We start from the raw sequence: 45,329 nt of genomic DNA, 5'->3' as shown, positions 1-45,329 counted from the left end.
CCGTCGACTCAGCCACGACCTCGGCTTCGGCCTCCGCCTTCGGCTCGGCTTCTGCTTCCGGCTCAGCCTCGGCTTCGGCCTCCGCCTTCGGCTCGGCTTCCGCGTTCGGCTCGGCTTCCGCCTTCGGCCCTGCGTCGGCCTTGACCTCTTCCTCCGCCTTCGGCTCGGCCTCCGCCTCATCCTCCGGCCCGGCCTCCGCCTCCGGCTTCGGTCCAGCGTCGGCCTCGGCCTCCGGCTCCGGCTCGGTCTTTGCTGTTGGCTCTGTCGGTGGGGTGGGGGTGGGGAGGTCAGGTTCGATCGTGCGGGAGGCCTGCTTCGGTACCGTCACGTTGTCGAAGGCCGCCGACACCAGGTCGTGCTCGTCCTTCGTCGACGGGCGGGGTTCCGGGACCGCAGTCGGTGTCTGAGCTGCCGCTTCTTGTGTCGGTGTCGACTGCGAAGGGAGCTGGTCCGCACCCTCTGCTTCGGCAGGGCGCGGCTTTCGCGACCTGCCGAATGCGTTCCGCAGGAGAGTGAGAATGCCCATGTGCGCAACCCTTCGCGTGAGTTGAAATCCGTCAATCGCTGGCCAGGACGGACACGTAAGGTTAGCGGCCCCAGGTTGCGATCTTGGGGAGGGTCGATGACTCCGGTCGGGCGTGCGACGGTCGAGTCCGGCGCCGCGTTCCCCGGGGTCAGTGCGGGGACGCGATCGCCCTCGCCGCCGCCACCTCCTGGCGGAGCGGTTCCAGGACGCTGTCCGGTGGGCCCGTGAGGTCCGTGCGGACCGCGATCAGGGTCTCGGACTCGCGGACGCCCGACGCCAGTTCGCGCAGTTGCAGGGCGACCTGGTCCACCTCGGCCCGGGACGGGGGCGGTGCCCCGTGCCGTACCCGGACCCGGGCCGCCGTCGTCGCGTCGACGATGCGCTCCACGGCGACGACCAGCGGCCACCAGGCCGCGGCACGGCGGCCGGTGGGCGGGGGTTCGGTCAGCGCGCGCTGGAACTCGGTGCGGATGGTGGACAGGTCGCGGTAGAGCCGGCGGCGCATCCGGGCCCGGGCGGCGGGATCGACGCCCTGGTCCCCGGCCTCCGTGCCGGCCCGCCCGTCGCCCCCGAAGGCCAGCTCGACATAGGTCGCCGTGTCCGCCACCGCGTCGGCGAGCCGGTCGCCGACCCGGGTGCGCCAGCTCTCCGGCCACAGCAGGTACCCCGCGACCAGGGCGATCCCGCAGCCCATCAGGGAGTCCAGGAGGCGGGGCAGGAGCAGGGCGGTGCCCTGGTGGTTCAGCACGTCGGAGAGGAGGAGGATCACCGGGGTGATGGCCGCCGTCTGGAAGCCGTAGCCCCGCGGGGTGAGCGCCGGGACCAGGGGGGCCAGGACCATCATCACCGGCACGTCCCACCAGCCGCGCGGCACCAGGGCGAGGACCGTCGCCGCCACCACCAGGCCCACCACGGTGCCCAGCGCGCGCAGCAGGGCGCGGGAGAAGACCGAGCCGAAGTCGGGCTTGAGGACGAAGGTGATGGTGAGGGCCACCCAGTAGGAGCGGGGCACGGGGATCAGGGAGACCAGTGCCTGCGCGATGCCGATGCACAGGGCGAGGCGGATGCCGTAGCGCCAGGAGTTGGCGGAGAGCACGACGTTGCGGGCGGCGCGGGCGGTGCGGACGCCGAGGGCGGCCGGGCGGCCGAGGCGGTCGTCGATGCCGCGGGGGTCGACGTCGGGGCTGGTGGCGACCTCGGCGACGTGCCGCAGGGCGTGGTCGACGGCGCGGCCGGTCTCGTTGACCGGCTCGGGCAGGTGGAGCCCGATCGGGCCGGTGTAGCCGGTCTCGATGGCGTCGGCGATGTGCCGGACCGCCGCCGGGACCTCGGGCGGCAGCGGTTTCGCGGCGAGCCGGACGGCGGGGGCGGCCTCCACCACCGGGGTGATCGCGTTCAACTGGGCGAGCAGCCGGGTGAGTTCGCGGTTGCGGCCGTGGTAGCGGGCGCGCCGGGCGAGGATCAGGTCGTACGACTGGTTCAGCGACTGGGTGACGGTGTGCCGGGCGCGGTCGTACGCCTCGCCGTCGGCGGTGTCGCGCACGGCCAGCAGGTCGGCGACGGTGCGGTAGGCGGCGGCGACCGCCGAGCGTTCCGGTACGCCGGAGCGCAGCGGCCAGGCCAGCAGGGCCAGCAGGAGGACGAGCAGGCCGCCGCCGGTCATCAGGACGGGGGTCAGCCACCAGGGGCCGGGCAGCGGCAGGCCCGCGCCGATGACAGAGTTGAGCAGCAGGAGCAGCCCGGACACGGAGGACACCGCGCCGATCGTCGAGATCATCCCGGAGACCAGCGCGATGCCGGTGACCACGGCGACCGTCAGCCAGCCCTGGCCGTAGACCAGGGAGCCCGCGGTGACGCCGACGGCGCCGAAGAGCTGGGGGACCGCGATGTTGAGGATCCGCATGCGGTAGGCGTCGGCGGTGTCGCCGATGACCCCTGACAGGGCGCCCATGGAGGCGAGCGCGCCGTACGCGGGCTGTCCGGCCGCGAGCCCGACGGCGAGCGGGAGGGTCATGCCGAGGGCGGCGCGGAGGAGGGCGGCCCGGTTGAGGGGGGCCGCCCGCTGGGGTCGGAGGTTCCTTACCAGCCAGTCGGGAGGGGTGAGGCCGATGGGGAACTCGCGGGACATGTGCCCATTATCCGGGTGCGCGCCGGGCCGGCGGTGCCCGGTCCACGCGTGCCAGGAACTCCCCCAGCGCCCGGTTGAACTCCGCCGGGCGTTCCAGGTTCGGCAGGTGGGCGGAGCGGTCGATCACCCGGAGCTCGGCCTCGGGGAGGAGGGCGTGCATGGCCTCGGCATCCGCGACGGGGGTGTACTCGTCGTCCGCGCCGACCACCACCAGGGAGGGGACCGTGACCCTGGTCAGCAGGGGACGGTAGTCAGGGCGTTCGGCCCGGCCGCGCAGGGCCGCGGCGGCGCCCTCGGGATCCGTCGCCGTCATCATGCGGTGGACGTGGGCCTTCACGTCCGGGTCGGCGTAGGGGGCGACCATCTTCTCCAGGACCTCGTCGGCGTAGCCGCGCATGCCCTCGCGCAGCAGGCGGTCCGCCATGGCGTTGCGGGCCTGCCTGCCCTCGGGTGTCTCGGGGTCGGGGAAGGTGTCCGCCAGGACCAGCCCGCGGACCCGGGCGGGCCCGAGGCGGTCGTAGCACTCCATCGCGATCTGGCCGCCCATGGACAGGCCCGCGACGACGCAGGCCGGCACGTCCAGGGCGTCGAGGAGGTCTTCGAGGTCGGCGGCGAAGCGGGCGAGGGGGGTCTTGCCGGGGGTGACCGGGGAGGCGCCGTAGCCGCGCAGGTCGGGGGCGATGATCCGGCGGTCGGAGGCGAAGGCCGTCAGCTGGGGGTGCCACATGGTGCGGTCGAACGGGTGGCCGTGGACGAGGAGGAGCGGAGCGCGGGCACTTTGGCAGGAATTGTCGGTGTATGCGAGGAAGGGAGGCATGTGATCGACCCTAGGGGCCCTCAACTCCTCGGTGCAATAAGATCTTTGCCCTCGGTGCAATGAGGAGGGGTGTTCGGTGGACGACTTTCGGGGGATCGCCGACCGGATCGCGCTGGACATCGCGCGCGGGCGGTTGCGGGCGGGGCAACGGCTGCCTCCGCAGCGGGCGTTCGCACGCCGGCACGGGATCGCCGCCTCGACGGCCGGGCGGGTGTACGCCGAACTCGTGCGGCGCGGGCTGGTGGTGGGCGAGGTCGGCCGGGGCACCTTCGTCCGGGCCGCGGCGGACGTGCCACGGGGGCGGGCGCTCGTCGAGGACGAGGGCGGTGCCGCGCGGGTCAATCTGGAGCTCAACTACCCGGTCGTAGCAGGGCAGTCGGAGATGCTGGCGCCCGCGCTCGCGCCGCTGCTGCGGGCCGACGCCCTCACCGCCGCCCTGCGGCCCGCCCCTGCCGACGGCACTCCGGACGCCCGGCGAGCCGCCGCCGCGCTGCTGGCCACCGGCGACTGGCGGCCGGACCCCGGCCGGGTGCTCTTCACCGGCAACGCCCGGCAGGCCATCGCCGCCACCCTCGCCTCCCTGGTACCGCCGGGCGGCCGGGTCGGGGTGGAGCCGCTGACGTATCCGCTGGTCAAGGAGATCGCGGGGCGGCTCTCCGTCACCCTCGTACCGGTGCCGACGGACGACGAGGGGCCGGTCGTGGAGGCGCTCCTCGCCGTGCACCGGTCCGGGCCGCTCTCCGCGCTCTACCTCCAGCCGACCCTGCACAATCCGACCTCCCGGACCGTGCCGGCCGGGCGGCGGCTGCACCTCGCGCGGGCCGTGTGCGACCTGGGGCTTCCGGTGGTGGAGGACCGGATCTGGGCCTTCCTGCACGGCGGTGGCGAGCCGCCGCTCGCCGCTCTCGCGCCCGGGCTCGTCCATGTCGTGGACGGGCTCTCGAAGCGGGTCGCGCCCGGCCTCACCGTCGGGTTCGCCGTCGTGCCCGAGGACCGGGTGGCGGCGGTGGCGGACGCCGTGCGCTCAGGGGGCTGGAGCGCGGGGGCGTTCGCGCTGGAGGCGGCCGTGCGGTGGATCGGGGACGGGACGGTGGCGCGGCTCGTCGAGGCCAAGCGGGCGCAGGCCCGGCGCCGCCAGGGGATACTCCGCGAGGTGCTGGACGGGTTCGCCGTACGGGCCGATCCGGGCGGGTACTTCGCCTGGTGGGAGCTGCCCGCGCCGTGGCGCGCCGATCGCTTCACGGCGGCCGCGGCGGCACGCGGGATCGGGATCACGCCCGGCACCGCCTTCCGGGTCGACCCGAAGCGGACGCCGGACGCGGTCCGGATCGGGCTCGCCTCGGCGGACGAACCGGAACTGGCCGAGGCGCTGCGCGACCTGGCGGGGCTCGCGGCGCAGCGCCCCTGACCAGGGCCTTTTTTGGTGGGAGCGGCTAGTCCAGCAGGCCGTCGTAGTCCGGCAGCTTGTAGGTGGTGTCGGCGTGACCGCCGGTCAGGTCCGTGGTGTTGTTGCCGATGTTGGCGACGATGTCGTAGCCGTTCGCCTCGATCTTCTGGCGCTGCGCGGTCTTGAAGTCGGCCACGCTCTCGCCGATGATCTCGCCGAGCGAGCGGGTGTAGAGGCCGTCGACGGTGTAACCGACCTTGGTGAGGTTGTACTTGGTGGTCAGGTCGATCAGGTCGGGGCGGGCGCTGACGAAGAAGACGCTGATGCCCTTGGCGTGCGCGTCCTGGGCGAGGGTGAGCACCGGGGCGGTGGCGGGCGTGGGGTAGCCGCCCTCGAAGTGGGAGGCCAGCGCGGTGTTGTCGATGTCGAGGACGATCGCCAGCCTGGCGCCGGAGGTGTTGGCGGCGGCGCGGCTGTCGAGGTAGCTCTGCGCGGGACCGGTGACGGCGGCGACGTCGGACAGCCACTGGGCCTCGGTGACGGTCGAGTCGGCGGCGTGCGCGGGCAGCGCGGCGGCGAGCGGCAGGGCGAGGCCGGCCGCCACGGCGACAGCGGCGCGGCGTGCGGTGGGACGGTTCATCGGGCGGGGGCTCCTCGGGTCACGTCGGCCATCGGTGTTCCGTACCGGTGGCTGTCGTTCCGCCACGTTGCCCGGCCGGGACGCCCACCACGTGACCGTCAGGGTAGCGACTGGTTACATGCGTGTCATGTTCTGGTCAGGAGATGGGGAATCCTGTGAATCCGCTCTGAGAGCACGGGAGTTGGATGCCCCGGCCTCCGGGTCGGGGGCCGGGGCGGAGTTGCGGCGGGCGTAGCGGCTGAGCCACGCCAGCAGGGCCACCGTCAGGCCGACGGCGAGCAGGAGCCAGGAGACCGTGCGCAGGGTGGCGGTCAGGGCGTCGTAGACGGCGGCCGCGGCCGGGTGCGGTACGTCGGACGGCAGACCGGACAGGGTCAGGGCGCGGCCGATCGAGAGGGCGAGGCCGAGCAGGGCGCCGCCCAGCGCCGTGCCCAGCGCCGTCGCCGTGACCGCGCGCCGGCGGCGGACGGCGAGGGCGATACCGCCGGCCGCGAAGGCGACGGCCGCGACGGGCAGCCAGAACCCGGCGACTTCGAGCACGTGGAACCCCTTCCGGAGCCGGTCCAGCTCGGCGGCCGGGAGAACGGCGACCGCCGTGTGCTGGACCGGGATACGGGCCGCGAGCGGCACATGGTCGTGGGTGAGCTGGTCCCTGACCTGGGCGGTGACCGGCGCGAGGTCGACCGTCACGGCCTCCTCGCGCTCGTCCTCCAGGGCCCGCAGCACGGCGTCATGGGTGGCCCGGTTGCCGGCGTCCCAGGCCAGCCGGAACGCCCGGGTCTGGGTGAACGAGCGGACCGCCTCGCGTACGAAGGGCGCCACCGTGCCCCGCAGGGGCCGGCCGACGTCCACCTCGCGCATGATGCCGTCGCCGACGGTGGCCGCCACGGCGTCCCGGACGTCGGGGTCCTCGGCCAGCGGCGCCATCGTGCTCACGTACTGCCCGGTGTCCGCCAGCCCGTACGCGGCCCACGCCGACAGCGCGCCGAACGGCAGCAGCAGGCAGGACAGCGTGATCAGCAGGGCCGACAGGACGCGCCGCAGGCAGCGGGGCCGGACGCGCCACACGGCCCGTGCGCCACGGGCGGGCCGGGTGCCGCGGGCGGGCCGCGAGCTGCGGGTGGGCCGCGCGCCGCGGAGGGGCCACGCGCTACGGACGGGTGACGCGCCGCGGGCGGGCCGCGAGCTGCGGGTGGGCCGCGCGCCGCGGAGGGGCCACGCGCTACGGATGGGTGACGCGCCGCGGGCGGGCCGCGAACTACTGCGGGTGGGCTGGGTGCCGCGGGCGGGCCAGGCGTCGCGGACAAGCCTGGTGCCGCGGACAAGCCGGGCGCCGCGGACGGGCCGCGCGCCGCGGACAAGCCGTGCGGCGAAGGCGGACCGGGCGGCTCGCACGGGCCACGTGGTCCGTGCGGCCCACCTGGACCATGACGTCTGTGCGGCCCGTGCGGGGCCCGGGGGCCGCACCGGCCCGGGGAGCACTGGGGGCACGGTTCCAGGCAAGCCCCTGAGGGCCGGTCAGGCGAGCCGTGCGCCTGCATTCGGGTGGTACGACGGGCCCTGGCCGGGCCTAACGGGCGACACGGGGGTCCGGCTGCCCGGGCGACTCGGCGCGGCCCGCTCCGGTGGAGGACTGATCCGAACGGGTGTTTCCTGGTTTCGGGTGTGGGTTCCGGGAATCCGGGCCCCGCCGGGTGTCGCCGGGTGCCTTCAAGAGCCCCGGCGACCAGTGAGAGGAAAAAGGGGAAATCGTGGGCCCCGGCCGTGCTGGCCGGGGCCCACGCGGGCACGGGGAGCGGTTATCGGATGCGGTGTCCGGCCGCGTCCTCCCGTGTGTAGAACCGGTAGAACGACAGGATCAGGACGACGAGCGCCACGGCCAGGGCCATGCCGATGGACCGCAGGACCGCCTCGCCGGTCGCGCTGTACAGGAAGCCGAACGAGATGCCGGCGAACGCCGCCCACACCGCCGCGTGCAGTTCCCGCCGCAGCCGAGGCGCGAAGGCCATGACCGCCCACAGCACGACCGCGAACAAGAAGCCGCTCACGAAGCCGGTCAGCAGGTTCCAGCCGGTGATCGGGCCGCCGGCGCGGCTGTTCGCCGCGACCCAGTCGCCGTAGATCAACCCGGTCACCACGGAGACGGCGATCCGGGCCCGGGCGTGCGTCCGGGCGTCGAAGATGTCGGGGGTACGACCGGCCCGGACCGTGCCGCCGGACGTGGGTGCCGCGTGAGCCATGCGAGCGCTCCTCTCTCCTCGCCCCCGCCTTCCAGAGCACACCTGCGGGTACCCCCTGGCAAGTCGGCCATACGCCAGGTGTCAGGGTGGCCCGTACGGCGTCCTGCGCGCCGTCCGTACGACGTGCGGGCCGTGCGCACGCGTGTTTCCCTGACTGACGTGACCGACCACCAGGCCCTGCGGCGGCGGCAGGACCTGCCGTGGGCCCGGGGCAGAGGCTTCGCCTGGTTGGCGCCGCTGCTGCTGCTGCTGGCCGGGATCACCGCGGTCGACCTCAACACCACGGAGCGGTTCCGGATCATCTCCTGGATCGTGCTGGTGCCCGGGATCGCGGCAGCGCTCTGCGGGGTCTGGGCGACGGCCGCCTTCTCGGTGCTGTCCCTGCTCGACTACGTCGCCGTGGACAGTGCCTGGCCCAAGGAGTACCAGGCCGGGCTGTCCGACTTCGTCCTGGTCGCCCTCGCCGGGGTGCTGGCCGTCCTCGCCTGCACGGTCCGGCTGAACGGCGAACGCCGGATCCTGCGCATGCGGGACATCGCCGAGACGACCCGCCGTACCGTGCTGCGTCCGCTGCCGCAGGGGTGGGCCGGGCTCGATCACGCGGCGGTCTATCTCGCCGCCGACACGGAGGCCCGGGTGGGCGGGGACTTCTACGACATCCAGCCGGGCCCGCACGGGACACGCGTGCTGGTGGGGGACGTGCAGGGCAAGGGGCTCGGTGCGGTCGAGACGGCGGCGGCGCTGCTGGGCACGTTCCGGGAGGCCGGGTACCACGAGGCGGACCTGGCGACGGTGGCGGACCGGCTGGAGACCCGGATGCTCCGGCACCGGGGCCATACGGTGGCCCTCGGCCGCGACGACGGGGACCGCTTCGCCACGGCGCTGCTGCTCGGGTTCCCGCCGGGCCGTCCGGACGTGGTGGAACTGGTCAACTTCGGCCACGAGCCACCGCTCGCGGTCGGCCCGGCAGGCGTCCGCGCCCTCCCGCCGGGGGGAGGACTTCCGTTGGGGATGAGTGAGTTGAGCGAGGGGTCCGGACCGCCGCCGACCCGCGCGATCCCCCTCGCCCCGGAGGAGACCCTCCTCATCACGACGGACGGGGTGACGGAGGCGAGGAACGGGGACGGCGAGTTCTACGACCTGACGGCCGAGGTCCGCCGGTCGGCCACCACCGACCCGGCCCGCCTGGTCGCCCGCGTCCGCGACGGGGTACTGCGCCACAGCCGCGGCCGCCTCTCCGACGACACCACGATCTTCGCGGTACGCCGCACCCCGTCCCCCCACTAGCCGACCTCGCGCGCGGGCGCGCGCCGGTTCGGGGCCGTAACTCCCCCATCCCGGATCAAAGCTCTCTCTCGGCCCCCGCTTTGCAAGCGCAGCGGTTACGGTGCTGACGTAAGTGGACCTGGGGAACAAAGGGGAGGGCCAGATGCCCGGAACCGTGCTGCTGCTCGCGGCCTCGCCGACGGGCAAAGGGCGACTGGTGGACGCGGCCTCCGTGCTCCCCGTGCTCGCGGCCGTGCCCCCGGCGATACTCTCCGGCACCGACACCGCCAACGTCGTCGAACTCGCCGACCCCCTGGAGCCGCAGGCGGTGCTGACCCGGCTGCGGGCCGCCGCGGCCGCCCCCGGCCCGCTGACCCTCTTCGTCACCGGCCAGCTGCAGCTGGACCGCAGACAGCGGCTGCCGCACCTGGCCCTGGCCAGGACCACGCCCGCGACCGTGCGGTACACCGCGCTGCCCTGGCACTGGATCCGGGAGGAGCTGCGGCTGCGCCCGCCCGGGGCGACGTCGCTGGTGCTCGACCTGCACGCGGACCACGAGACCTGGGAGCACCTGTGCGCCGTTCCCCTCGACTGCGGTCGGAACAACGCCGTGCACGGGCGGGTCGCACCGCCGCCCGCCCGGCGGGAGGTCGCCGTGCCGTCGTACATGAAGGCCGTGGCGACGGTGCTCAGGAGCGGGCACCGGCCGCCGCTGGAGCAGTTGCACCAGCAGGTGCTCGTACGGCTCGGCGCGGAGACCGCCACCGACATGCTGCTCAGCACGCACGGCCCGGACGGCGGTGATCCGCACGACGCCATCAGCGCGGCCGTGCGGGACGGCCGGTACACGGAGGCGGACGAGCTCGCGGCCCGCTGGGAGGAGGCCGCCGCGCGGGCCCACGGACCGGCCTCCGAGGACGCGCTGCACTGGTCCGAGGTGCGGGCCGACCTCGCGATGTTCGCCGGGGACGCGGCGCGCAGCTGCCGTACCTGGCTGACCGTGGCCAGGACGCGGCTGGCCGCCGGGGAGCCCGCCGACACGCCTGCCGTGGAGGCGGCCGTGGACCGGGCCCACCACCAGTGGGGGGCCATCAAGGACGCGGCGCGGGCCCGTGAACTGGGGCCCGCGCTCGCGGAGTTGAGGCTCAGGGTGCCGGGCCGCCGGGAAGGTGCCCTGGACCATGTCCAGCAGCACCTCCGGCAGCTTCAGACCAGCTGAACGGCCGGCTAGCTCGTGAAGGTGAAGTACTTCCAGGCGCCGTACGTCGTGGAGTTGACGGTGTCGCCGGACGTGCCGTTGATGTAGTCCGAGCGGACGCGGAAGCGCCAGCCGACGTCGCTCTTGTGGTTGCCGGTGAACTCGACCAGGGAGACGCCGTTGCTCGCCAGGGCGAAGTACTGGGAGGTGTCCGAGTACCACTTGCCCTGGTACCAGACCTGGAAGTCGAAGCGCTGCGCACGGCCGGTGTAGTACGGCATCTTGGTCGTGAACAGCGGGTTCTTGGTCTTGTGGAAGTAGTAGTAGGTCTGGCCCCAGGCCTTCTTCGACTTGTACTGGCGGCTGACCGACATCGAGACACTGACCTTCGCGCCCACCGTGCTGGACACCGAGCGCGGCTGCCAGCGGGCGTCGCCCGCGAACTTCGCGGTGACCTTGGTGTCGCGCTTGAGGTTCAGGACGACGGACAGGTTGCCGTGCGAGTCGACCTTGCCGGACTTCACCAGCTTGTTGGGTTTGTCCGAGCCGAACGGGTCGGCCCAGAGCTCCACGGTGCGGTTCTTGTACGTCGTCCCGAGGTGGGCCGTGAACTTCACGTCCTTCCCGTACGCGTACACCTTGCCGTTGTTGTCCAGGGTCAGCGTCGGGTTCGCGCGGGAGACGTCGACCGTGTCCTTGGCGGAGGCCGCCGCGTGGTCCGCGTCGCCCGCGTAGCCGACCTGGTACGTCACCTTGCCGCCGGCCGGCGGGGTGTCGCTGAACGAGAACGTGCCGTCGGCCTTGACCGTCACGGCGGGCAGCGCCTTGCCGTTCGGCGAGTCGAGGTCGGTGCGGGTGACCGAGACCTGCGTGCCGGCCGGGAACGCGGTCGTCGAGGAGAGCGTGCCGGTGACGGTGAGCGGCTTGGCGCGCGTCGCCGACGCCGGTGCGTTCACCGTGAGGGTGCTGGCCGCCTTGCCCGGGGTGTCGTACTCACGCAGCGAGTACACGCCCTCGCTGTTGTACGACACCGCGAACAGCCGGGAGGAGTCCGGCGCCCAGGCGAGGCCCGCGTCGGCCATCAGGTCGGAGCCGCTGGAGGCGCCGGTGCTCGGGAACTCGTAGGAGCGGACGGCCTCGCTGCTGCCCGGCCGGAAGATGTAGACGTCCGGGTTGTAGGAGGCGTCGCTGCCACCCGCGACCGTGCCGTCCGGCGCGATGGCGACCGCGTTCGGGTAGTTGATGCTGGTGTACTTGCCGTCCTCGTTGAGGTCGGAGGTCTTGAAGATCTGGTGGTAGTAGGGCGCACCGCTGGCCACCACGACGTCCTTGCCGTCGGGGGTGACCTGGAGGTCGCCGAGGTTGCTGCCCGCGTCCCGGGTGGCGGCCAGCTTGGTGGCGGTGCCCGAGGAGACGTCGTAGGAGGCCAGTTCGACGGGGCTCTGGTCGACCGCGCCCGCGACCAGGACGTCGGAGCCGGGCGCCGCGTCCACCAGCGGCGCCTGGTACCAGCTGCGGTCCTGGTCGAGGGTGACCGTGTGGTCGCCGGTCAGGTCGACGGAGCCGATGTTGCCGGCCGTGTCGCCGCCGTAGCCGAACCACAGCTTGCCGCCCGCGAGGGCGACGCTCAGCGGCTTGTCGCCGACCGTGTAGCGGGTCGTCTCGGTGTCCGTCGTGGTGTCGATGACGGCGATGGCGTCCATGTCCTGCACGGCCGCGTAGAGGGTGCCGGAGTCGGCGGACAGTTCGAGGCCGTGGACGCCGGACAGGTTGGTGGTGAGCTGCTTGACGACGTTGCCCGAGTAGTCGGTGACGACGATCTTGCCGTTCGTCGGGTCACTGATGAAGACCTGCTGGTGGGCGCCGTCGACGACGATGTCGCCGACCGACCTGACCGGCAGGAGCCCGCTGGTGTCGGCGTAGGCCGGAGTGGCGGCCAGGGCCGCGGAGCTGAAGAGGACCGCCAGGGTGGTGGCGGCCGTGACGGTGCGCATACGCACGCTGATTCGAACCCCCCGGATCGAATGAAATGGGCGCCACGGAGCAGGGCCCACCCGTGCGAGGTTCCTGTGGGCCGTGTGTGGCGGATGAAACGAAGACTAGGTCATGCCACTGACAATCAGCACCCGGGATTCGGCCGCGCACGGAAGCTGCCGGGCGCGGCCGATGGGGCGGGGTCCTTTTGCGCGGGGTGTCGTCCATCTGCTGGATGCCGGCCAGGGCCGGCTTGTCCCAGCCGGCACCCGGACGTGGTGGCCGTGCACCGGCACCTCGACTCCCCGTCGGCCGCAGGATCAGGCGTACGGGTCGAAGGTGATCGCGGTCGGCTTGGCCTTGTTCAGGTGGTCGTCGAACTTGGCGTCCTGGAGGGGGAGGTTCGCGTTGCCCCAGTCCGAGGCGTTCAGGACGTCCCGGAGGTTGGAGGCCATGTCGTCCCAGGTGAGCAGGTTCTCCTGGTGCCAGGCGCCGTCGTCGTTCTCCGGGGTCTCGCCCCACTTGGCGAACCGGAAGTCGTGGGTGCTCAGTCCGTCCTTGTGGTAGACCACCTGCACGCGCTGACCGCTCATCGGGACGTCGGCGACCGCCTCGGTCTCGAAGTCGCCGTGCTGGGAGGCGGACAGGTACGACGGGTGGTCGGCGCCCTGCTTGACCCAGACGACGATGCACTCCCAGTCGTGGCGGTGGCCGATGCCCGGGGACGCCTCGTCCTTCTCGAAGTAGCTGGCGTAGATGATCCCGCACCAGCCGTTGTTGCACTTGGCCCGCGAGTAGGTGTTGGCGTGGTCGAGGTGGCCGTCGCGGCACTGGCCGGTGATCGCGCCGGTCGGCTTCAGCCCCCCGTTGAGGTTGCCGGACGGGTCGATGGCGGCGGCGGGGTAGCAGGCGTCCGTGTCGTAGTCGTAGAGCGGTTCGAAGAACTTCTGGAACGTGGTGGCGTTCTCCGGGAGGTTCTGCAGCACGCCCGCAGAGGCGCTGAACGGCAGGGCGAGGGTGAGCGCGGCGGCGCTGCCCACGACGGCGACGGCTCGGCCGAGGCGGTGGGTCCTGGTGCGGGACATCGGGTGGCTCCAGTCGACGGTCCAGTGTTCGCCCCGGACATGACATTCGGGTGCGGGACGAGACTGGCCTGCCGGGAGCCCGGATGGAAGGGCTTTCTGTCAAACGGAGGAGGGCGGCTCGCCGAACGCCATGGCTCCGGACCGCGCGAACCGCAGGGATCGAAAAGGGACAGTGGCGTGAACAAATAGGTTGCACAGGGGTCCCTGACCTGGGGGATTCTGGCGGGCTGTCCTTATCCGACGACCGTTTCGGGGGCCCTTTTTCATGTCTACCGGCAGAACGTCAGAGCCGTTATTCCGCTTTTCCCGGCCAGGAGCACCACCCCTCGTCTGGCTGCTGCCACTGCTGTGGACATGCGCCTTAGGTCTGTGGGGTCTGCCGCGCCGGAACAGTGTCTGGCGCGACGAGGCCGCGACCTGGCAGGTGGCCCGGCGCTCCACCGCCGACATCTGGCACATGCTGGGGAACGTCGACGTGGTCCACGGCCTCTACTACCTGCTGATGCATGCGCTGTTCGAGTGTTTCGGCGCCGGCACCACGACCCTGCGGATGCCGTCGGTGCTGGCCACCGCGGTCGCGGCGGCCAGCGTGGCCGTGATCGGCCAGCGCCTGGCCGGTGTCTGGGCGGGGCTGGCCGGCGGAATGGCGCTCGGACTGCTGCCGGCCGTGCAGTTCCACCTCCAGGAGGGCCGGCCGTACGCGCTGGTGGCGGCCGGCGCCGGGATCTCCACCCTGCTCCTCGTGACCGCCCTCCAGCGCCGGGTCCCCGCGCGCCACTGGGCTCCCTACGGCGCCGCCGTCCTCCTCATGGGCCTGCTGAACTGGCTCTCGCTCATGATCCTGGCGGCGCATCTGGTCACCGTGCTGTGGGTCCGGGCCGACCGTGCGGTCCTGTCCCGGTGGGCGGTGGCGGCGGGGTGCGCCACGGCCGGGGTGCTGCCGCTGATCGTGTTCAGCCGCGGCCAGTCCGCTCAGGTCTCCTGGATACCGCCGCTGACCTGGCACATGCTGATCGGCCCCGGCGTGCTGCTGGCGATCGGCGGTGCCTGTGCGCTGCCGGACCGGACACGGGCGGGGCGGCTGTCGGCGGCGGCCGTGGGGCTGCCGCTGCTGGCGGTGCCGCAACTCGGCCTGATCGCGCTGTCCCTGGTCCAGCCGCTCTTTCTGGACCGCTACGTCCTCTACAGCATGCTGGGGCTGGCGCTGCTGATCGGGGCGGCCGTCGGCGCGGCGGTAAGGGCGGCCGCGCCCCGCTTCCCGGTGGCGTCGCGAGGGATCCTGCCCGTGGTGCTGGCGGTGGCCGTGGCGGCCCTGCTCCCGCAGTCGCTGGCCAAGCGGTCCCCGGCGAGCAGGGTGGACGACGCCCTGGCGGTGGCCTCGGACGTACGGCACCTGAAGCGGACCGGGGACGCGGTGCTCTTCGTGCCCGCGGCCCGCAGGGACACCAAGTCCGTCTCGCCGGGCGCCTTCGCGGGTCTGCGGGACATAGCCCTGACGGAGAGCCCCGAGCGGTCCGGCACCCTGAAGGGCGTGGAGGCGTCGCCGGACCGCATACGCGCCGCGATCCTCGCCGAGCGCCGCATACTCCTGGTGACCGACACGCCCCGGGTGGCCCGTCCGGTGACGGCCGCCCGGGACCGGGCGAAGACCCAGGTCCTGCGCGAGTGCTTCACCCCGGTCGCCGACGAACAGATCCGCGGCCGCAGGGTGACGGTGTACGAACGCCGGACACCTCGGCGGTAGGGGTCCACGATGCCTCGCGAACCTGGACGGGCGGTGGGGTGAATCGGCGTGAGGGTCACTTCCGGTTCATCCGGCGCGAGCCTGCCGTCCGCGGGTGACCCCTGAGGCCGTCGCTCCCGATGGCGCTTCGCCGGGTGTCCGGAGGCACGCGCACGGGGCGTCCCGAGAGACCGGTGGACCGGCAGGCCGGTCCTGTCCCCCTGACCGCCGGAGGTGCCGTACCGGCGGGTGTGCGGTGTCGTGGGGGGGGTGAAGCGAAGCCGTCCGGTCGTCGCTAGTGGTCGACGGTGCGCGGTGCTGTGGCCGTGGCCGTGGCCGGGGCCTGGGAACCGGTGGAGTCGTCCGTCGCTCCGGCCGGTCCGACATTGCCGGCCGTGACGAGTGCCGCCACCGCGATGACGGCGGCGGCGATACTACGGAAGGCGGGGGTCCCCCCGATCGAGCGGATCCGGGACCGGGGGCGTGCGGCAGGGCGTGCGGATAAGCGTCCGAGCACGGCGACCTCGCAACGACAGGGGCGGGTTAAGCAGGTTTAATCCGCCGTTTAACCTAGGGGCTGACAGCGCTCAACGGCAAGAGGTCCAGGGGGAGTTGGGGGAGTGGCAGGATGCAGGAACGGGACGATCCGGAGACCATCGGCAGACGGGTGCAGCAGCTGCGCGGTGAAAGGGGGCTGACGCAGCGACAGCTGGCCGAGCCGGCCTACACGCCCGCCTACATCTCCACGCTGGAGGCGGGCCGGGTGCGGGCCTCCGACGAGGCGCTCCGCCATATCGCCGGGCGGCTCGGCGTCGGTTTCGAGGAGCTGGCCAGCGGGCGCCCCGCGCACCTCGCCACCGACCTCAGGCTGCGGCTCACCGAGGCGCAGCGCACCCTCGCCACCGGCGCCGCCGAGGAGGCCGCCGCCCAGTACGCGGCCCTCTTCGAGGAGGCGGAGGCGCACGGGCTGGCCGTGGAGCAGGCCACCGCACTGCTCGGCCTGGGCGAATGCGCCCTGGACACCGGAGAGCTGGGGCAGGCCAGGGAGTTCTTCGAGCGGGCCGAGCTGTGGACGGCGAACGAGCCGCTGCCGGTGCGCGTCCCCGCCATCCGCGGCCGGGCCGTCAGCCACTACCTCGCCGGTGAACTCCGGTACGCCGTATACCTCCTTGAGTCCACCCTCGACGAGCTCAACCGGAGCGGCCTGCACGACCCGGACGCGCTGCTCCTCCTCTACGCCTCCGCCATCGGCCCCTACATGGACATGGGCGCCCACGCCCGCGCCGCCCAGGCCGCCGAACTCGCCCTCGCCCTCGCCCCGCAGTCCGGCGACCCCGCCCTGATCGCCCGGATGCACCGCTCCGTCGCCCGCACCCTGCTCGCCGAGGGCCGGGCCGCCGAGGCCGACGCCTCCCTCGCCAAGGCCGCCGAGCTGTACCGCCAGCTCCAGCTGCGCACCGAACTCGCCAACTGTCACTGGATGCGCGGCTACGTCTGCGCCCAGAACGGGGAACTGGAGCGGGCGGAGGGCGAGTTGCGGGAGGCGCTGGCGATGCTCTCGGAGACCCGGGCCGCCCTGTACCGCAGCCAGGCCGCCGTGGAACTGGCCGACGTCCTGCACCGCCGGGGCAAGTCGGACGAGGCCGCCGGACTCCTCCAGGACGTCCTGGGCGACTTCAACTCCGAGCGTGGCGCCGTGCATTCGGCCGCCGCCCACCGGCTGCTCGGCATCATCGCCGAGGACGCGCGGGACACCGAGTCGGCCGAGGAGCACTATGTGCGGGCGCTGAGCCTGCTGGAGCGGGCGGGCGCGGCCGGTGACCTGGCGGACCTGTGCCGGCTGCTCGGTGACCTGCTGCGCCGCACCGGCCGGGTGGAGGCGGCCCTCGACGCCTACCGCACCGGCCTGGGCCACCGCACGGCCCCCGGCACGACGACCCTGGGTCCGGCCCCGGCCCAGCCACCGCTGTGAGAGGGGGCGGGGGAACCGGCTGCGGGGGCGTGGCGGCAGCGGCACCTCAGGCCTGCGCCCGCCCCTTCTCCCGTACCTGCGCGAGGCGCTGGACGCCGATGCGGAGGACCTGCTCGGTGGTGTCCGGGGGGAGGGTGCCGAGGGCGCCGGTGGTGAGGACGATCGCGTCGTCGCCGACGCGGACCACGGCGACGTCGAGGGTGAGGGTGCTGGGGTCGGCGTCGGCGGACGCCTGCCAGGTGAGGGTGACCCGCAGGCCTTGCCGTGCGTCCCCGGGCCCGGACAGCCGGGAGTCGGCGACCTGGACGAGTTCGGCACCGGCGGCGGTCGTCTGCGCCGTGAACCGCCCGCAGCTGCCGGGCAGGGTCCGCAGCCAGGCCAGCGTCCGGTCGACGTCGGCGGCGTGGCTCGCGTCGACCTGGTAGCGCAGCTGGGCGGCGTCGTCGCCGTCGTCAAGGACGACGGCGGCCTGCGGTCCGGCCGGAGCGCCGACCAGGTCCTCGGCGTACAGGGCGTCGAGCAGCCGCTGGCAGTCCGGTTGCCCGGTGGTCGCCTTGAGCAGCCCGTCGTGCCAGGTGGCGGTGGCGTCGCCGGCCGTCCACGGCACCCCCAGGTCGGCCTCGCCGATCAGCGCGGCCTGCGCCTGGTCGACGGTGAGCACCGGGGGGCCGGGGGCGCCGGGTGAGGCGGCGGGCCGTTCGGCGGCGGCGCGGGCGGAGTCGGACGCGGCGCCCGGCGGCGAGGTGCCCGCCGTACACGCGGAGACGGCGAGCAGCCCGACCACGGCAAGACCGGAGACGGTGACTCTCATGGCGGGGCCTCCCCGGAGACCAGGAGCAGCGGCGGAAACGGCTGCTCCCACGCCACCATCACCCGCCCCCCACCACCACCGCTCCGACCCGACCGGGTGACCCGCCCCGTCCGGACGGCCCCCGGGGCCGGTCATCCCGCTCCGCATCCGTGGGGCCGGATGGTACCGGGGCGGCCGGAAAGGTCCCGTCGCGCCGCATAGAGTCGCGCTGACGGAAGGAGCACCCCATGGCCGGTCAGCGGATTCCTGTGGTCATCGACTGCGACACCGGGGTCGACGACGCCCTCGCCCTGCTGTTCGCCGTCCGGCACCCGGGGCTGGAGCTGCGGGCGGTGACCTGTGTCGCCGGGAACACGGACGTGGACGGGGTGGTCCGTAACACCCTGACCGTGTTGGAGCGGGCCGGCGCCGGGGACGTCCCGGTCGCCCGGGGGGCCGAGCGGCCGTTGGTCGAGGCGGTCCGGTCGGCCCGGCACGTGCACGGGGCGGACGGGATGGGCGACCTCGGGCTGCCCGCGCCGACCCGGCGGCCCGTCGACGTCGACGCCGTCACGCTGCTGCGCCGCGAGATCCTCGCCTCGCCCCGGCCGGTCACCCTGATCCCCACCGCGCCGCTCACCAACATCGCCCTGTTGCTGCGCACCCACCCCGAGGTCACCCGGAACATCGAGCGGATCGTGTTCATGGGCGGCGCGGTCGCCACCGGCAACGCCACGCCGGTCGCCGAGTTCAACGTCTGGCACGACCCCGAGGCAGCCGCCGTCCTGCTCACCGCCGGGGTGCCGATCACCATGTACGGCCTGGACGTGTTCCAGCGGGTCGTGGTGCCGGGCGCGGAGGTACGACGGCTGCGCGCGAGCACGGAACCCGGCGCCCGGTTGGCCGGCGACCTGCTCGCCCACCGGCCCGCCGTCCCGAGTTCCGCCGTTCCGAGTTCCGCCGGTGCCGACGGCGACGATCAGGCCGGCGGCCTCGGTGACGCCGGTGCGGTGTGTGCCGTGGCCGACCCGGAGGGGCTGACCACCCGGCTGCTGCCGGTCGAGGTGTCGTTGGCCCCCGGCCCGACCCGGGGGCAGACGATCGTCGACCGGCGCGCCCGCCCCGGCGAGGCCGAGATCCACGGTGGTGGCCGGGAACGGGCCATGGTGGACGTGGCGCTCGACGTGGACGTGCCGCGATACGTGCGCCTCTATCTGAGCGCGGTCACGGAGACGGCCGCGGGGACGGCCGCGGGGACGGCCGCGGGGACGGCCGCGGGGACGGTTGCGGAGCGGGCCGCGGGGACCACTGCGGACGGCCCGGACGGGTCGGGCGGGAACGACTGAGAAACCCTTGAGCCGGACGGTGGCAACGACCACGCCCGACACGCGTGTGCCCGGCCGTCCGTGACGGCCGGGCACACGTCGGTGCGGGGTGTCGGCCCGTCAGGCGCGGCTCGCCTTACGGCGCCGCGTCGCGACGACGATCGCGCCGCCGCCGGCCAGCAGCACGGCCGCGCCGCCCGCCAGGTAGCCGGTGCTGGAGCTGGCGCCGGTGTGGGCGAGGCCGCCGCCACCGCTGCCGGAGTCGGTGCTCGGGGCCGAGGCCGGAGTGGTGCTGGACTCGGACGCGGAGGGCGACGGGGTGGCCGTACCGGTCGACGCGCTCTGCGAGGGCGCCGGGGTGGTGGTCTCCTCGGCCGGGGTGGACGGCTGGGCCGGGGTGGACTCCGACTCCGAGGGCGCCGGGGCGGACGGGGACGGGGAGGGCGACGAGGACTCGCTGGTCGAGCAGTCCTTCGTGCCGCCGTTCCAGGAGGCGATCAGCTTGTCCTTGATGACCGCGTGGTCCGGGCCGGCCGGCAGGTCACCGTGGACGAAGCCGTCGTTGGCGTCCTTCCTGCCGTCGAACTTGACGGCGCCCCGGTAGAGGTCGATCTGCGCGAAGCAGCCGGCGTCGGGGACCGCGATGTCGAGGGAGTCGGTCTGGCCCTGCTTGACCGTCACCGAGTCGAAGTCGACGAAGATCTGCTCGCCGGAGGTGGCGAAGGTCGGGCCGTGCGCGATGTAGGAGGCGAGCGAGGCGGTGCAGCCGGCGGCGCCACCGGCGGCACGGACCTTCAGGTGCACCTTGCCGTCCTCGGTGACCTTCAGGTTCTGGTCGTCGACCTTCACCGAGTCGAAGAAGTTCGAGCCGTCGATCGAGAACTGGCACTTGTCCGTGCCGGTCTCCGTGCCGGCCCCGGTGCCGGGGCTGTAGTGGCCGCCGGAGTTCCAGCCGTCACCGCCGGGGGCACCGCCGTGGGCCCAGGCACCGGTGGCACCCGCGACGGCGGCGGCACACAGGGCGAACGACGCGACGCCCGTCCCCAGCAGGCGGCGCGCGGTGACATGGCTGGCTATGGACATGGATATCCCATCGTGCGGAGAAGCCGCGGAAGGCAGCGGAAGCGAAGGCACAGCGAAGAAACACCGGGCTCGTCGGTCACATGCGCCACAGTGTGCGGACCATGGTGGTTGGCCTCGCGGAACCCTGTCAACCTGCCTACAAACAGGGTTCGTTCGGAGATCATCACAACTCCCTCACACAGGGAACGAACGGTTCCGGCCGGGGTGAAGGTTCGCTTTCGCGGCAATATGGACAGACTTCATGTCGGTGTCGCTCCGTCCGAGTCGCTTCGTCCGAAAGGAACACGCGTGGTCGACCTCTCCTCCAGGAACCCCGACTGGTGGCGCCAGGCCGTGATCTACCAGGTGTATCCGCGCAGCTTCGCCGACGCGGACGGCGACGGACTCGGTGACCTCAAGGGCATCACCGAGCGGCTGTCCCACCTGGCCGCGCTCGGCGTGGACGCCCTGTGGCTCAGCCCGTTCTACCCGTCCGAGCTGGCCGACGGCGGCTACGACGTCGCCGACCACCGGAACGTGGACCCGCGTCTCGGCACCCTCGACGACTTCGATGCGATGGCCGCCGAGGCGCACCGGCTGGGCCTGAAGGTGATCGTCGACATCGTCCCCAACCACACCTCGCACCAGCATCCCTGGTTCCAGCAGGCCCTGCGGGCCGGTCCCGGCTCCCCGGCCCGGGACCGCTACGTCTTCCGGCCCGGCCGCGGCGCGCACGGTGAACTCCCGCCCTCCGACTGGCAGTCGGTGTTCGGAGGCAGCGCCTGGCGGCGGGTCCCGGACGGTGAGTGGTACCTGCACCTCTTCGCGCCCGAACAGCCCGACCTGAACTGGGAGCACGAGGAGGTCCGCGCCGACTTCCGCACCACCCTGCGCTTCTGGTCGGACCGGGGCGTCGACGGCTTCCGGATCGACGTGGCCCACGCCCTGGTGAAGGACCTCGCCGAACCGCTGCGGGACGTGGCGGAGTTCGGGGCGACCGGTGAGGAGGCGCTGGAGCGGGTGCCGCCCGGCACCCACCCCTACTGGGACCGTGACGAGGTGCACGAGATCTACCGCGACTGGCGCAAGATCTTCGACGCCTACGGCCCGCCCCGCACGGCCGTCGCGGAGGCCTGGGTGCCCGGCGCCCGCCGCGCCCTGTACGCCCGCCCCGACGAACTGGGGCAGGCCTTCAACTTCGAGTACCTGCAAGCCCCCTGGGACGCGGACGCGCTGCGTCAGGTGATCGCCGACTCGCTGGCCACCGCTCGCGCGGCCGGCGCCTCCGCCACCTGGGTGCTGTCCAACCACGACGTCGTACGGCACGCCTCCCGGCTGTCGCTGGCGGCCGGCACCGACGAGAACGCCTGGCTGCTGTCCGGCGGCCGGACCCCCGCGGTCGACGCCGAACAGGGCCTGCGGCGGGCGCGCGCCGCCACCCTCCTCATGCTGGCGCTGCCCGGCTCGTCGTACGTCTACCAGGGTGAGGAGCTCGGCCTGCCCGAGGTCGCCGACCTGCCCACGACCGTCCTCCAGGACCCGATCTGGGAGCAGACGGGCCATGTCCGCAAGGGCCGCGACGGCTGCCGGGTGCCGTTGCCGTGGACGACGGACGGACCGTCGTACGGTTTCGGGGCGGGCGGCGCCTGGCTGCCGCAGCCCTCGTGGTTCGCGTCGTACGCCGTCGAGGCGCAGGCCGGTACCGAGGGCTCCACCCTGGAGCTCTACCGCACCGCGCTGCGGCTGCGCCGCAAGCTGCTCGACGGCGAGACGCTGACCTGGGCCGCGGCCCCCGAGGGTGTGCTGCACTTCGCCCGGTCGGACGGCTGGCGGTGCGTCACGAACGTGTCGCACGCGCCGGTGCCACTGCCGCCGGGCGAAGTGCTGCTCGCCAGCGTGCCGTTGCCGCTTGACGGCACGCTGCCGTCGGACACCACGGTGTGGCTGGGCGCCTGATCAGCCGGTGGTGGGAGCGGGGGTCCCGCCGTTGCCGACGCCGGCGCCGCTGCCCGTGAAGCCGGGCTCGCCGGGCAGGGCCGGCGGCTTGGTCGTGCTGTTGACCGGCGGGGTGAGCACGACCTGCGGCTGGCCCGGGTCCGGCGGCGGCGGGGTCAGGTCGACGGCGGGCAGCTTCGGCGGGGTCGTCTCCTGGAAGAGGACCGAGGGGAAGTCGACCAGGCCGGTCTGCTCCATCACCGTGATGTGGTCGAGCACGGTGGCGTTGGCCTGGTCGGCGAGGGTGCGCACCAGGGTGTTCGTGGTGGTGGAACGGACCTTCGCGATGGTGTTGAAGATCGAACCGTGCGTCACGCGCAGGATGTTGGCGAAGTCGGTGTCGAACTTCTTGCCGCTGTCCGCGGTCAGGGTGCTGACGAACCCCTGCTGCTGCGGCGAGGCCACGTTGGGGATGGTGATGTTGAGCATCTGGCTGATCTTGCGGCAGCTGATGTCCAGCGCCGCGTGGCCGTCGATCAGGTGCTTGCTCGCGGTGATGACCGCCGGGGTCGTGCCCTTCTTCAGGCCGAGCTGGCCCACCGGGTACTCCCAGAGTCCGGCCGCGCGCACCTTCACCACGAAGTCCCGGTCGCCCTCGGTCAGGGGCCCCCACTGGGTGTTGGCGATGACTCTGGTGGCGGCGCTGGACGTGGTGTTCACACCCAGCATGCTCGGATAGGCGAGAGCGGCGAGCGTCAGGCTCAGGGCTCCTCCCACGACGAGAGTGCCTGTCGCGTTACGCGAAAAGGGCATCGGTACCTCCGGCCCGGTCGAGGCCCCGCGCACGGCGGGTCGGACGCAGAGAAGTACGGACAGGGAAGCGCGCGAAACCTTTTCATTTGGTAAAGAACTTGTGAGGCGTTGCCCGGCGGGTCCCGTCGGCTTCCCATGTCTTCCTCAGGGGACGGTGTTGATTTCCCCTGGTCCATGTGGTCATGACAAAGCTGGGGGCAGGCTTCGCCGCATGCCCCCACACTCCGTGCTTCCCGTGCTGCCCTACCGCAAGCCCACGAAGGGCCGCGACTACTGGGTCTTCGACGACGTCCTGCCCGACGTGGACGCCGTGCGGGAGCGCTGCCTGGCCAAGGACGACTGGGTCCAGGGGTACCCGTACACCTCGGAGACCTGGCCCGGTCTGCGCACCATGCCCGGCCTGGAACCCGCCGAACTCGACGTCGTGGAGGCGCTGGTGCGGCAGGCCACCGGCGCCGGGAAGCTGTGGGTGCAGCAGGCGCCCGGCGGCGGCACCCTGAACCACAACTGCGTGCAGGTGGTCGGCGAGGGCGAGAGCGAGCCGCGCCCGCACACGGACTCACGGGCGCTGTGCCGGTACGCGGCGGTGCTGTACCTGAACCCCGGGGTGGCCAAGGACTGCGGCACCGCGTTCTACCGCCAGTCGCTGCCCGGCGGCCGGCTCGGCGGCAACGTCGTGCAGGCCCCCCACAACAACCTGGTCGAGGCCCTCGGTACGCGGTTCGTGCCCGGCGACCACTTCGAGGAGGACGTCCGCGTCCCGCACAGGTACAACCGGCTGCTCCTCTACAACGCCAACCTCGTGCACAGCGCGACGCGGTACACCGGGAAGACCCTGGAGGAGAAGCGGATGACGGCGGTGTTCTTCTGGATGGCGTGAGCGGCGCCGTTCTGTAACGGCCGGTGTGACGTGACCACGACGGGCTCGTGACGGTGATCTCCGAACTTCCCCCGACGGGGCGGCATCGAAAGAGGTGTCCGGCAGAGAGCCGGGAAGAACGCACCGCTGGGGGATCCCATGTCGCACCGCCGTACCCACCTTCGCAAGACCGCCGCCGCCGTGACCGGTGCCGCCGCGCTGATGGCTCTGCTCACCGCGTGCAACGGCACCGCGTCGGGGTCGGTGCACTCCGACGGCGGCACGGCCGCACCGGCGGCCGGTGACGCGACGGGGTCCGGTGCGAACGCCGGGTCCGGTGCGAACGCCGGGTCCGGGTCGACGGGCGGGTCGGGCTCGACCGGCGGGTCCGGTTCCGCGGGCGGGTCCGGGTCGGGCAGCGGCAGCGGTACGTCGGGTTCGGCCGCCTCCGGGGGCTCCTCCGCCGGAGGTTCCGCCACCGGCTCGGTGGCCGCCTGCCAGGCCTCCCAGCTCGGCTACTCCTGGGCCGAGACCGGCAGCGGAAGCGGCCAGCAGCAGGCCGTGGTCGCGCTCACCAACAAGAGCGGCCACACCTGCACGATGTACGGCTTCCCGGGCGTCGACCTGGTGAACAGCGGTCGGCAGTGGTCGCTCCGGCGGACCGACGCCACCCCGCAGCGGGTCACGCTGGCGAGCGGCGCGGCCGCCCACTTCACCCTGACCTACCTCGTCGCGGAGCAGGGCGACGCCACCGCGTTCACCCCCACCACCGTGGTCATCACCGCGCCGAACCAGCGCACGTCGTACGACCTGCCCTGGCACGGTGGCGCGCTGGTGCTGCAGGACGGCGCGACGCACCCCGGGACGTACATCGGCCCCGTCACCCGTTAGGCACAGGGCGTCGCGACCCCCGATAATCGGGGCATGGCCCGACCGCACCCGCCCGCCGGACGCCCCCACGGGACACCGGCCGCCGCCAGGTGAAGCTCACCGAGCTGCACCGCCGCCTGCTGCCCGACGTCCTGTCGGCCGGTGCCGCCTGTCCCCTGGCGCTGACCGGCGACTACGCGGCCCAGGCGCACGGCCTGTTCGACCGTCCCGGCCGGACCCTCGACGTCGCGACGCAGCACGCGGCGCCCATGCGGATGATCGCCGGCACGGTGGCGGCGGCGCTGCGCGACCACGGCTGGGGCGTCGTCACCCGCGAGGCGGACCCGCTCTCCGCCCAACTCGTGGTCACCGACGTGGTCTCGGGGGACGAGGGCGAGGTCGACATCCTCAAGGAGGCGCTCTGGCACCCCCCGGTCCGCACGGAACTGGGTCTGACCCTGTCCCTGGAGGACGTGGTCGGCATGAGGGTCTGGGCCCTGACCGACCGCGGTCTGCCCCGTGACCTGCTGATCGTGCACGCCGCGGCGGACCGCTGGTCCCTGCCCGACCTGGAGGACCTCGGCCGCCGGCACGCCCGGGACACCTTCGACCTCGCCGACCTCCAGGCCCGGCTGACGGGCACGGAATGGATGGACGACCGGGAGTTCACGGTCCTCGGCCTGGACGCCGGGGCCGTCACCGCGCTCCGGCTCTGGGCCCAGGGCTGGGCGGACGACATCGCGGAACGCCTGATGGAGGCTCGGCCTCCGGAGGACTGACCCGTGCGCCGGTGATCGTCGTGCGACAGGATCGCGGGCGGGCGGGCAGCACGGCCCGCCGTCCGAGATCCCACGAAGGCGGAGCCGATGACCACGCCGACCCATCCCGTCGATCACGAACTCGTCCAGGCCGCGGCGCGGGTGGCCCGCACGCGCTGCCGGGGCGGCAACCACACCATGGCGGCCGCGGCGCGCGCCCGGGACGGCCGGATCGTCACGGCGGTGAACGCCCACCACTTCACGGGGGGACCGTGCGCGGAGCTGGTGCTCATCGGCGCGGCGGCCGCCCAGGGCGCCTACGACCTGGACACCGTCGTCGCCGTGGGCGACCGTGACCGGGGCGTCGTACCGCCGTGCGGCAGGTGCCGGCAGGTTCTCCTCGACTACTTCCCGGACCTCAAGGTCATCGTCGGCTCCGGCGACCGCGTCCGGGCCGTCGCCGTCGCCGACCTGCTGCCGGAGACCTACGTCTGGGCCGACCACCAGCTCGACGCCGCCCCGGACCAGCCGCACTGACCCGCGGGCGGGCGCCGGTCAGCCCGTGGGGAGGCCGACGCGGTCGCGTTCGAGCGCCGAGCGGAGCTCCGCGAGGACCTGTGCCGCGGCCGCTCCCGGGGGGCCGCCGAGAAGGTCCGCGGTCAGCTCCGCCAGCGTCCGGGTGAAGGTCTCCTCCGCCGCCTCGACGAGCCGCAGGCCGTCGTCGGTCAACTCCAGCAGCGACGAGCGGCGGTCCGCGGGGTTGGTGCGCCGGACCACCCAGGCCTGCTTCTCCAGGCGGTCGGTGCCCTTGCTGGTGGCACCGATCCCGATGGCGAACTCGACGGCGAGGTCCGCCACCCGGGACCCCGGGTGGTCGCGCAGGAAGCGCAGGAACTCGAACTGCGAGGTGACGATCCCGTGCCGCTCGCGCAGCCGGTCGTTCAGCGCGTTGTACAGGCGCGTCTCGCAGCGGACGAGATCGGAGAAGAAGCCCGGGAGGTCGACCCGGCCACCGCTTGACTTGGATGCCATGGCATGTATCTTAGCCTAGATTCCTAAACATATAGTTCTTCGGCATATAGTTCCTTGGCATGCAGCGTCCCTGGAGGCGACGATGAGCAGGCGACAGCGCGCGGAGATCGACGCGATGGTCCGGCGGCCCCGGCCCGAGGGCCCCCGGTCGGTGGCGGAGCTCCGTGCGGGGTTCCGGGAGTTGATGGCCGAGATGATCGTCCCGGCCGGGATCCGCACCCGGCCCGTGACGCTCGGCGGGCGGCCCGCGGAGCTCGTCGAACCGGTCGGCGCCGCGCGGGCCGGGACGATCCTCTACTTCCACGGCGGCGCCTACGTGTTCGGTTCACCGCGCACGGCGATGTCCCTGACGGGCAACCTGGTGGACAGGACGGGGTTCCGGGCGTACTCGCTGGACTACCGGCTGGCCCCCGAGCACCCGTTCCCGGCCGCGGTCGAGGACGGGCTGAGCGCCTACCGCGCTCTTCTCGACGGCGGCGAGGACCCCTCGGCGATCGCGCTCGCCGGGGACTCCGCCGGGGGCGGACTCGCCGTCACCACCTGCCTCGCCGCACGCGACGCGGGCCTGCCGGTGCCGGCCGCGATCGTGGGGTTCTCCGCCGGGCTCGACATGACCCGGACGGGCCGGAGCATGGACGCCAAGGCGGGGGCCGACCCGTACTTCACCCGTGCGGAGCTGGCGCACACCGGGGACATGTACCTCGCGGGGCAGGATCCGCGCCAGCCGCTGCTCAGCCCCGCCGTCCTCGCCGACCTGACCGGCTTCCCCCCGATGCTGCTGCAGGCGGGCACCAACGAGGTGCTCCTGGACGACTCCACGCGCATGGCGGAGCGCGCGAGGGAGGCCGGGGTGGACGTCGTCCTGGACGTCACCGCCGACGTGCCCCATGTCTTCCAGGCCTTCGCGGGCGTCCTGGAGGAAGCCGACGAGGCCCTGGACCGAGCCGCCCTCTTCCTCACCCAGCGCCTGCGCACCGACGCCGCGGGGGTGTGAAGGGGGGTGGCGTGCGGTACGGAGGTAGGGGTCGGTTGCCGGTTCGGTCGTCAGGATCGTCAGGAGTCGTGTCGTGAGCAGTGTCGCCATCGTGGGGGCCGGGCCGGGGCTGGGGGCCGCGGTCGCCCGGCGGTTCGGGCGGGAGGGGTTCAAGGTGGCGCTGGTCGCCCGGGACGGCAGGCGGCTCGACGCGCTCGTCCGGGAGCTGTCCGGGCTCGGCGTCGAAGCCCGGGGGTACTCCGCCGACGTGCGGGATCCGGACGCCCTCGCCGCGGCGCTCGCGCGGGCGGCGGAGGAGCTGGGGACCGTCGAGGTGCTGCAGTACAGCCCCGTGCCGCAGGCGGACTTCATGCGGCCCGTGCTGGAGACCACCCACACCGACCTGCGCGGGCCGGTCGAGTTCTCGGTGTACGGGCCCGTCGCCGCGGTGCAGCAGGTGCTGCCGGGGATGCGGGAGCTGGGGCGCGGAACCATCCTGTTCGTCAACGGGGGCACCGCCGTCGTCCCGCACCCGGACCGGGCCGGGACCTCCGTCGCCTTCGCCGCCGAGAGCGCGTACGGGCACCTCCTGCACGACCGGCTCGCCGGGGAGGGCGTCCACGTGGGGCAGCTGGTCATTCCCGGGGCGATCGTCCCCGGACACCCGCGGAAGGACCCGGCCGTCCTCGCCGAGACGCTCTGGGGGATGCACCGCGACCGGCACGGGTTCCGGCACTACGCCGACGACCTGGAGAGCTGACTCCACGGTCGTCCCCTCGCCCCCGTAGCCGCGCCGCTGCCCCCGTCGGCTCATCACCGAGCCATTCGGGCAAATCTGCGCAAACATCACTTGTAAGCCAAAATGGTGTTCGGCCTGATTGCTCCCCACCGGGAGCCGGCGATGGCTAAAGGGGGCCAGCGATGGCTGTGGAAATTCCTCCGCTCCTCAAGCCCTCCCGGCTGAGAAGCCGTGGAGGCCTGTTCGGTGAGTGCCTGGCGGAGTTCCTCGGGACCTTCGTCCTGATCTCGTTCGGGTGCGGTGTCGTGGCCACGGCCGTCGCGGCGCTGCCCGGGTCCGGGCGCGCGGCGACGCCCACGACCATCTTCCTCGCGGCCGGCGACTGGCTCCTGATCACCTGGGGCTGGGCCTTCGCCGTCACCTTCGGCGTCTACGTGGCCGGCGGCGTCAGCGGCGCCCACCTGAACCCGGCGGTGACCCTCGCGTTCGCCGTGCGCCGCAGGTTCCCCTGGGCGAAAGTGGTGCCCTTCTGGGTGTCGCAGGTGCTCGGCGCCCTCACCGGTGCCGCGCTGGTCTACCTCGTCTACCACGACGCGATCAGCGCCTTCGACGCCGCGTCCCCACCGCCCAAGGTCGGCGGGCACACCGAGGCCACCTTCTCGATCTTCGCGACCTTCCCGGCGCCGTACTTCCACGGTGGCACGTGGGGGCCGCTGATCGACCAGATCGTCGGCACCGCCTTCCTGGTGATGCTGATCGTCGCGGTCATCGACCTGCGCAACACGGCCGTGGGGGCCAACCTCGGGCCGTTCATCATCGGCCTCGTCGTCGCCGCCATCGGCATGTCCTACGGCGCGAACGCCGGCTACGCCATCAACCCCGCCCGCGACTTCGGGCCACGGCTGCTCACCTGGTTCGCGGGGTGGAAGAGCTACGCGTTCCCGGGGGACGGCGGCTGGTTCAGCGGCTACTGGTGGATCCCGATCGTCGGTCCGCTGATCGGTGGCGTGATCGGTGTGCTCGTCTACGACCTGTTCATCGGCGACGTGCTGCACGCCCGGCTCCAGCTGGGCGAACTGCCGGAGGTGGGACGCACCCGGCCCACCGTGGACGAGGACTGACGGCCCGGCCGGTCAGGCATCTCCAGGCCGCTGTCGAGGACCGCCGAGGGCGTGCGGGGAGCGCGCGAGCACGTGAAGTACCGTCACGAGGCAGATGCCGATCCGGGAACCGACGGTCGAGCGGCCCCCTCACCCCTGGAGACACGCCATGAGCACCAGTCCCCTGCTGACCGGTCTGCCCGAGCGGCTGCCCGAGCTGCGCGCGCTCTACGAGGACGTGCACGCGCACCCGGAGCTGTCCTTCCAGGAGGTGCGGACCGCGGCCCTGGTCGCCGAGCGGCTGCGGGCGCAGGGCTGGCAGGTCACCGAAGGGGTCGGCGGCACCGGGGTGGTGGGCGTGCTGGCCAACGGGGACGGTCCGGTCGTCCTGCTGCGGGCCGACATGGACGCGCTGCCGGTCACCGAGCGGACCGGGCTGCCGTACGCGTCGACGAACGACGGGGTGATGCACGCGTGCGGGCACGACATGCATGTGGCGTGGCTGCTGGGGGCGACCGGGCAGCTGGCCGCCGTGCGGGACGGGTGGCGCGGGACGGTGGTGGCGGTGTTCCAGCCGGCCGAGGAGGTGGGCGGGGCGCCGAAGATGCTCGCGGACGGGTTCGCCGACCGGTTCCCGCGGCCGGACGTGTGCCTGGCCCAGCACGTGGCGGGGGCACCGGCCGGTCTGGTCGGGACCCGGGCCGGGGCGTTGATGGCGGGCGCGGACAGCCTGCGGGTCACGCTGTTCGGGCGGGGCGGCCACGGGTCCACGCCGGAGGCGACCGTCGACCCGGTGGTGCTGGCCGCCGCCGTGGTGCTGCGGCTGCAGACGGTCGTCTCCCGGGAGGTGGCCGCGGGCCAGCAGGCCGTCGTCACGGTCGGCTCGATCCACGGCGGGACCAAGGACAACATCATCCCGGACAGCGTCGAACTCAAGATCAACATACGGTCCACCACGGCGGCCGTACGGGAACGGGTGCTGGCGGCCGTCGAGCGGATCGTCCGGGCCGAGGCCGCCGCCTCCGCCGCGCCGCGGGAGCCGGAGATCGTCCCCGTCGAATCCTTCCCGGTCACCCACAACGACCCGGCGGCGACCGAGGCCGTCCAGTCCGCGTTGGCCGCCGAATTCCCGGGTCACACCTTCGAGTTGACGTCACCGGTGCCCAACAGCGAGGACTTCGGCGCCTTCGGTACCGCCCTCGGCGCGCCCTCCGTGTTCTGGTTCGTCGGCGGCACCGACCTGGCGCTCTACGCGGACGTCGACCTGGAGGCCCTGGTCCGCGACGGCATCCCGCCGCAGATCCCCTCCAACCACTCCCCGCACTTCGCCCCCGTCCCGGACCCGACGATCGAGACGGGCGTACGGGCGCTGCTCGCGGCGGCGGCCCACTGGCTGGCTCCCTGACCCCCCTGCTTCACCGGGGCCCCTGGTCCAGGGCCGGGCGCAGGTCCGTGCGCCGGCGGATGCCCAACTTGCGGTAGGTGTGCGTGAGATGGGTCTCCACGGTGCGACGGGCCAGATGGAGCAGCGCCGCGATCTCCCCGTTGGTGCGTCCCTCGGCGGCGAGTTCCGCGATCCGGCGTTCGCTGCCGGTGAGGGAGGCGGCGCCGGTGCGGCGCCGGGCCGACCGGGCGCCGCCCTCCCGCAGGCTCCCCTCGGCGAGCTCCACCAGCCGTACGGCGCCCAGCCGTTCGGCGAGCCCGGCGGCCTCCCGCAGGCAGTCGCGGGCGCGGGCCGCCTCGCCGGCGGCGGCCAGCTGGCGGCCGAGCGCCAGCAGGGCCAGCCCCGGTTCGGTACCGGCCGGACCGGCGTCCCGCAGCAGTCGCACGGCCTCCTCGGTGAGTTCCAGGCCGCGCCGGCCACCGGTGGCCGTACCGAGGACGCGCAGCGCCCGGCCCACCGTGCGCGGGGTGTCCCAGACGCGGGCCAGCCGCAGCTCCTCCTCGGCGAGGGCGATGGCCTCCAGGGGGCGGCCGAGGGCCAGCCGGCACTCGGCGGCGGCCGTCCGCCAGGGGGTGACCACGGGACTGACCACCTCTCGGGCCGCCTGGCGGCGCCCGCACTCCAGGAAGTCGAGCAGCGCGGCGGCCGGGTCGCCGGCGGCGGCCCGCACCACTCCCCGCGCGTAGAGGAACCGGTTCAGCTCCCAGGAGTCCGCCGCGTCCCGCAGGTCGAGCCCGGCGACCAGCTCCTCCGCCCGCGCGGTACGGCCCGTCTCCACGAGGGCGACGAGCAGGTGCGCGTGCGCGTTGGTCGGCGCGAGCGACTCCGGGACTACGGCCGGGCGGGTGAAGTCGGCGCGGGCCGCCGCGATGTCCGTACGGCAGTTGACCAGGGCCTGGTGCATGGGGTGCAGCAGGTCGGGGCGCTGCCCGGCCAGGCCGCGGTCCACCAGCCGCTCGGCCTCGTCGAGTTCGTCGGCCCACTGGGCGACCGTGGCCGCCGTACCGACCAGGAACGGCTCGGTGAGCGGGTCGGCGGGCGCGGCGAGCAGGGTGCGCAGCTCCCGCATCGCCTCCCGGGCCGAGGTGAGCCCGGCGGACGCCGAGTGCCGTACGAGCAGGGCCCGGCCCGCCGTGCCGACCAGTTCCGGGGAGCGGTCGGCGGTCTCGGACAGCCGCCGGTAGAGCTCCTGCCGTACCTCCTGGTCCTGGTCGGACAGGAGCACGGAGGCGGTGTGCAGGGTCCGGGTCAGGTCGGGGCGGCCGGTCAGCTCGCCGTCCACGGACCGCAGCAGCTCGACCGCCTTGCGGGTGCGGCCCCGGCCGGTCAGCGCGGTACCGAGGGCGACGGCCGCACGCACCCGGTTCTGCGGGGTGGCGGGCAGCCGGACCGCCTCGGCGAGCCGGGGTATCGCGGCGGAGGAGCGGGGCGCCGCGTACTCCAGTGAGCCCAGTTCGGTCAGCAGCCGCTGCCGGTGGTGGTCGGCGAGGGGCTCCTCCAGGGCACGGCGCAGATAGCCGACGGCGTCCTCGGCGCGGTCCTCGTACAGGGCGACGGCCGCCGCGTCCTGGAGCAGCGGCGGTACCCAGGGGGCGCCCACCGGCCCGGTCGACAGCAGCCGCCGGGCGACGGCCTCGGCGGGCGCGTCCTGGCGCAGCATCGCCTCGGCGACGGCCCGGTGCGCGGTGCGGCGGCGGGTCGCGGGGACGCCGGCGAGGACCGCGTCCCGCAGCAGCGGGTGCGGGTAGTGCGGGCGGCCGTCGGGACCGAGCGTGAGCAGGCCGAGGTTGGTCATGGCGGTGAGCCAGCCGGCCACCCGGGTGGGGTCGGCGTCGGCCAGCTCGGCGAGGAGCGGGGTGACTTCGTTGTCGGGGAGGCCGGTGCCGGGGTTCTCCTCCAGGACGGCGAGGGCACGGGCGACCTCGGTGGTGGCCTGGCCCGCGCTGTCCAGCCACCAGTGGACGGCCGCCGGGTAGGCGCCGGGGTAGAGGGCGGCGGTCGTCTCGGGAACCTCCCGGTGCCGGGCGGTGTCGAGGTCGTCCAGGAGGGCGCGCAGCAGCAGGGGACTGCCGGCCGCCGCGTGCACGCAGTCGTCGACCCAGGAGCGGGGCGCGTCGGGGAACCGGTCGCGCACTCGCGCCGCGGCGGCCGCGGGGGTGAGGGGAGCGAGGGTGTGGGTGCGGACCAGCGCAGGGGGGAGGGTGTGGGCGAAGCCCGGGGTGGGCGGGTCGAGGTCGTACTGGCTGCGCTCACTGACCACGAGCAGGATCGGTAAGCGGTCTATGTGCCGGGCGGCCTCCACCAGCCAGCGGTGCGAGGGGGCGTCGGCGAGGTGCACGTCGTCCACGGAGACGAGGAGGGGGGAGGCGTCGGCGTAGGCGCGCAGCAGCCGCCACAGTCCGGCGGCGGTGGACCGCTCGTCGCCGTCGACCGCGAGGTCCGCGAACTCCGGAACCGGGCCGAGGAGTTGGAGGACGGTGGCGAAGGAGATGGGGGTGTCGGCCGGGGAGCAGCGGGCGCGGAGCGTGCGCAGGCCGAGGGTGGTCGCCTGGGCGGCGGCGGCTTCCAGGACGGTGGTGCGGCCGGTTCCGGTGGCGCCCCGGAGCAGCACGAGCCGGCCGCTGCCGGTCCGCGTGCGCTCGGCCTCCTCGGCCAACAGGGCTGTGGCGGCGGCGAGTTCAGGGGACGGATGGGTCATTCCTGGCTCCTCGCGGTGCGCTGGTGTTCTGAGGGTTAGAGGCGGTGGGGGTGGGACAGGTTGTGGAGGGGCGCGGGTGGGGCGGGGTTTGTTGCGTGGACGGCACAATCGATACGGGGTTGTGGATGTGGGGTCCGGGGGTCGTGTGTCGGCTGCGGGCCGGTGGGGGCCGTTCGCGCAGTTCCCCGTGCCCCCAGACAGGGGGGACCAGTGCACCCATCTGCTTTTCAGGGGCGCGGGGAACTGCGCGATCAGCCCCCACGCACCCGCAGCCGACACGCGACCCCCCGGCCCTCACCCCTTCCCGCCCCACATCTCGTGGTCCCTGTCGTGGTGGTCCACGATTGTCGCTGCCCCTTTGGTCACAGCAGGCTGGAGTAATCCCGCCTGTCACCGTTCCCTCAGGGGTGACGGGCACGTGTCCATAGGGGAAGCGGTTGGCCAGCCACAGCTCATCTGCGCCGGTCGGGCGCACGCCCGTCACCGTGTACGCACCGGACCCCATCTCCCGTGAGGGCGCGCTCAGCCAGCTGCGCCGGCATCCGGAGATCGAGGTCCGCGAGGAGTCCGAGGGCGGCCCCGGCACGGTCGCGCTGCTCATCAGCGACGGCCTCGACGAACCGGTGCTGACCAGGCTGCGCCGGGTGGTGCGCAGCGAGGGCGCCCGGGCGGTGCTCGTCGTCGGGGCACTGCGCGAGACGGAGTTGCTCGATGTCATCGAGTGCGGGGTGGGTGCCATCGTCTGGCGCCACGAGGCCACCGAACTCCGGGTCGCCCAGGCGGTGCTGGCGGCGGCGCGGGGCGACGGCGACCTGCCCGCCGATCTGCTCGGCAGGCTCATCAACCAGGTCGGCACGTTGCACCGTAACGCCGCCGGGCGTCCGGGCGCCCCGGCGTCCGGACTGTCCGCCCGGGAGGTGGACGTACTGCGGCTGGTCGCCGAGGGGCTCGACACCGGTGAGATCGCCAGCAAGCTGTCCTACTCCGAGCGCACCGTCAAGAACGTCATGCACGGGCTGACGACCCGACTGCATCTACGCAATCGGGCCCACGCCGTGGCCCATGCCCTCCGGGAAGGCTACATCTGACCGAACGGGCAGCGGGCACCGGCTCCGGGGCAGCGCGGTCTGCCCGGTGGTGCCTGCGGGGTGCGCCCGGCGGGCGGCAGGATGGAAGCTGGGCGAAGGTGAGTCAAGGAGCGGTGAGTTCGGCGTGATCCACGAGGTGGACCAGGTACTGCGGAACCTGCTGACCGGGGGCGCGCTGGAGGGCTCCGGCATCGACGTCTCCTTCGACGCGCCGACCCGTGACTGGTCGGCGCGCCGCAACGGCCCCGTGATCAACACCTATCTGTACGACATCCGGGAGGACGTGAACCGGCGGCAGCGCGGGCACATCGACATCCGCGACGAGCGGGACGTCGTCGTCAAGCGCCGCCAGCCGCCCCGCTGGTTCCGGCTGTCGTACCTGGTGACGGCGTGGACCAAGCGACCGGAGGACGAGCACCGGCTGATCAGCGCGGTGCTGGCGACCCTGATCCCGAGGGAGCTGATCCATCCCTCCGAACTGCCGGGGTCGCTCGGCGCGCTGGGGCTGACGATCCCGTTGTCCTGCGCCGGCATCCAGTCCGAGGCGCGCTCTCTCGCCGAGATCTGGTCGGCGCTCGGCGGTGAGCTGAAGCCGTCCCTGGACGTCGTGATCACGGCACCCTTCCCGGCCTACCCGGAGTACGACGCGGGGCCGCCCGTCACCGAGGGCGCCGCCGTCCGGGTACGGGACGGACTGGACGAATCCGCCCCCGTGCTGGAGGAACGCGCGCACCGGCCCGGCCAGGTCGCCGAGGCCCGCGCCGCCCGTAAGGGGCGCGCGTGACCCTGGACGTCTCCCTGGAGCCGGTCGCCCCGCTGCTGGCCAGGCTGGCCGGCCTGCGCGAGCGGACCGCCGCCCTCGTAGAGCACCGCTCGGCAGGCGACCCCACGGCCACCGACCCGCTGCGCGGCCTCTACCTCTCCGAGGAGGCGGTACGGCACCTCCTGAGCCCGGCGCCGGAACCGGCCGAACTTCCCTCCCTGGGGGACGACTTCCCGGACCGGCTCGCCGAACTCGCCACCCGCCTGCGGCTCACCCACCTCGACGCCGCGATCCTCCTCATCGCCCTCGCGCCCGACCTGGACCGCACCTTCGAGCCGCTGTACGGCTACCTCAACGACGACGTCGGCCGCCGCCGCGCCACCACCGGTCTCGCCCTCGACCTGTACGGCGTCCCCGCCCACCTCGCCGCGGCCCGCGCCCGGTTCCATCCGACCGCCCCGCTGACCGCGCTCGGCCTGCTCACCGTCGAGGAACCCGAACGCCCCTTCCTGAGCCGCTCGTTGCGCGTCCCCGACCGGGTACTGGCCCACCTCCTGGGCGACGACACCCCGGCCCCGGAACTGTCCGGACTGCTGCGGGAGCCGTCGTACGACGAGTTCGCTTCCGATCGTGACGACAGCGGCGCGGAGTTCGTGCGGCGGCTGGCCGGGTGGGCCGGGGGCGGGGCCGGATTCGTCTACCTGCGGGAGCGGCGGGAGGGGGAGGGACTCGGGTGTGCCGTGGCGGCGCTGCGGCACGCGGGGACGGCGGCCTGGCGCTGTACCGCGGCGACCGAGGAACAGGTCCCCGGGCTGCTGCTGGAGGCGCGGCTGAGCGGGCGGGCGCTGCTCGTCGAGGCCGGCGCCGACCCCGGCCCGCTGGTGCGGGCGCTGGGCACCGCCGCCGGGGACGTCACCGTCCTGCTGACCGCCGCCCACCCCTACGACCCCCAGTGGTGCGACCGCCGCGACCCCCTCGTCCTGGAGGTCCCCTCCCGGCAGGCCTCCGCCCTGGACGCCTGGGCGGCCGCCCTGCCCGCCGACCCCGGCTTCGACCTCGCGACCACCGTCGCCCCGTACCACCTGGGCGGCGACCGGCTGGCCCGCGCGGCCCGCGCCGCGCAGGACCTCGCCGCCTTCGACGGAACCCCGCTGGCCCCCGGGCACCTGCGGCTGGCCGCCCGCCAGCAGTCGGCGTCCGGGCTCGAACAGCACGCCCGCCGGATCCGGCCCGCCGTCGACTGGCGGGACCTGGTGCTCCCCGAACGCCCGCTCACCGAACTGCGGGAACTCGCGCTGCGGGCCCGGCACCGCGACCGGGTGCTCGGTGACTGGCGGCTGAGCGCCGGGGGAGGCCGGGGCCGCGGGGTGCTGGGGCTGTTCGCCGGGGAGTCCGGGACGGGCAAGACGCTGTCCGCGGAGGTGGTGGCGGCCGAACTCGGCCTGGACCTCTACGTCGTGCAGCTCTCCTCCGTCGTCGACAAGTACGTCGGCGAGACCGAGAAGAACCTGGAGCGGATCTTCACCGAGGCGGACCGCACGGACGCCGTGCTGCTCTTCGACGAGGCCGACGCCGTCTTCGGCAAGCGTTCCGAGGTCAAGGACGCCCACGACCGCTACGCCAACCTGGAGTCGGCGTACCTGTTGCAGCGCCTGGAGGCCTTCAACGGCATCGCGCTGCTGACCACCAACCTGCGTGCCAACATCGACGAGGCCTTCACCCGCCGCCTCGACCTGGTGATCGACTTCCCGTTCCCCGACGAGGAGCAGCGGCTGGCCCTGTGGCACCACGGGCTGGCGCACGTCCCGAGCGAGGAGGACATGGACCTGCGCCCGCTGGCCCGGGACTTCGAGCTGGCGGGCGGTTCGATCCGGAGCGCGGTGGTGACCGCCGCCTATCTGGCCGCCGGCCGTGCGGAGCGGGTCTTGGCGGCCGACCTGCTGGAAGGCGCCCGCCGCGAGTACCGCAAGGCGGGCCGCCTGGTGCCCGGGAGCTGGTGAACCCAGAAGGGCCCGAGGGGTTGTCCGGCGGATCAGGTCGCAGGGAAGCAAGGGTGGCTCGTCGGCCGAGGTGAGCGGGGTCTGGGTGTCCGGCTGCACGGCGGGGGAGCCGTGGCCGATCAGCCGCTGCCGCGGCGGGCGACGCGGTGGGGTCACCTCCCGGCCGGAGGCTGGGGGACGTCGGCGACCGACGACACCGCCGCTGGGGGTCCCCCACGCCTTTCGGGCAGTGGGGGAGGGCGTGCCGGACCCCGCGTCTGCGGCATGATCCGCCGGACAGCCCCTAGTCGCCGGACGGCCGGACGATCTTCCATTCCTGGTCGTCCGTGTTCGAGCAGTAGTACAGGGTCAGGTTGGTGCCGTTGCCGCCGACGCTGAAACCGGCCACGTCCAGGCAGAGGTTGTCGCTGGCGAAGTTGCGGATCCAGTAGGCGCCGCTGGGCTGCTTCTCGACCCACCAGAGCTGGTTGTCGGCCTTCGTGCCGTCGCACTTGTACTCGGTGATCGGCGCGGACAGCCTGGCGGACCCGTAGCCGGGCAGGTCCATGCACAGCTGGTCCTTGGCGTTGCGGATCTGGAAGAGCGCGGCCGACCCGGGCCCGTCCTTCGGGTAGCGCACCTCCAGGTCCCACAGCTGGTTGTCGGCGGTGGTCTCGTCGCAGGTGAACTCCTGCACCGGGCCGTCGCTGGTGCCGTCGCCGTAGCCGGGGACGTCCGCGCACTTCTTCGTCGTCGTGTTGAACAGCAGGATGTTCGTGGCCGGTACGACCGGTTTCGGGGTCTTCTTCTTCGGCTTGGGCGCCGCCTGGTCCTGGCCGCCTCCGCCGCCCGACTGCGTGTCCGTCGAGGCGGGGGCGTCGTTCGCCGGTTGCTGCGCGACCGCGGAGGGCGTGGGCGCGGCCACCAGCGGGGCACTGGCCGAGGGGCTGGGGGCGAGGGTGCTGACGCCTGCTTCCTGGACCTGTTCCTGGGCGAGGCTTTTGACCTGGGGTTTGTAGTTGAACCAGATGAGGGCGAAGGTGATGGCGAGGGCGAGGAGGGTGCCGAAGAGGGTGGCCAGCCAGCGGGGCAGGAAGCCGCGTTGGACGTAGGTTCCGTCGACCTGTTCCGGTTGGACCCCGGAGCGTTGGACCGTCAGCCGGTAGGGCCGCTGCTCCTTGGGCCCGAACCAGATGATTTTGCGGGGTTTGAGGGTGGCGTCGATGAAGGCGGCGCGGCCGGGTTCGATCTGGACGTTGCTGGGGTGGAGGTCGTAGGTGAGCTGGTCGCCGTTGTCGTTTCCGCTGACGGAGGCGGTGAGTTTGGTGTTGCCGAGGTTGTCGATGGCGAGTTTGGGGCGTCCTCGGAAGCGGCCCTTGACCGTGGGGGGGACGAGTTCGGCCCGGAGTTCGGTGAAGGGGGTGATGGTGAGGTTGCCCTCGGGGACGGTGACGGCCTCGGGGTGTTCGGTGGGGGTGATGCGGATGGCGTAGGGGTTGGGTCCGGCGGTGGCGTCGGAGGTGCGGGGTGGTGCGAAGGTGAGCTCGACGGTGCCGGTGGTTCCGGGGTAGAGGCGCAGTGTCTGGGGTTCGACGGTCGTCCAGGGGGCGATGGGGCCGACCGGTTCGAAGCGGTACTCGTCGACGACGTCTCCGGTGTTGCGCAGCCGCAGGCGTACGCGCGTGCTGCCGCCCGGGTCGACGGTCGCGGAGGCGGGTTCCAGGGAAGTCCACAGGGTCACGGGGTCACCGTCAGCTTGAAGGCTTCGAGCCAGAGCGTGTTGTCGAGGGTGCCGACGAACGTGAGCGCGTTGTTGTCGCTGCGGGGGCCCTGGCACCACTGGTCGCCCCAGTCGTGGTCGCGGACCTTCGCGTAGTTGCAGCCCTTGCCGTTGCCGACGTTGAAGGCGAAGCCCTCGATGTAGGGGTCGGACGCCTTGGTGCTGCCGATGTAGTTGTCCTTGCCGTCGGCGATGATCGCCGTCCAGTTCGGGTACCACGCGCCCTGGCCGTTGGTGGAGTTCGGGTCGTAGTGGAACCAGTTGGCGGCGGAGCCCTGCACGCCGTACACCGCGAGGTTGATGGCCTTGATCGGCAGGTTCTTGCCGACGGTGCCGGACATGGTGCCGTCGCAGACGGGCTTCTGCCAGCCGCTGCCCTGGACGTAGGAGCGGTAGCAGATGTGCCGCCCGGCCGGGTCGTCGGCGGCGAGCCGGTTCACGGCGGTCGCCGCGGTGTCCTGCTTGGGCTTGGCGGTGACGGTCGCCGTCGCGCCCCCGCCCCCTCCGCCCCCGCCGCCGCCGGCGGCACCGGCCCCGGGGGCCGCGGCGGGCGCCGTCGAGGGCGTCACGCTGGGCGCCGGCGGCGGGGTCGGGGTGGCCGAGGGGCTGGGGGCGAGGGTGCTGACGCCTGCTTCCTGGACCTGTTCCTGGGCGAGGCTTTTGACCTGGGGTTTGTAGTTGAACCAGATGAGGGCGAAGGTGATGGCGAGGGCGAGGAGGGTGCCGAAGAGGGTGGCCAGCCAGCGGGGCAGGAAGCCGCGTTGGACGTAGGTTCCGTCGACCTGTTCCGGTTGGACCCCGGAGCGTTGGACCGTCAGCCGGTAGGGCCGCTGCTCCTTGGGCCCGAACCAGATGATTTTGCGGGGTTTGAGGGTGGCGTCGATGAAGGCGGCGCGGCCGGGTTCGATCTGGACGTTGCTGGGGTGGAGGTCGTAGGTGAGCTGGTCGCCGTTGTCGTTTCCGCTGACGGAGGCGGTGAGTTTGGTGTTGCCGAGGTTGTCGATGGCGAGTTTGGGGCGTCCTCGGAAGCGGCCCTTGACCGTGGGGGGGACGAGTTCGGCCCGGAGTTCGGTGAAGGGGGTGATGGTGAGGTTGCCCTCGGGGACGGTGACGGCCTCGGGGTGTTCGGTGGGGGTGATGCGGATGGCGTAGGGGTTGGGTCCGGCGGTGGCGTCGGAGGTGCGGGGTGGTGCGAAGGTGAGCTCGACGGTGCCGGTGGTTCCGGGGTAGAGGCGCAGTGTCTGGGGTTCGACGGTCGTCCAGGGGGCGATGGGGCCGACCGGTTCGAAGCGGTACTCGTCGACGACGTCTCCGGTGTTGCGCAGCCGCAGGCGTACGCGTGTGCTGCCGCCCGGGTCGACGGTCGCGGAGGCGGGTTCCAGGGAAGTCCACAGGCTCACGTCGACACGCTACGGGCGCCCCGCGACGGTGTCGCAGGAACGAGGGCAGCTTCAAGTGCCCGAACGAGCCGTCCGGTTGGCCGTCCGGGCGGAAGGCAGGGTGCCAGGAGTCCCCCCTGCGGCTCTTCAGCCCCGCCGCCGATCCGGGTGGAACGACGAGAGGCGAGAGGACGGTACATGCAGGCATACGCACGCTCAAGCACGGGTTCCGCACCGGACCGCGACGCGGGCCGCGCGCCCGCCCGTCCGCGCCCCGGCCGACCACGGCGGCCCGGCTGGCGGCGACGACTACGTCACCATGGAGAACTACGCCCGCGAGCAGTCTGGCAGCCGCTCCGCCCTCGACAGCGGCGACCCGCTCTGGTATTTCCGCATGTACGGCACGGAGGCCGGGCGCACCTGGCACGAGTGCTGGGCCGATCCCGACAACACCAACCTCGTCGGCGCGATGCTGACCATCACGCTGCGCCGAGCATCCGGCGCCGGTACGGCCGACCGGTCCGCGTGTCCTGCCCTTCGGGGCACGCGGACTGCCCCCGGGCAGGCACCTCGGGCCGTTTCGGCGGACGGGCCTCGCGCGTGAGGGTGGAGACGTTCCTGTCTCGTACCCCGAGGAGAGCAGAGCATGCCGTCCTACCTGTCGCCCGGCGTCTACGTCGAGGAGGTGGCCAGTGGCTCGCGCCCCATCGAGGGGGTGGGCACGTCGGTGGCGGCCTTCGTGGGCCTGGCCCCGACCGGTCCGCTGAACGAGCCGACCCTGGTGACCAACTGGACGCAGTACGTGGCGGCCTTCGGTGAGTTCACCGACGGGTACTACCTCGCGCACTCCGTCTACGGCTTCTTCAACAACGGTGGCACGGCCGCGTACGTCGTCCGTGTCGGCGGCACCTCCGAAGGGGCCGACGGGTCCGCCGAGGGCGCCAAGTCCCCCGCCGCCGTCAACGGTTCCGCGGCGCCCGCCGCGCTGCCGGCCGGTGAGGCCAAGCAACTCGGCACCTTCACGGTGAGCGCGGTGGCCTCCGGTGACCTGAGCGTCGAGGTAGCCGACCCGGAGGGCGAGGGCCCCGCCGAGCGCTTCAAGCTGATCGTGAAGGACGGCGGCAAGCCCGTCGAGACCTTCGACGTGACCGCGAAGAAGGGCGGCCGCAACTACGTCGTCACGCAGGTCAAGGAGCGTTCCAAGCTCATCACCGTGACCGAGGCCGCGCCCGCCGCGCAGCTGGCCCGTCCGGACAACCAGACGGTGGCCCTCGTGGCGCCGACCCAGACACCGGCGTCCGCGCCCCCCGTCGTGGACGCCGGTTCCCACCCCGGCCCCGCCACCTACCTCGGCGACTCCGCCGACCGCACCGGCTTCGGCGGCCTGGAGGCCGTCGACGAGGTGTCCATGGTGGCGGTGCCCGACCTGATGGCCGCCTACCAGCGCGGCGCGATCGACCTGGAGGCCGTCAAGGCCGTCCAGCTCGGCCTGATCGCGCACTGCGAGCTGATGGGCGACCGGGTCGCGGTCATCGACCCGCCGCCGGGCCTGAACGCCCGCCAGATCCGCGTCTGGCGCCAGGAGACGGCCGGCTACGACTCCAAGTACGCGGCCCTGTACTACCCCTGGATCAAGACCTTCGACCCGTCGTCCGGCCAGTCCCGGCTGATCCCGCCGTCCGGTCACGTGGCCGGCGTCTGGGCCCGCAACGACGCCGAGCGCGGTGTCCACAAGGCCCCCGCCAACGAGGTCATCCGCGGCGCGGTGGACCTGGAGCTCCAGATCACCCGCGGTGAGCAGGACCTGCTCAACCCGATCGGCGTGAACTGCATCCGCGCCTTCCCCGGCCGCGGCATCCGTATCTGGGGCGCCCGCACGCTCTCCTCGGACCCGGCCTGGCGCTACCTGAACATCCGCCGGTACTTCAACTACCTGGAGGAGTCGATCCTGATCGGCACCCAGTGGGTGGTCTTCGAGCCCAACGACCACAACCTCTGGGCCCGCATCCGGCGCAACATCTCCGCGTTCCTCGTCAACGAGTGGCGCAGCGGCGCCCTGTTCGGGCAGCGGCCCGAGGAGGCGTACTACGTCAAGTGCGACGAGGAGACCAACCCGCCGGAGTCGGTCGACGTCGGCCGCGTGATCTGCGAGATCGGCATCGCGCCGGTCAAGCCGGCCGAGTTCGTGATCTTCCGGCTGGCCCAGTTCTCCAGCGGCAGCGGCGAGCTGCAGGAGTAGCGGCACGGCTTTTCCCCGACCCACCGATTTCCCAGGCAACTTGAGCAGAACGGGCAGTAGGACATGAGTCTCCAGCCGGGTGACGCCCTCACATCACACAATTTCGGCCTGCAGATCGACGGCGTGATGGTCGAGTACCTCGCCGAGGTCAGCGGTCTGTCGATGGAGCAGGACGTCATCACCTACCAGCAGAACACGCCGGACGGGAAGAACCACGTCCGTAACCTGCCGGGAGTGAAGAAGAACGGCACCTGCACGGTCGTACGCGGTATGACCCAGTCGTCGTCGTTCACGCAGTGGATCAACGAGTCGATCAACGGCCAGATGGCCACGGCCCGCAAGAACGCCACCATCATCATGATGGACTTCCAGAACACCCCGGTGAAGCGCTACAACCTGCGCAACGCCTGGTGCAGCAAGATCGACACCAGCACGGTCAAGGCGGGCGAGGCGTCCGCGCTGACCGAGTCCGTGACCATCACGTTCGAAGAACTGGTCATCGAGTAATGAGGCGTTCGGCCGGCCGGGCCGGGAGCGTGGGGGCGCCGCTCGCACCGGAGGTGACGGCGCCCCCGGCCGCCCCGCAACCCGAGGCGCCCCGCGAGGTGCTGCGCACGGAGTTCCCGTTCCAGCTGCCCCGCGGGTACGTCGACGAGCAGGGCACCGTCCACCGCGACGGCGTGATGCGGCTGTCGACGGCACGGGACGAGCTGATCCCGCTCCGGGACATCCGCGTCCAGGAGAACCCGGCGTTCCTGTCGGTGGTCCTGCTGGGCCGGGTCATCACCCGGCTCGGCACGCTGCCGCTCATGCACGACGGCATCGTGGAGAACATGTTCGCCTCCGACCTGGCGTTCCTCCAGGACTTCTACCGCCAGATCAACGCGGAGGGCCACACCCGGGCCGTGGTCAACTGCCCGCACTGCTCGGAGCCCTTCGAGGTGGAACTCGGCGGGAGCCGCCTGGGGGAATCGTGACGTACGCGACCGACCGGCTGCACGAGGAGATCGCGTACGTCGCCTACCACTTCCACTGGAACCTCGAGGACATCCTGGACCTGGAGCACGCCGACCGCCGCCGCTACACGGCCGAGATCGCGTCCCTGGTGACCAGGGCGGCTGCCGCCGCCGGTACGGAGGGCTGAACGGTGGGCTTCTGGGACCGAGCACGAGGACGCGACCGCGGCACCGGGGGCGATGCCGGGGACGGGGCTTCGGGGGCAGTGGGAGGTCCGGCTCCGGGCTCGGCCGGGGACGAGGCCGGCGGTGTGGTGTCGCGTCCCGTGGTGGCGGCGGCCTGGTCGGGGCTGCCGCCCATTCAGCGTGCGCTGGGCACGGGTGGTCCGGTCGCGGACTCGGGGTTCGGCGGGCGGCTGCCGACATGGCAGAACCCGTCGTTCATGGGCACCCGCTCCCACGCGGTCCTGGACGGCGAGTCGAGCGCGACCCTGGCGAGCGGCGGCGGCGCCACGGGACTGACGGGAACGGGAGCGCTGGGAGGTCTCGAACGCCCCGCGCAGGCACTGCCGTTGGCAGGGCCGACAGGACCGGCGGGCGGCCGTGGGGCGGCGGTTCCGGTGGTGCCGTTGCGAGCGGTCGGGGGTGGTTCGGCCGGTCCGGTCGGTCCGGTCGGTTCGGTCGGTTCGGCGCAGACGGGTAGTTCGAGCGGTGCACGGGGTGCGAGGGGTTCCGGAGGCGGGGGCGGGGGCGGGCCGCGAGGGCTCGTGGCGGCTGCGGTGCAGCGGGTGCCGCTGGTGGGGCGCGCTGGGAACGGGGGGAGTGCGGCGACGTCGCCGACTCCTGCCACCGCGCCGGTCAAGGGTGCGACACCGGCTGTCCAGCGGTCCGCTTCGGCGACCGCCCCTACGGCCCCCGGCGCGGTGCCGGTGGCATGGGCGCCGCAGGCGACCCCGGCTGCCCCGGCTCCGGCCACCGGCCCCCGGGTCAGCCCGGCACCCCCTGTCACGCCTCGGCGCAGCGCGCTGACGCAGGCGCCGGCGAGTACGGCGGCCACGGCCGCGCAGCGCCGTACGTTGCCGTCGGCGCCGCGGACGGTGGCGGCGGACGAGGGTGATCGAGCGGGGGGCGAAACGGGCGGGGACGCGATGGTGCAGCGACGGGCGTCCGAGGGAGCGGCTCCGGCGCCGGTGAGCGGAGAACGGCCGGCCCGGTCCGAAGGTCCCGCCACTCCGGATGCGGCGCCACGCCCACCGGTACAGCGCACGGCTGCCGCTCAGGGTCCGGCACCCACCGGTCGTACGACACCGGCGGCCCACACACCTGTTGTGCAACGACGGTCGCCGGTCACGCCCTCAACGAGCGGTGCACCGTCGGCACCGTCGCTGCCGACGGTTGCTCAGCGGCAGCCGAAGAACGCGACCTCGGACACCCCTCCGACGACAACGCCCCGCAAGGACGCCTCCGACCGGCCCGGTGCCGCGCAGGGAGCCCCGCTTCGGGCACGGGGCGGCTCGACAGGCGGCCCGTCAACGGCATCCGTCCAGCGCCAGGGCGGCACGGCGGGTGTGGTGCCGTCGGCGTCGGGTCGGGGTGAGGGCGGTTCGCCTGGTGCTGCGCCGGGAGCGCCGCTTCAGGGGCGGGGTGGTTCGGCGGGTGGGGCGTCGACGGTGTCCGTTCAGCGCCAGGTCGGCTCGGCGGGTGTGGTGCCGTCGGCGTCGGGTCGGGGTGAGGGCGGTTCGCCTGGTGCTGCGCCGGGAGCGCCGCTTCAGGGGCGGGGTGGTTCGGCGG

37 protein-coding genes and 1 pseudogene are annotated in these 45,329 nt (G+C 73.1%); 23 read left to right on the top strand and 15 right to left on the bottom strand.

Annotation, left to right across the window (positions count from 1 at the left end):
- From ACZ3KP_RS17635 to ACZ3KP_RS17625, 3 genes and pseudogenes are all read right to left on the bottom strand, one after another.
- A pseudogene (locus ACZ3KP_RS17635) lies at positions 1 to 526 on the bottom strand (VWA domain-containing protein); the annotation flags it as partial.
- Positions 527 to 674: 148 nt separating this feature from the next.
- Entirely contained in the window at positions 675 to 2,654 is a 1,980-nt protein-coding gene (locus ACZ3KP_RS17630) for an FUSC family protein (RefSeq protein ID WP_467500510.1), read from the bottom strand.
- A 7-nt stretch (positions 2,655 to 2,661) separates the two neighbouring features.
- Positions 2,662 to 3,471, bottom strand: a complete 810-nt coding sequence (locus ACZ3KP_RS17625; RefSeq protein WP_467500508.1) for an alpha/beta fold hydrolase — start codon at positions 3,469 to 3,471, stop codon at positions 2,662 to 2,664.
- A gap of 76 nt (positions 3,472 to 3,547) precedes the next feature.
- On the opposite strand from ACZ3KP_RS17625, the gene ACZ3KP_RS17620 reads away from it, so the two are divergent.
- Complete coding sequence (locus tag ACZ3KP_RS17620; RefSeq protein WP_467500506.1) at positions 3,548 to 4,879, top strand: aminotransferase-like domain-containing protein; 1,332 nt, start codon at positions 3,548 to 3,550, stop codon at positions 4,877 to 4,879.
- A gap of 25 nt (positions 4,880 to 4,904) precedes the next feature.
- Here the strand turns inward: ACZ3KP_RS17620 and ACZ3KP_RS17615 are convergent, their stop codons facing one another.
- The 3 genes from ACZ3KP_RS17615 to ACZ3KP_RS17605 form a co-directional block, all read right to left on the bottom strand.
- A complete protein-coding gene (locus ACZ3KP_RS17615) occupies positions 4,905 to 5,498 on the bottom strand; it encodes an HAD family acid phosphatase (RefSeq protein WP_467500504.1) in 594 nt (197 codons plus the stop codon).
- Between the two features lie 114 nt (positions 5,499 to 5,612).
- On the bottom strand, positions 5,613 to 6,566 hold the full coding sequence (locus ACZ3KP_RS17610) for a hypothetical protein (RefSeq protein WP_467500502.1): 954 nt from the start codon (positions 6,564 to 6,566) through the stop codon (positions 5,613 to 5,615).
- Positions 6,567 to 7,297: 731 nt separating this feature from the next.
- On the bottom strand, positions 7,298 to 7,738 hold the full coding sequence (locus tag ACZ3KP_RS17605) for a hypothetical protein (protein ID WP_467500500.1): 441 nt from the start codon (positions 7,736 to 7,738) through the stop codon (positions 7,298 to 7,300).
- A gap of 159 nt (positions 7,739 to 7,897) precedes the next feature.
- Between ACZ3KP_RS17605 and ACZ3KP_RS17600 the strand changes: the two genes are divergently transcribed.
- Together ACZ3KP_RS17600 and ACZ3KP_RS17595 are read left to right on the top strand one after the other, a co-directional pair.
- A complete protein-coding gene (locus ACZ3KP_RS17600) occupies positions 7,898 to 9,025 on the top strand; it encodes a PP2C family protein-serine/threonine phosphatase (protein ID WP_467500498.1) in 1,128 nt (375 codons plus the stop codon).
- Between the two features lie 142 nt (positions 9,026 to 9,167).
- Positions 9,168 to 10,223, top strand: a complete 1,056-nt coding sequence (locus ACZ3KP_RS17595) for a hypothetical protein (RefSeq protein ID WP_467500496.1) — start codon at positions 9,168 to 9,170, stop codon at positions 10,221 to 10,223.
- 8 nt (positions 10,224 to 10,231) lie between these two features.
- Here the strand turns inward: ACZ3KP_RS17595 and ACZ3KP_RS17590 are convergent, their stop codons facing one another.
- Both ACZ3KP_RS17590 and ACZ3KP_RS17585 read right to left on the bottom strand, forming a co-directional pair.
- Positions 10,232 to 12,202, bottom strand: coding sequence for an Ig-like domain repeat protein (locus ACZ3KP_RS17590; RefSeq protein WP_467500494.1), 1,971 nt, complete (start codon positions 12,200 to 12,202; stop codon positions 10,232 to 10,234).
- A gap of 294 nt (positions 12,203 to 12,496) precedes the next feature.
- On the bottom strand, positions 12,497 to 13,261 hold the full coding sequence (locus tag ACZ3KP_RS17585) for an NPP1 family protein (protein ID WP_467500492.1): 765 nt from the start codon (positions 13,259 to 13,261) through the stop codon (positions 12,497 to 12,499).
- A gap of 457 nt (positions 13,262 to 13,718) precedes the next feature.
- Between ACZ3KP_RS17585 and ACZ3KP_RS17580 the strand changes: the two genes are divergently transcribed.
- Together ACZ3KP_RS17580 and ACZ3KP_RS17575 are read left to right on the top strand one after the other, a co-directional pair.
- Positions 13,719 to 15,005, top strand: coding sequence for a glycosyltransferase family 39 protein (locus tag ACZ3KP_RS17580; protein ID WP_467500490.1), 1,287 nt, complete (start codon positions 13,719 to 13,721; stop codon positions 15,003 to 15,005).
- A gap of 607 nt (positions 15,006 to 15,612) precedes the next feature.
- Positions 15,613 to 16,956 (top strand): helix-turn-helix domain-containing protein, encoded by a 1,344-nt coding sequence (locus tag ACZ3KP_RS17575; protein WP_467500488.1) that lies wholly within the window; start codon positions 15,613 to 15,615, stop codon positions 16,954 to 16,956.
- A 46-nt stretch (positions 16,957 to 17,002) separates the two neighbouring features.
- Here the strand turns inward: ACZ3KP_RS17575 and ACZ3KP_RS17570 are convergent, their stop codons facing one another.
- Positions 17,003 to 17,767, bottom strand: a complete 765-nt coding sequence (locus tag ACZ3KP_RS17570) for a hypothetical protein (protein WP_467500486.1) — start codon at positions 17,765 to 17,767, stop codon at positions 17,003 to 17,005.
- Between the two features lie 227 nt (positions 17,768 to 17,994).
- Here ACZ3KP_RS17570 and ACZ3KP_RS17565 point away from each other — a divergent pair, with 227 nt between their 5' ends.
- Entirely contained in the window at positions 17,995 to 19,092 is a 1,098-nt protein-coding gene (locus ACZ3KP_RS17565; RefSeq protein ID WP_467500484.1) for a nucleoside hydrolase, read from the top strand.
- 99 nt (positions 19,093 to 19,191) lie between these two features.
- Here the strand turns inward: ACZ3KP_RS17565 and ACZ3KP_RS17560 are convergent, their stop codons facing one another.
- Positions 19,192 to 20,154: an LAETG motif-containing sortase-dependent surface protein gene (locus ACZ3KP_RS17560; protein WP_467500482.1), complete on the bottom strand. Its 963-nt coding sequence runs from the start codon at positions 20,152 to 20,154 to the stop codon at positions 19,192 to 19,194.
- Between the two features lie 228 nt (positions 20,155 to 20,382).
- Between ACZ3KP_RS17560 and ACZ3KP_RS17555 the strand changes: the two genes are divergently transcribed.
- Positions 20,383 to 22,089 carry a glycoside hydrolase family 13 protein gene (locus ACZ3KP_RS17555; RefSeq protein ID WP_467500480.1) on the top strand — a complete coding sequence of 569 codons (1,707 nt, stop codon included), beginning with the start codon at positions 20,383 to 20,385 and terminating at the stop codon, positions 22,087 to 22,089.
- Here ACZ3KP_RS17555 and ACZ3KP_RS17550 read toward each other — a convergent pair whose 3' ends face one another.
- Entirely contained in the window at positions 22,090 to 22,881 is a 792-nt protein-coding gene (locus tag ACZ3KP_RS17550; protein ID WP_467500478.1) for a DUF4142 domain-containing protein, read from the bottom strand.
- A 211-nt stretch (positions 22,882 to 23,092) separates the two neighbouring features.
- Here ACZ3KP_RS17550 and ACZ3KP_RS17545 point away from each other — a divergent pair, with 211 nt between their 5' ends.
- The 4 genes from ACZ3KP_RS17545 (at position 23,093) to ACZ3KP_RS17530 (ending at position 25,905) form a co-directional block, all read left to right on the top strand.
- Positions 23,093 to 23,761 carry a DUF6445 family protein gene (locus tag ACZ3KP_RS17545; protein WP_358971966.1) on the top strand — a complete coding sequence of 223 codons (669 nt, stop codon included), beginning with the start codon at positions 23,093 to 23,095 and terminating at the stop codon, positions 23,759 to 23,761.
- A 138-nt stretch (positions 23,762 to 23,899) separates the two neighbouring features.
- Positions 23,900 to 24,631: a DUF4232 domain-containing protein gene (locus ACZ3KP_RS17540; protein ID WP_467500476.1), complete on the top strand. Its 732-nt coding sequence runs from the start codon at positions 23,900 to 23,902 to the stop codon at positions 24,629 to 24,631.
- Positions 24,632 to 24,720: 89 nt separating this feature from the next.
- Positions 24,721 to 25,389: a hypothetical protein gene (locus ACZ3KP_RS17535; protein WP_467500474.1), complete on the top strand. Its 669-nt coding sequence runs from the start codon at positions 24,721 to 24,723 to the stop codon at positions 25,387 to 25,389.
- 87 nt (positions 25,390 to 25,476) lie between these two features.
- Complete coding sequence (locus tag ACZ3KP_RS17530; protein ID WP_467500472.1) at positions 25,477 to 25,905, top strand: cytidine/deoxycytidylate deaminase family protein; 429 nt, start codon at positions 25,477 to 25,479, stop codon at positions 25,903 to 25,905.
- A gap of 18 nt (positions 25,906 to 25,923) precedes the next feature.
- Here ACZ3KP_RS17530 and ACZ3KP_RS17525 read toward each other — a convergent pair whose 3' ends face one another.
- On the bottom strand, positions 25,924 to 26,400 hold the full coding sequence (locus ACZ3KP_RS17525; RefSeq protein WP_360561261.1) for a MarR family winged helix-turn-helix transcriptional regulator: 477 nt from the start codon (positions 26,398 to 26,400) through the stop codon (positions 25,924 to 25,926).
- A gap of 82 nt (positions 26,401 to 26,482) precedes the next feature.
- Between ACZ3KP_RS17525 and ACZ3KP_RS17520 the strand changes: the two genes are divergently transcribed.
- From ACZ3KP_RS17520 to ACZ3KP_RS17505, 4 genes are all read left to right on the top strand, one after another.
- Entirely contained in the window at positions 26,483 to 27,394 is a 912-nt protein-coding gene (locus ACZ3KP_RS17520; RefSeq protein WP_467500469.1) for an alpha/beta hydrolase, read from the top strand.
- Between the two features lie 73 nt (positions 27,395 to 27,467).
- Positions 27,468 to 28,133 carry an SDR family NAD(P)-dependent oxidoreductase gene (locus ACZ3KP_RS17515; protein ID WP_467500467.1) on the top strand — a complete coding sequence of 222 codons (666 nt, stop codon included), beginning with the start codon at positions 27,468 to 27,470 and terminating at the stop codon, positions 28,131 to 28,133.
- Positions 28,134 to 28,294: 161 nt separating this feature from the next.
- Positions 28,295 to 29,233 (top strand): MIP/aquaporin family protein, encoded by a 939-nt coding sequence (locus ACZ3KP_RS17510; RefSeq protein ID WP_467500465.1) that lies wholly within the window; start codon positions 28,295 to 28,297, stop codon positions 29,231 to 29,233.
- 148 nt (positions 29,234 to 29,381) lie between these two features.
- Positions 29,382 to 30,617: an amidohydrolase gene (locus tag ACZ3KP_RS17505; RefSeq protein WP_467500463.1), complete on the top strand. Its 1,236-nt coding sequence runs from the start codon at positions 29,382 to 29,384 to the stop codon at positions 30,615 to 30,617.
- 10 nt (positions 30,618 to 30,627) lie between these two features.
- Here ACZ3KP_RS17505 and ACZ3KP_RS17500 read toward each other — a convergent pair whose 3' ends face one another.
- Entirely contained in the window at positions 30,628 to 33,354 is a 2,727-nt protein-coding gene (locus ACZ3KP_RS17500; protein WP_467500461.1) for a LuxR C-terminal-related transcriptional regulator, read from the bottom strand.
- A gap of 437 nt (positions 33,355 to 33,791) precedes the next feature.
- Here ACZ3KP_RS17500 and ACZ3KP_RS17495 point away from each other — a divergent pair, with 437 nt between their 5' ends.
- The 3 genes from ACZ3KP_RS17495 to ACZ3KP_RS17485 all read left to right on the top strand — a co-directional run bounded on the left by ACZ3KP_RS17495 (position 33,792) and on the right by ACZ3KP_RS17485 (position 37,205).
- On the top strand, positions 33,792 to 34,442 hold the full coding sequence (locus ACZ3KP_RS17495) for a helix-turn-helix transcriptional regulator (RefSeq protein ID WP_358971992.1): 651 nt from the start codon (positions 33,792 to 33,794) through the stop codon (positions 34,440 to 34,442).
- Positions 34,443 to 34,566: 124 nt separating this feature from the next.
- On the top strand, positions 34,567 to 35,226 hold the full coding sequence (locus tag ACZ3KP_RS17490) for a Pvc16 family protein (RefSeq protein ID WP_467500458.1): 660 nt from the start codon (positions 34,567 to 34,569) through the stop codon (positions 35,224 to 35,226).
- Positions 35,223 to 37,205, top strand: a complete 1,983-nt coding sequence (locus tag ACZ3KP_RS17485) for an ATP-binding protein (RefSeq protein WP_467500456.1) — start codon at positions 35,223 to 35,225, stop codon at positions 37,203 to 37,205. The genes ACZ3KP_RS17490 and ACZ3KP_RS17485 overlap by 4 nt, the downstream gene beginning before the upstream one ends.
- A 283-nt stretch (positions 37,206 to 37,488) precedes the next feature.
- On the opposite strand, the gene ACZ3KP_RS17480 is transcribed toward ACZ3KP_RS17485, so the two are convergent.
- Positions 37,489 to 38,925, bottom strand: coding sequence for an RICIN domain-containing protein (locus tag ACZ3KP_RS17480; RefSeq protein ID WP_467500454.1), 1,437 nt, complete (start codon positions 38,923 to 38,925; stop codon positions 37,489 to 37,491).
- Positions 38,922 to 40,364, bottom strand: coding sequence for a hydrolase (locus tag ACZ3KP_RS17475; protein ID WP_467500452.1), 1,443 nt, complete (start codon positions 40,362 to 40,364; stop codon positions 38,922 to 38,924). Before ACZ3KP_RS17475 ends, ACZ3KP_RS17480 begins: the two co-directional genes overlap by 4 nt.
- A 298-nt stretch (positions 40,365 to 40,662) precedes the next feature.
- Here ACZ3KP_RS17475 and ACZ3KP_RS17470 point away from each other — a divergent pair, with 298 nt between their 5' ends.
- The 5 genes from ACZ3KP_RS17470 to ACZ3KP_RS17450 all read left to right on the top strand — a co-directional run bounded on the left by ACZ3KP_RS17470 (position 40,663) and on the right by ACZ3KP_RS17450 (position 43,726).
- Positions 40,663 to 40,947: a hypothetical protein gene (locus ACZ3KP_RS17470; protein ID WP_467500450.1), complete on the top strand. Its 285-nt coding sequence runs from the start codon at positions 40,663 to 40,665 to the stop codon at positions 40,945 to 40,947.
- Between the two features lie 42 nt (positions 40,948 to 40,989).
- Positions 40,990 to 42,582 carry a phage tail sheath subtilisin-like domain-containing protein gene (locus tag ACZ3KP_RS17465; RefSeq protein WP_467500448.1) on the top strand — a complete coding sequence of 531 codons (1,593 nt, stop codon included), beginning with the start codon at positions 40,990 to 40,992 and terminating at the stop codon, positions 42,580 to 42,582.
- Between the two features lie 63 nt (positions 42,583 to 42,645).
- Positions 42,646 to 43,089, top strand: a complete 444-nt coding sequence (locus ACZ3KP_RS17460; RefSeq protein ID WP_046726369.1) for a phage tail protein — start codon at positions 42,646 to 42,648, stop codon at positions 43,087 to 43,089.
- Positions 43,089 to 43,559, top strand: a complete 471-nt coding sequence (locus ACZ3KP_RS17455; protein WP_467500446.1) for a hypothetical protein — start codon at positions 43,089 to 43,091, stop codon at positions 43,557 to 43,559. Before ACZ3KP_RS17460 ends, ACZ3KP_RS17455 begins: the two co-directional genes overlap by 1 nt.
- Positions 43,556 to 43,726, top strand: coding sequence for a DUF6760 family protein (locus tag ACZ3KP_RS17450; RefSeq protein WP_165939330.1), 171 nt, complete (start codon positions 43,556 to 43,558; stop codon positions 43,724 to 43,726). Before ACZ3KP_RS17455 ends, ACZ3KP_RS17450 begins: the two co-directional genes overlap by 4 nt.
- Positions 43,727 to 45,329 lie beyond the last annotated feature (1,603 nt).

It is taken from the genome of Streptomyces sp. NPDC020958 (assembly GCF_055562175.1).
Note: the sequence above shows the minus strand (reverse complement) of the source record. Positions and strands in the feature narration are given on the sequence as shown.

Excerpts from the sequence above, each read along its gene's own strand:
- ACZ3KP_RS17630 (WP_467500510.1), bottom strand. The coding sequence starts at position 2,654 with ATGTCCCGCGAGTTCCCCATCGGCCTCACCCCTCCCGACTGGCTGGTA.
- ACZ3KP_RS17625 (WP_467500508.1), bottom strand. The coding sequence starts at position 3,471 with ATGCCTCCCTTCCTCGCATACACCGACAATTCCTGCCAAAGTGCCCGC.
- ACZ3KP_RS17615 (WP_467500504.1), bottom strand. The coding sequence starts at position 5,498 with ATGAACCGTCCCACCGCACGCCGCGCCGCTGTCGCCGTGGCGGCCGGC.
- ACZ3KP_RS17605 (WP_467500500.1), bottom strand. The coding sequence starts at position 7,738 with ATGGCTCACGCGGCACCCACGTCCGGCGGCACGGTCCGGGCCGGTCGT.
- ACZ3KP_RS17595 (WP_467500496.1), top strand. The coding sequence starts at position 9,168 with ATGCCCGGAACCGTGCTGCTGCTCGCGGCCTCGCCGACGGGCAAAGGG.
- ACZ3KP_RS17585 (WP_467500492.1), bottom strand. The coding sequence starts at position 13,261 with ATGTCCCGCACCAGGACCCACCGCCTCGGCCGAGCCGTCGCCGTCGTG.
- ACZ3KP_RS17580 (WP_467500490.1), top strand. The coding sequence starts at position 13,719 with ATGCTGGGGAACGTCGACGTGGTCCACGGCCTCTACTACCTGCTGATG.
- ACZ3KP_RS17575 (WP_467500488.1), top strand. The coding sequence starts at position 15,613 with ATGCAGGAACGGGACGATCCGGAGACCATCGGCAGACGGGTGCAGCAG.
- ACZ3KP_RS17570 (WP_467500486.1), bottom strand. The coding sequence starts at position 17,767 with ATGAGAGTCACCGTCTCCGGTCTTGCCGTGGTCGGGCTGCTCGCCGTC.
- ACZ3KP_RS17565 (WP_467500484.1), top strand. The coding sequence starts at position 17,995 with ATGGCCGGTCAGCGGATTCCTGTGGTCATCGACTGCGACACCGGGGTC.
- ACZ3KP_RS17560 (WP_467500482.1), bottom strand. The coding sequence starts at position 20,154 with ATGTCCATAGCCAGCCATGTCACCGCGCGCCGCCTGCTGGGGACGGGC.
- ACZ3KP_RS17555 (WP_467500480.1), top strand. The coding sequence starts at position 20,383 with ATGGACAGACTTCATGTCGGTGTCGCTCCGTCCGAGTCGCTTCGTCCG.
- ACZ3KP_RS17550 (WP_467500478.1), bottom strand. The coding sequence starts at position 22,881 with ATGCCCTTTTCGCGTAACGCGACAGGCACTCTCGTCGTGGGAGGAGCC.
- ACZ3KP_RS17545 (WP_358971966.1), top strand. The coding sequence starts at position 23,093 with ATGCCCCCACACTCCGTGCTTCCCGTGCTGCCCTACCGCAAGCCCACG.
- ACZ3KP_RS17540 (WP_467500476.1), top strand. The coding sequence starts at position 23,900 with ATGTCGCACCGCCGTACCCACCTTCGCAAGACCGCCGCCGCCGTGACC.
- ACZ3KP_RS17530 (WP_467500472.1), top strand. The coding sequence starts at position 25,477 with ATGACCACGCCGACCCATCCCGTCGATCACGAACTCGTCCAGGCCGCG.
- ACZ3KP_RS17525 (WP_360561261.1), bottom strand. The coding sequence starts at position 26,400 with ATGGCATCCAAGTCAAGCGGTGGCCGGGTCGACCTCCCGGGCTTCTTC.
- ACZ3KP_RS17520 (WP_467500469.1), top strand. The coding sequence starts at position 26,483 with ATGAGCAGGCGACAGCGCGCGGAGATCGACGCGATGGTCCGGCGGCCC.
- ACZ3KP_RS17510 (WP_467500465.1), top strand. The coding sequence starts at position 28,295 with ATGGCTGTGGAAATTCCTCCGCTCCTCAAGCCCTCCCGGCTGAGAAGC.
- ACZ3KP_RS17505 (WP_467500463.1), top strand. The coding sequence starts at position 29,382 with ATGAGCACCAGTCCCCTGCTGACCGGTCTGCCCGAGCGGCTGCCCGAG.
- ACZ3KP_RS17500 (WP_467500461.1), bottom strand. The coding sequence starts at position 33,354 with ATGACCCATCCGTCCCCTGAACTCGCCGCCGCCACAGCCCTGTTGGCC.
- ACZ3KP_RS17470 (WP_467500450.1), top strand. The coding sequence starts at position 40,663 with ATGGAGAACTACGCCCGCGAGCAGTCTGGCAGCCGCTCCGCCCTCGAC.
- ACZ3KP_RS17465 (WP_467500448.1), top strand. The coding sequence starts at position 40,990 with ATGCCGTCCTACCTGTCGCCCGGCGTCTACGTCGAGGAGGTGGCCAGT.
- ACZ3KP_RS17460 (WP_046726369.1), top strand. The coding sequence starts at position 42,646 with ATGAGTCTCCAGCCGGGTGACGCCCTCACATCACACAATTTCGGCCTG.
- ACZ3KP_RS17455 (WP_467500446.1), top strand. The coding sequence starts at position 43,089 with ATGAGGCGTTCGGCCGGCCGGGCCGGGAGCGTGGGGGCGCCGCTCGCA.